Origin of the sequence: Enterobacter cloacae complex sp. S2 (genome assembly GCF_015159675.1) — a bacterium.
GTDB lineage: Bacteria > Pseudomonadota > Gammaproteobacteria > Enterobacterales > Enterobacteriaceae > Enterobacter > Enterobacter intestinihominis.
The window spans coordinates 1-42,586 of record NZ_JADDTS010000023.1; the positions used below are offsets into that span (position 1 = coordinate 1).

Consider the following 42,586-nt stretch of genomic DNA (forward strand, 5'->3'; position numbering starts at 1 on the left):
GCCGAGGGCACCGCGAAGCGGCGATTTACCGCCGGGAGCCCGGGTTGCCAGGGTGGTGGCGACTGAGCCACCCTGGCACGTTCACCGGTCATGTCGTTACAGAGTAGCAAGGAACATAAAGTGAACGGAATGACCACCACCGCCGTATGTTCCCCTCACCCTAACCCTCTCCCCGGAGGGGCGAGGGGATTGCTCAGTGCTCGCATTAATTTGTGGGGAACCCTCAGCCCACAGGGAGAGGAAGAATCTCATTTCGCAATTCCTGCGCTTTAACTTCTCGTTTCTTGATACTTACCCTGATAACTATTATCGTGACCGCGTGTGACGAGAGGTTTCCCCATGAGTGAAGAAGAACTGTTTAGCCGCAGGCCGATGGGCATGCGGATGGCGATGATCGTGCGCCAGTGGCGTGCCGTCATTGACGACGCCATTCTCGATACCGGGTTAACCCAGTCGAGCTGGACGGTGATGATGCAGCTGCATCAGCTCGGGGATAACGTCTCGGTGAGTGAGCTGGCGGAGGTGCAGGGCATTGAACTGCCGCCGCTAATGCGCACCCTGACACAGCTGGAAAAACAGGGTTACCTGCTGCGCACCGTCTCGCCGTATGACAAGCGCATCCGGCTTCTGACGCTGACGCCTGAGGGAAAAGCTGTACTTAACAGGCTCACCCAGGTAATTGAGACGCTTCAGACGCGCGTATCGCAAAACATCGCGCCTGAACATCTCGACATTTTCAGCGCCACCCTGAATCAAATCGCCTGCAATTTGCGGACAATCCGCGAAGAAGATAACAAGACCGAAAAATAATGACTCCTGAACAAAAGTTTGCCCGCTGGGTAAGGGTAAGTATTGCCTCTTTCCTGCTGATGTTTGTCTACTTTATCGTCGCGGATATCTGGATCCCGCTGACGCCGGATTCCACCGTGATGCGCGTGGTGACGCCGGTGTCTGCCCGTGTCTCCGGCTATGTGGCGGCGGTCCATGTCCACAACAATAGCCAGGTGAAGAAAGGCGATCTGCTGTTTGAGCTCGACGACACCCCGTTTCGCAATAAAGTGGAAGCGGCGCAGATCGCGCTTGAGCAGGCTCGCCTTTCCAACGAACAACTGGACGCGCAGATCGCCGCCGCGCAGGCCAGCCTGAAGACCGCCGTGCTGACCGCGCGTAACGACAAAGTGACTTTCGACCGCTACCAGAAACTGAGCACCCTGCAGAACGTGTCGCAGGCGGATCTGGATAAGGTCCGCACTACCTGGCAGAGCAGCGAGCAGTCCGTCAGCTCGATTCAGGCGAATATTCATAACCTGCGCATTCAGCGCGGCGAGCGGAATGAACACCGTAACGTGACGCTGCAAAAATACCGTAACGCGCTGGATGAAGCGGAGCTGAATCTTGGCTGGACGAAGGTCTACGCCGAGGCGGACGGCACGGTGAGTAATCTGCAATTAAGCCCCGGTTTTTACGCCTCGTCCGGTTCGGCAGCGCTGGCGCTGGTGAATACGCAGACGGATATTGTGGCGGATTTCCGCGAGAAGAGCCTGCGTCATACCCACCAGGGGACCGACGCCGCCGTGGTGTTTGACGCCTTTCCGGGACGGGTTTTCCGCGCCCACGTGACCAGCAGTGACGCGGGGATCCTCGCCGGTCAGGAAGCCGTTAACGGTCAACTTTCTGAACCGGAAACCTCTAACCGCTGGGTGCGCGATGCCCAGCGAATGCGCATTCACGTGGCGCTGGACGAAGCCTTACCGAAGTCGCTGCCGACCGGCGCGCGCGCCACCGTGCAGCTCTACAACAGCGAAGGGCCCTTTGCGCGCTTCTTCTCCGGGATGCAAATCCATCTGGTGAGCCTGCTTCACTATGTCTATTAGCACCCTGGCGCGGGTATTTACCCCGCACGGCAACATCGTCTACACGGCAAACGACTTCCGCCAGACCCTGCGCATCGTCTTTGCCGGGATGATTGCGCTCAGTATTTCGAGCTTCTATAACACCAGCTACGGCGTGTTTTTTGTGGTCTACCCGATCATGCTGCTGTCGCTGGTGCCGGTGTTTAACCGCCACGTGGCGAAGCAGTTTATCTTCAGCGCATCGCTCAACTGCGTCGAAATGGTGATCATCATCGGCTTTCTGTCGCAATGGCCGGTCATTATGACGCTGGTGGTCTTTGCCCTGTACGTGATGCGCTTTCGCTTTATGAGCAAGGGGCCGCTGTTTCTGTTCGGTTCGATGGGCGTGGTGTGCCAGAGCGTAATGCTCAACTTTATGAGCTACCCCACCACCAACTGGCACACGCTTTTGTTCTCCAACATTGAAGCGAGCGTGATGGCGGTGTGTCTGAGCGCGCTGATGAATTACCTGCTGCCGGACGTGGAGCCACGTAAGCCGCCGCCGCTGATAGAGAAAGACGATGCCCGCGTGCGCCACGAGTCGCTGCTCTCCGGCACCGTGGCGACGCTGATTTTCGTGGTATTTCAGATGAGCGACTTAAGCGATTCGCTCTCGGCGCTGATGGCGGGCATTCTGATCCTGTTCCCGATGCACTACCGCGGCGCGGTGATGAGCTCCATCTGGCGCGTGGTCGGCGTGGTGCTGGGCTGTCTCTATATCCTCGTCGTTCAGCTTATTCTGTACGATCACAGCAGCCATATGCTGCTGATGATGCCGCTGATCGGCCTCGGGCTGGCATTTGGCGCGCGCCTGCACGTGATGGAGAAGGTCGGGGCCGGGGTGGGATTTTCCAGCATTACCACCATCGGCATTATGTTCGGGCAAAACATGCATCCGGACAGCGATCTGGTGTTCAGCGATCTGTACCGTATCACCTCCGTTACCTTCGCGCTGGTGGTCACGCTGACGATGGTCTTTCTGATGCACCTGATCCTGAACCGTTTCGAGGCGACGCGCTACGTTATCGCGCCGCCAAAAGCGGATTAATGCCCCACCACGGCGGGCAACTGAGAAAGTAAAAACAGAATCAGGCCAATCGTTCCGCCTACCAGGGTACCGTTTACGCGAATGAACTGAAGATCTTTACCGATATTGAGTTCTATCTGGCGTGACATATCTTTGGCGTCCCAGCTTTTCACCGTGTCGCTGATATGGCGCGTCAGGAATGCCGCAAAATCCGGCGCGACGCGGTGCGCGGCCTGCTCCAGATGCTCGTTCAACGACGCACGCAGGCTGGCATCATTCGACAGCGTCTCACCAAACCACAGCCCGGCGTTGGCGATACGTTGCTTCACGCGGGAATCGTCGCTCTGCATGTCATTTTTCAGCCACTGGCGCAGGTCAGCCCACATTTCACCCAGGTAGCGGTTAAATGCTTCATCATTCTTCAGATAGTGCTTGATATTGTCGGCTTTGGCCGTCATCTCCGGGTCGTTTTTCAGGTTGTCGATAAACTTCAGCGTGGCGCGGTCAAATGCCCGACGGATCTGGTGCGTGCGGTCGTGGCTGATATCATCCAGTAGCGTGTTCACCGCGTTCGACACCATCTCTGCGCTCTGATCGCCCAGCCACTCGGTGGGCAGCACCATCGCCTTGCGCGGATGCTCGGTCTTCAGCCAGTGGACGATCTGGTCAGAGATAAATTCCCGCGTGCTCTCGCGCTGAATCAGGGTTATCAGACGGTTGATGATGGCGTCCAGCAGCACCTGGTGACGGTTGTTTTTGGTCATGCTTTCCAGCATGACGGCGCTGGTCTCGGTTAAATCGACCTTGTCGATAGCCTTATGCACCGCGCGTTTGAGCAGGCGCTGAATGCGCCCGTCGTCAGTCAGCTCAAGAAAACCGCTCATCACCTGCATCAGATGCAGCCCGACGCGCTGGGCGTTGTCGGGCTTGCTGAACCAGGCACCAATCATCTGGGCCGGCTCGTAGCGGCGAATTAATGCGACCAGCGACTGGGTATCCAGAAACTTTTCCTGCACGAACTGGCCAAGATTGTCGCCGATGCGGTCCTTATTGCGCGGGATAATCGCCGTATGGCGCGAGATAACGGGAATTGGCACCCGGCGGAACAGCGCGACAACGGCAAACCAGTCCGCCAGCGCGCCGACCATCGCCGCCTCGGCAATAGCTTTTGCGCCGCGTACCCAGAAGGTTTGCGGCAGGAACAGGGTAGTGATAAAGGCCGCAGCGGCAATCAGCAGCAGCGACAGCGCGAGAAGCTTGGCGCGTTTGAGTTCAGTATGTTTTTCCATGGGTTAAGGATAGAGGGATACGGGGGAAAAGTGCAAAAACCGCCACAGCACCCACCCACCAAACCCCATCAATACCACCCCCGCCGTGCGCTCTATCAGCCAGAGCGAACGGCTGAGCTTTCGCTGAACCGCCGGTAACCCCATCAGCGACACCAGCGCAAAATCCCATACCAGTACTACCATCACCATCCAGACGCCGCAGGTCGCCTGCTGAAGCAGCGTGACGTCCGGCCCGAGTAACGTCGTCATCAGCGCCAGGTAGAACAACGCGTTTTTGGGATTCAACAGCGCCGAACCCAGCCCCAGCAGGATCTGCTTACGCAGCGAGGGGCAGCGCTCATGTGTTTCATTTAGCGCCAGCGTCTGCGGTCGGCTGCGTACAAGATGCGAGCCGATCCAGAGCAAATACAGTGCGCCGGATAATTCAATCAACGTGAACAGCCACGCGAACTGACGCAGCGCGCTCCATCCCATAATGACCAGCAAAATGTAAAGCCCATTTCCTGCCGCTATCCCGATGCACAATCCGGCGCTGCCGCGCAGTCGGTAGCGGGCGGCGTAGCCCATCAGCAGGAAAAAATCCGGGCCCGGGCTTAACAGGGCAACAAAATGCGCCAGCGCCAGGGCGAGAAAAGCGGAAGGGAAGAACAGTTCCATAGCGACCTCAGAATGCAAAACTGGGGCCAGACTACGAAAACACAGAACCTATTTATTGTCTGATATTGATCGGCCCGTAGCGTACTGGCGCGGTGTGGCGGCGGTGTAGCGCACAAAGGTCTTATGAAAATGGCTCTGGTCGGCAAACCCGCTCTGGTAGCCGACATCGGCGATATCATCCCCGGCACGCAGCCGCGCTTTGGCGTACTCTACGCGGAAGATATTGAGGAAGCTGCCAGGCGTCAGGCCCGTGTCCTTCTTGAAGGTACGGATCAGCGTCTCCTTTCGCAGCGAGAATCGTTGCGCAAGTGCGTCGAGGGAAGGCGGGCTGGAAAGACTGGAAAGAAATGCCTGCTGAACCTGCTGGCTGGTTGATCCAGGCTTTTCTGCCTCATCCATGCAATGGGGAAGGGCAGCAAGCAGCTTGTCCACGGACGCAGGGGACATCCTCTCAACAACTTCCCGGTAATACATAAACAGCGTAGCGTTGCGAATCACCTGAACCGCAAAGGGAATGTCCGTATCGATATAAAGCATATGATAACTACGCGGCTGCCCGGCAACAGGGTTGCAGCAGTGTGGGACATAAGCCGGGATCACAATCAGGTCCCCGGGCTGGAGGATGTATTCTCTGCCATTACACACGCAGCAGGTCTGGCCTTCCACAATCGCGCCGATGGAGAGCTGAGGGTGGCAATGGCGTTTGTACGCCTGCATGCTCTGCCACGTGCTGCGTAGTTCAAGGCCCGAGGCGCGGTGAAAGGTCTGACGGATGTGGCGGGTATCGGTCATAGCAACTCCTTCTGAAGGTTTTTTATACCACGCCAGCCACGGTATGGCATCGCTTTACTCAGAACCTTCCGGATATACCCAACTTTACGTCCATAGCCAGTCATGTTGACTACCCTTAATACCCTAAGCGGTAAAACATGGAGATTCGATATGGCTTATCAGACAGTAAATCCTGCCACTAACCAGCTCATCAAAGAATATCCCTCCCACACTGACGCAGATGTTGAAGCGGCGCTGAAGGCAGCCGATGCGCTCTATCACTCCGACTGGGCGAAAAGCGACATAAGCCAGCGCCTGCCGGTACTGCATAAGCTGGCGGACCTGATCGACGAACGCGTGGAGGAGCTGGCGAAAATCGCCAGCCAGGAGATGGGTAAGCTCATCGAACAGAGCCGCGGCGAGGTGAAGCTGTGCGCGCAAATCGCCCGCTACTATGCGGACAACGCGAAGCAGTTCCTGGCCCCGGTGAAGTATGACTCTGAACTCGGGGAAGCATGGGTTGAACATCACCCCATCGGCGTGCTGATGGCCGTCGAACCATGGAACTTCCCGTACTATCAGCTGATGCGCGTTCTGGCGCCAAACCTGGCGGCGGGTAACCCTGTCATCGCTAAACACGCCAGCATTGTGCCGCACTGTGCGGAAACCTTCGCCCATCTGGTGCGTGAGGCGGGCGCGCCGGAAGGGGCGTGGACCAACCTGTTTATCTCGTCCGATCAGGTGGCGAACATCATCGCTGACGATCGCGTACAGGGCGCGGCGCTAACCGGTTCAGAAAAAGCGGGCAGCGTGGTAGCGGCCCAGGCGGCGAAGCACATTAAGAAATCCACGCTGGAGCTTGGCGGTAACGACGTATTCGTGGTGCTCGACGATGCGGACCTGGATAAGGCGGTGAAGATCGGCGTTAACGCGCGGCTCAACAACGCCGGGCAGGTCTGTACCGCGGCGAAGCGCTTTATCCTGCATGAAAAGATTGCCGATGCCTTCCTGAGCAAATTCACCGAGGCATTTAAGCAGGTGAAGATTGGCGATCCGCTGGACGAAAGCACCACGCTGGGGCCGCTGTCCTCTAAAGACGCGCTCGACACGTTGACCAAACAGGTTAACGAGGCGGTGAAAAACGGCGCTACGCTGCACTATGGCGGCAAACCTGTGCAGCGAGACGGGAGCTTCTTTGAGCCGACCATCCTGACCAACATCTCACGCGACAACCCGGCGTACTTCGAAGAGTTCTTTGGCCCGGTAGCGCAGATTTACGTGGTGAAAAACGACGACGAGGCGGTCGCGCTGGCGAACGACTCCCACTACGGCCTGGGCGGAGCGGTGTTCAGCCAGGATATTGAGCGCGCGAAGAAGATGGCATCGCGTATTGAGACCGGGATGGTGTACATCAACTGGCTCACCGATACGGCGGCAGAACTGCCGTTCGGCGGCGTAAAACGTTCGGGTTACGGACGCGAGCTGTCGGACCTGGGGATCAAAGAGTTTGTGAACCAGAAGCTGGTGGTCGTTCGCAAGTAATGTCGGACATAAAAAAACCTGCCATCCGGCAGGTTTTTTTATTAACAGTCTCATCGCCTTTTTTGCCTGGTGGCGCTGCGCTTACCCGGCCTACAAGGTGCAATAATATTCATAAATTGCACCCTTCATTGTAGGCCCGTGCAAGCGTAGCGCCGCCGGGCGAAACGGGCAAACAGGCTTAGAAGGACACGCCACCGCCAACATATGCGCCGTCAATCAGCGTGTGGTTAGGACGACCGTCTTTACCATCAACGCTCACGTGACGATAACCCACCTTCAGCGTCACCGGCTTCACTGGCGTCCAGCTTACGCCACCGTTCGCTTCAACGTAGTTTTTCACGCTGTTGTTCAGGCCGTCTGGCGCAACGTAGCCTTCACCGAATACCCTGATGCTGTCGGTCAGGGCAACGTTCACACCGCCGCCGACCGGGAACGCCACGCCGTTATCGCCTTTTTTCGGGCCAACGTAGAGGGCCTTAGCGCCTGCGTTCAGCATTACCGGGCCGACTTCAAAGTTGTAGCCTGCTCCTACGCCACCGGTTGTGGTGCCGTCATCTGTGTTTTTCAGCCAGCTACCTTCGGTGTACAGACCGGAGGTTGATTTCCCCATTTCCACATTCAGGTTGGTAAAGTTTTTACCCTGCTCAATGCTGCCGCCCATGGCCAGTGCGGAGCCCGATACGGCAGTCAGAGCGGAAAGAAGGAGAACGTTGAGCTTTTTCATGAGTTTTTCCTCGTCATCAAATTAATCTGAGGGCACCTTAACAAGAGCTGTTTATCTCTGCAAATGCGATGCTTGTCACGTTTTTATGCTGTTTTTGTTTGGTTTTTGAATTTTAAATGTTGTTCGAATGTTGACCCGGCAAGGAGTCAATACGTAATGCATTCGCGTTTAGGAAGGGTTCAGGATTCTCATTAAACGTACGCTGAACGGGTCGGAAAAATTAGTTCAGGATGAATTAATTGAGTTTCTAATAATTTCCAAAAGTGTTTCAGTTGTCACAGATAAAGACACAGGTTTACATTTCTGGAGGTGGCTATACGCCCCGTCGTGCCGAACCGCTTTCACCATGTCATTTTTCTGACACGTTTCTTCATTACGTTGTTGGCTTCACTTACTGGGTGCTAACACTATGAAAAGAAAAATCATTCCTGTGCTAATTGGTTGTGCGCTCTCTTTCTCTGGCCTGGCGGCACAGCCAACCGCGGAGCGTTACGTCGTCAGTTTTCCCGAAGGCGCGCATGTCAAATACAGCGGTGCGTTTGCCAGCGCGTTTCCGAACGGGCTGCCTGTGGGGATTGGCTCTGGCCTGCTGTTTATGGGCAAGCAGGGCGACGCCTTGACGTTTATGACCGTGACCGATCGCGGTCCTAACGCGGATTCGCCAAAAATGGGGAAAAATGACGCTAAAATCTTTGTTACCCCGGATTTCGCCCCGCAGCTAATGACGATCCGCGTGCAAAACGGTAAAGCGGAGGCCGTGGACGCGCGTCCTTTGCATGACGATAAAGGCGAAATCAACGGTCTGCCGCTGCAAAGTGGCGTGATTGGTTCCACCAATGAAATCGCGCTAAGCGACACCTTAAAAGTGCTGAAAGGCGATAACCGCGGGCTGGATACGGAAGGCATCACGCCGGACGGGAAGGGCGGCTACTGGCTGTGCGATGAGTATGGCCCGTTCCTGATTAATATTGACAGTAAAGGGAAAATCCTCGCGATCCACGGCCCACAGGCGGCGGAAGGGGAGAAATCCATCGCCGGCGGTCTGCCAAATGTTATCAAATGGCGCCAGGCAAACCGGGGATTTGAAGGCCTGACCCGCATGCCGGACGGACGTATTATCGCCGCTGTCCAGAGTACGTTGGATATCGACGGGAAGAGCAAAAAGCAGGCGCTGTTTACGCGACTGGTCAGCTTCGATCCGGCGACCGGAAAAACCGCGATGTACGGCTACCCTGTCGACAGCGCGGCCTACAGCAAAAACAGCGACGCCAAAATCGGCGATATCGTGGCGCTGGATAACCACACTATCCTGCTGATTGAACAGGGCGAAGATAAAAACGACGTAATGCGTAACCTCATCTACAGGGTGGATCTGAGCAAGGCGAGCGATCTGGCCGCCTTCGACAAGCCGGGCGAATACCCGGAATTTGACGATGAGAAAACGCTGGCGCAGCGCGGCATTTCACTTGCGGAAAAAACGCAGGTGGTCGATCTGCGTGCGCTGGGCTGGCAGCAGGAAAAAGCCGAAGGGCTGGCGCTGATTGACGACAAAACGCTGGCGGTGGCGAACGATAATGACTTTGGCGTGAAGGTGGCGATGCACAACCCGGCCGAGGGCAAGAAGCTCAAGGATTATCGGGTGAACGCGGAAGGCAAGCTGACGCTGGATGACAAAGCGGTTGAAACTACCCTCAGCGTCAAGCCGCTGAAGAAGCCGGAGTCCGACAGCGAGCTGTGGATTGTGACGCTGCCGGAGGCGTTGAAATAATATTGGGCTTTACCCCTCACCCTGGCCCTCTCCCCACAGGGGAGAGGGGATTGTTCGGTGCAGATACTTTTCAACGCGGAATAGTTAGATCGACTTAACGCTCTTTTCCCAGGTCTCGACCAGATGATCTCGCAGGCTTCCGGTTCCGTGCATTGTCACCAGAAGATTCTGTCGTGCGCGGGTAATGCCGACGTAAAGGCGCTTGATATCGTCACTCAGATCTTCACTGTCCCTTTCCTTTGCCGCATCCATAATGGCGACCGAATTAAACTCAAGCCCCTTGCTGCTGGGCAGCGGCATGACGCAGAGGTAATCATTCTGCGGGGACCAGTGCTTTTTATCATCGCTGGAGACAATCATCTGGTATGGGATCTTGCGGGCTTCAAGCCTTGGCGCGAGCATGCCTGAAATGCTGTAGGTTGAGGGGCACAGTATGGCGATTTCTGACCACACAACACCTTCCTGTCGCTGCTCTGTGACCCAATCGAGGACGCGCGTAATCTCCTCGTCCTGATTATCAAAGCTGGCCAGCGCGGGATACTTCCCGGACAGGCCACCTGCGGCAGGCTGCTGGTATTTGAGAGAAGCTTCTATATGATTATTGAGATAATTAAATGCTACGCTGCTGGCAAAATGGAGTATTTGCCGGGTGTTGCGATAATTGGTATCCAAAATAGTTGTACGGCCCTGAGCCTTTATATCGACGCTGGACAGGGTAAAATCGAGAGCTTTCTTTTTCTGATAAATTGACTGAGCGTCATCGTACAGAAACAGCAGGGAGCTATCTTTATTGTCCGGCATTTTGGCGAGGATTCTTAGCCATTCCGGTTTAAAATCGTGTCCTTCATCTATCAAAACGGCGCTGTACTGCTCCGGTTTGATTGCTCCCTCTTCAAATGCCACCGTCAGCGCATTCTCCATCAGCTCAATAAAGTTTTTGCTCCTGGGGGGAAGACGCCGATGCGCGTTTAATTGCTGATAACACCAGGCGTGGAAATGGATAACTTCGACGGGAAGTCTGAGGCTATGCTGTTCGAGCTGCGCTTTGAGTTTTTTAGCCAGCGTAATGTTGTAGCAAATCACCAGTATCGGTTTGGTGTTTTCAATGTTGTTGGCAAGCTCAATACATCGGTGGTGCAAAATGAGCGTTTTGCCCGAACCTGCCACGCCATGAATTACCCTGTGTCCCGCCCCCATACTTCTGGCGAGTTGTTCCTGGTTCCTGTCCATCATGCATACCACATCAGGGGTGTGGAAAGTAAAATTATCCAGGTCAACCCGCGTAACGGATGGGTTAATGCGGACATCGGGATAAAGATGCCACCGGATGCGGTCGAGCTGCTGTGGTGTTGTGTTATGAACAAAGTGATGTTTGAGAAGGGATTCGAGCCGGCCAGAGATTTGTTCTCGAGTCATAAACTCGTTGAGTTCGTCTTTGCATATCACCTGGCTGGCGGGCAATATTTCATTCAACTCCTCAGGTGTAAAACTCTTTTCCAGCTGTGCCCGAGTGATGTTGCTCAAATAAACACCGTATCCATACGGCATAATAAAACCGCCCTCATGCTCTCCCTGTTTCTGGCGAAGAAGGGGATCTTTTTTCAGGCTATTGATGATATGAAAGGTATATTGTCGAACTTGTTCGAGTGGGTTCTTCAACGGCTCTATGCCATTTTTGGTTTCATAATTAATATGGGTTTTATTAGCCGATTTTATTTTTGTGATATACCAGTCTTTCACTTCTATAAACAGCAGCCCTTTATCGGGGGCCAGAATCACAAAATCAGGATGATCGTCTTTGTCTCCCATTCGGGTATCATACCAGCAGGTACATTGTTCGCTGAGCCCACCCTCCAGAAGCCTTGCCAGTCTTTTTTCTCCTGCCGTAATTTTCTCGCTACAGCTGCTAACCGTGGGAATAATGATTGCCATATTACGCCTACCAATTCATGAAAATTATATGAATCCAATTAATTAATATTGTAACCAATATTAATCAAAGCATGATTTCATTCATGATAAGAACATTAACAGACAATATTGCAAACAGAAAGGGCGAAACCCGCATTTTGCCCTAATGAAATACGCCCCCTTTACTGTTTAAAGGGGAGCGACGATTTACTTTTTCAATCCCGCAAACGCTGCCCGAATTTCCTCTTCCGGCAGCTGTATTCCAATAAACACCATCACGCTGTGCGGCGGTTCATCGCCCCACGGACGATCCCAGTCGGCGCTGTACAGGCGCTGCACGCCCTGGAACAGCAGGCGGTTCGGCTCGCCGTCGATCCACAGCATTCCTTTATAGCGCAGCAGCTTGTCGGCAAACGACAGCAGCAGGTTCTCCATCACGCGCGAGACCTCGCTGATGTCCACCGGGTAGTCCAGCTCCACCACAATCGACGCTACGTCGTTTTGCTTGTCTGCCATAAAGTGGAAGCGCGGTTTCGCGGTGACGTTCTCCTCCAGCATAAAGCCGTTGGTGTTGAACAGCTGAGACAGGTCGATATCGCCGTGCGTCACGGTATAAATGGGTGCGCGCGAGTTGATGCGCGTCAGGCGCTCAAGCAGTTTTTCGCTTTCACCCGCCACGTCGGTTTTGGTCAGCAGAATGCGGTCGGCGTAGCCAATCTGAGACTGGGCGATGGTGAACTGGTTCATCTGCTCGTCGGCGTGTACCGCATCCACCAGCGCGACGACGCCGTCCAGCAGGTAGCGCTGGCACAGAATGTCGTGGGAGAAAAAGGTCTGAATAATCGGGCCGGGGTCGGCCATGCCGGTGCACTCGATCACCAGACGGTCGAAGACGATGTCACCGCGATCGCGGCTGTCGAGCAGGTCCAGCAGGGCGTCTTCTAATTCACTGGAGCGGGTGCAGCAGATGCAGCCGTTGGTCAGGGTTTTGATCTGCGTGGCGCGGTCGCCAATCAGCTGATCGTCAACGGAGACTTCGCCAAATTCGTTTTCAATGACGGCGATTTTGAAGCCGTGCTGTTCATTCAGGATGTGGCGCAGCAGGGTGGTTTTACCGGCGCCGAGAAAACCGGTCAGCAGGGTAACGGCAATCGGGGTCATGGTTTCTCCTTTAGCAGCAGCGGACGCCGCCTTCTCCACTTCCGCCGTAGCGCGCTTCCTGACGCTCGCGGAAGAATTCAGTGTAGGTCATGTACGGCTTATCCGGATGGTTGGTCTTCATATGCTCAACGTAGTTGTCATAGTCCGGAATGCCAATCAGCATTTTCGCCGCCTGACCGAGGTATTTTTTTGCTTCGCCTAAGTTACCAAACATAACGTGTCCTGATAAGAAAAAGCCCGGTGGCGCCACGCTTACCGGGCCTACAGTAACGTTGTAGGGCGGGTCAGCGCAGCGCCACCCGCCATTTTATTAATGGTGTGAAGACGTCTTCACGCCGCCTTCCGGCACCGGCACGTACGGGGTTTCTTTGTCCGTACGGCCATCGGCATTACGCACTTTCATCCAGGTTTTAATGCCGTAGAAGATAATGCTGTACACCACCACCAGGAACAGAATGCTCAGACCCGCGTTGGTGTAGTTGTTCACCACGATATGGTTCATGTTGGCAATCTGCTGCGCGGTTAAATCCGCGCCGCCTGCGGCAATCTTCTCTTTGTACTGGTTAGCCATGAAGAAGAAGCCTTCCAGCTGCGGGTTGGTGCTGAACAGCTTCAGACCCAGCGCCCAGGTGGTGCAGAGCAGCAGCCACAGCGCAGGCACCACGGTAACCCAGATGTATTTGGTACGTTTCATTTTCACGAGGACCACGGTACCCAGCACCAGGGCCACGGCAGCCAGCATCTGGTTAGAGATACCGAACAGCGGCCACAGGCTCTTCACGCCGCCGAGTGGGTCAACCACGCCCTGATACAGCAGGTAACCCCACAGGCCTACGCAGCCCGCGGTGCCGAGTACGCCCGCCACCAGAGAGTCGGTTTTCTTCAGGAACGGCACGAAGTTACCCAGCAGATCCTGCAACATGAAGCGGCCTGCACGCGTACCGGCATCCAGCGCGGTGAGGATGAACAGCGCTTCGAACAGAATACCGAAGTGGTACCAGAAGCCCATGTCCGCCCACGGCAGCACTTTGTGGAACACGTGTGCGATACCTACCGCCAGCGTCGGCGCACCACCTGCGCGGTTCAGCACGGACGGTTCGCCGATGTCTTTCGCGGTCTGCATGATCTGCTCAGGCGAAATCACAAAGCCCCAGGAGCTGACGGTCGCCGCCGCGTGTGCGCTGGCCTCTTTCAGCTGCGCCATGATCAGCGCGGTATTTTCGCCGCCCATCTCATGCAGGTTAGGCATGGTGATGCCCAGACCCGCTGGTGGCGTGTTCATCGCGAAGTACAGGCCAGGCTCGATAATCGACGCCGCAACCAGCGCCATGATCGCCACGAAGGATTCCATCAGCATCGCGCCGTAACCGATGAAGCGCGCGTCGGTTTCGTTGGCCATCAGCTTCGGCGTGGTGCCGGAGGCGATCAGTGCGTGGAAGCCAGACACGGCACCGCAGGCAATGGTGATAAACAGGAACGGGAACAGGGCACCTTTCCACAGCGGACCGGTACCGTCAATGTACTGCGTCACCGCCGGCATTTTCAGTTCAGGGTTGATGATCACAATCCCGATTGCCAGCCCGACGATCACGCCGATTTTCAGGAAGGTCGCCAGGTAGTCACGCGGAGCCAGAATCAGCCACACCGGCAGCAGCGCTGAGATGAACGCGTAACCGATCAGCGCGAAGGTGATGGTGGTGTCTTTAAAGGTCAGCGCCGGGCCCCAGTACGGGTCGTGCGCAATCACACCGCCGAAGTAGATAGAGGCGACCAGCAGCACGATACCGATGACCGACACCTCGCCAACGCGGCCAGGGCGCAGGAAGCGCATGTAGATGCCCATGAACAGCGCAATCGGCACGGTAGAGCAGACGGTGAAGACGCCCCACGGACTTTCGGCCAGCGCTTTCACCACGATCAGGGCCAGCACTGCCAGGATGATGATCATGATCAGGAAGCAGCCGAAGAGGGCGATCGTGCCCGGCACGCGGCCCATCTCCTCTTTGATCATCTCGCCCAGCGACGAACCATTACGGCGCGAGGAGATAAACAGCACCATAAAGTCCTGCACCGCTCCCGCCAGCACTACGCCCGCCAGCAGCCAGAGCGTACCCGGCAGGTAGCCCATCTGCGCAGCCAGCACCGGACCGACCAGCGGACCCGCGCCTGCAATGGCGGCGAAGTGGTGACCAAACAGCACGTAACGGTTGGTTGGCACATAGTTCAGGCCGTCATTGTTAATGACCGCCGGGGTGGCGCGCGTCGGGTCGAGCTTCATGACCTTCTGCGCGATGTACAAGCTGTAGTAGCGATAAGCCACAAGATAGACGGAAACCGACGCGACCACGATCCACAGGGCGCTGACGTGCTCGCCCCGGCGTAATGCGACAACCGCCAGACAGAAAGCGCCGATGATCCCGAGGATGGCCCAGGGCACGTGCTTAAGTAGTTTTTTAGTATCCATAGTAAGACCTGGTTTTTTATGTAAAGAAAAAAGGGTCAGGGTTCGTTGTGAGGAGGTATTGATTAATGCTGGAGCGATCGTGCCAGATCCTCGCGCGTGTAAAGCACGGTAAATGGGTGAGTGGTTGAAAGCGATGCGTGAGCGGTCAAAAGCGAGGGTGAGTGGTTAAGGCTCACCCCCGGCGGGAGAAAATATGTGATTGAGATCACTGAGAATAATCTAGCCCTGCGGGGTTTCGTCGTTCGCATCAGGGCATTGCGTGCAGCGGCAGGGCTGATATGCGGGCAGCAGCTGATAGCGTCCTTTGCCGTCGTGTTCGATAATCGGGGAAAGGGCCTGTAGATCGCGGTACACCGTACGTTCGGTAATGCCAAATTTTTGCATCAGATCGCGGCGATTAACGCTTCCGTTGCGGTGCAGAGCAATAATGATGTCAACCAGACGCTCAGCCGAGCGGCTTCGGGGTGAAGGGGCCATAAGACTTTCCAGCGTTAAGGGGGCGGCTGACGACGTCGTCAGCCGCCCCGAAAAATTTATCTTATGGATAGTTAACGGCGCACCTTTGCGGAAACCTTAGCGTTTTTTTGTGCAACGGGATCAAACCGCGGCTTCCATCTCCATCATCACCGGGTGGAAACGGCGTTTGAAGTAGATCAGGCCGTGCCCCTCGCTGCTGAGGATGATGTTCTTAATCTCCACCAGGTAGACCAGATGGGTGCCGATGGTTTGCACCTGGGTTATCTCACCTTCCAGGCTTGCCAGGGCGCCTTTCAGCACCGGCTGCGCCAGCGGTCCTTTCTGCCAGCAGGAGAGAGCAAAGCGCTCCTCCATGGCCATGCCGGTCATCCCGGCAAAGTGGCGGGCCATGATCTCCTGCTCGTGGTTCAGCACGTTGACGCACAGTTTGCCGTTGCCCTGGAAGACCGGGTTCATGGCGCTGTTGGCGTTGATGCAGACCATGACCGAGGGCGGGGTATCCGTGACCGAACAGACGGCGGTGGCGGTAATGCCGCAGCGGCCCGCATCGCCCTCGGTGGTGACCACATTCACCGCCGCCGACAGGCTGGCCATCGCGTCGCGAAAACGCAGGCGTTCTTCAGATTGCATTGAAACCTCCCGCTGCGTTATTTCAGCAGCTTATCCAGCATGTTGATATCAGTGTTGTTGTGCAGGTGCGGTACAGTCCAGCCGTGCTGGTCGTACTCGGACATGCAGCGGTCAACCATCGCCATCATCTTGTCCATGTTGCCGGAGCTTTGCGCCTGACGCAGGCATTGCAGGCGGATCTCATCCTGGCTACCGGAGTAGTTGATTTCGTACAGCTCGTGACGTCCGCCAAACTCGCTACCGATGGCATCCCACATCAGTTTCAGAATCTTGATGCGTTCGACGTGATCCATCCCGTTGGAGCCGCGCACATACTTCGCCAGATACTGGTCGATCTGCGGGTTGTTCAGGTCCCGCGCGCTGGACGGCAGGTAGATCAGCCCGGAGGTCACGTTGCGTTCGATGATGTTCTTGATTTTCGCGTAGGCCATTGGCGCCATCACGCGGTAGGTCTGTAACGCCGCGTGGTCAGGCAGGTACGCGCCGTTTACCCACGGCGTGGCTTCGGAGCACATGGAGTCGCTAAGCGCCCAGAACATGTTGCGCCACGCCACCACTTCGCCGAGATCCGCCTGCACGCCGCGGAACTCGAGGGTGCCGGTACACTCCAGTGACTTCTTCAGCAGAGCGGTGATGAAGTCGAGCTTCACTGCCAGACGCACGCAGGCCTGAAGCGGGTACATGCGGGCGAAGCCACCTTCCATCGTCCAGCGACGGCAGCGGTCGAAATCGCGGTAGATCAGCACGTTTTCCCACGGGATCAGCACATGATCCATCACCAGAATGGCGTCGTTCTCGTCAAAGCGGCTGGAGAGCGGGTAGTCGTACGGGGAACCGGTCGCCCCTGCCACCATCTCGTATGAGGCGCGGGAGATCAGCTTCACCCCTTCGGCATCCATCGGCGCGACGAACATTAGCGCGAAGTCCGGGTTTTCGCCCATCACCTGCGCAGAGCCAAAACCAATCATGTTGTAGTGGGTCAGCGCAGAGTTGGTGGCCACCACTTTCGCGCCGCTGACGATGATCCCGGCGTCGGTCTCTTTCTCCAGCTTGATGTAAACGTCTTTCACCTCGTCCGCCGGTTTATGGCGGTCGATAGGCGGGTTGACGATGGCGTGGTTAAAGTACAGGCCGGTTTCCTGAATACGGGTGTACCAGTTGCGGGCGTTCTGCTCGAACTGACCGTAGAAGGCAGGGTTAGCCCCCAGCGCGCAGCCGAACGCGGCTTTGTAGTCTGGCGTGCGGCCCATCCAGCCGTAGCTCAGGCGCGACCACTCGGCGATGGCGTCGCGCTGCTGGCGCAGATCGTCGGCGCTTTTCGCCACGCGGAAGAATTTATGGGTGTAGCCGCCGCTGCCGGTGTCGGTGCCCCAGCAGAGGGTATCCTGCATGTCTGGCTTGTGCAGGGCATCGTACATCTGGGCGATGGACGCCGCCGCATTGCGAAATGCCGGGTGGGTAGTGACGTCCTTAACGCGCTCGCCGTAGATATAAATCTCACGGCCATCTTGCAGGCTTTTTAAATACTCTTCACCGGTTAACGGACGTTTGGCATTAGCGCGGAAATCTTCAGGCTTCATAGGGACCTCGTATCGGAAGATGATTGTTAAATTTATGTTTTGTTTTTGTTGTTTAATTGAAGCGTGAGAGGGGCGGAACGTGAAGGGACGATTGGGACAACGGCAGGTACTTTTCGGGTGGGATGTTGTTTTGTGATCTGTGCGGCTTTTCGGCGGGTGGCACTGCGCTTACCCGCCCTACGAACCGTGATGCGTTCAGGAAACCGGTACTTTCTGCGCCCGGTATGCGCTGGGTGAGCACCCCGTCAGTCGGTTAAAAAAACGGGCGAAATAGGCCGGATCTTTAAACCCCAGTTGCCAGGCAATTTCGCTCACTGTGCTGTCGGAAAACAGCAGCAAGCGCCTGGCTTCCCGCAGCTGGCGGTCGAAGATCAGCCGTTTCGGCGAGCGGTTGGCAAAGCGGCGGCAAATATCGGTCAGGCGGGATTCGGTAAGATGCAGTTCGCTGGCGTATTCCGGCACCGTCCAGTGCTCGTGGTAATGCGCATCTGTCAGCTGGTTAAAGCGCTGAAACAGCTTCAGCTCGCCGCGCATGCCGCCTGAAGCGTGGTCGTCGAGCTTAGCGTTGCGCAGCAGCAGGGTAAATACAGCCTGCGCCAGCAGGACCAGCGTATGCTCACGGCCCGGCAGCTGTTCCGTGGATTCCCGGGCAATGAGCTGCCAGTAATGCTTCAGCGCCGCCAGCTCGTCAGGCCTGTCGGCAAGCGACAGGCAGATCCCCGGCAGGCCGAACGCCTCCCGCGTGCCGGGGTAGAGCACTTCTAACAACGGCCAGATAAGATCCTCGCGCACCGTCAGCACATGGCCGTCGCTGTCGGATTCAGTGATAAACGCGTGCGGCACCGACGGCGGCGTCAGAACGAACAGCGGCGCCTGCACCGAGTAGCGGTGGTCGTCGAGTTGCAGCTCAATCTGCCCGGTGTCGAGAAAATGCATCTGAAAATACTGGTCGTGGCGGTGCGCCTGCATGTCGCGGCCAAAAAAGGCCGCCATGCGGGCGAACGACTGGTAGTGCACATCGTCGGTGCCCAGACTTTCGTCGTACTCCTTGCTGATATCAATGTTGGCGATAGGGCTCTGGCACATGATCGTTCCTCTTTTGAACCCGCTGCGTCATCGGAATGCGCGTCAGCACCAGCGCGCCCACTACCAGCAGACCCGCCACGAACCACAGCCCCGAGCTGAAGCTGCCGGTCGCGTCGCGCAGAATACCAATCAGCAATGGGCTGACGGCAGACCCGACGTTGCCGATGGCGTTGATCACCGCCAGCGCCACCGCGCGGGATTGCAGGCTAATCACCTGGTCCGGCGTGGTCCAGAATATCGCCATGGCGGTAAACGATCCGGTTGAGGCCATGATGATGCCAAGCAGCTGGATCAGGCTGTGATCGGTCGCCGAGGCCAGCATCCATCCCGCCGCCGCAAACAGATACGGCAGGATGGTGTGCTTTTTTCGCTCTTTCAGCCTGTCGGAGCGGCGGCTCCACCAGATCATCCCGAGGATGGTGCAAAACTGCGGGATCGCCGCCAGCAGGCCAATCACGATATTGCTGCTGCCGGTGTTGAAGCTTTGCAGGATCTGCGGCGTCCAGATGTTGATCGCGCTCAGCGTATTCGTCAGGCAGAAGTAGGCCAGCGTGTAGAGCAGTACGGCGGGCGTCAGCACCTCGCGCAGCGTCGATCGCGGCGTGGCGACGTGCGCAATGGCCAGTTCCTGCTCGCGGGCGATCATCGTTTTGAGTGCCTGCTTTTCATCATCATCCAGCCAGGTGGCCTGATCCGGGGTGTCGTTAAGGTAGAACCAGGTCACCACGCCGAGCACCACCGACGGCAGCCCCTCCAACAGGAACAGCCACTGCCAGCCCTTCAGGTTCCACAGCCCGTCCATCGCCAGAATGTACCCGGAGAGGATCGAGCCGAGCATCATGGTCACCGGCATGGCGATCATAAACAACGCGTTGGCGCGGGCGCGGTGATAGGCCGGGAACCACCAGGTGAGATAGACCAGGATCCCCGGCAGGAAACCGGCTTCGGCAATGCCCACCAGCATGCGCAGGACGTAGAGCGTTTCCGGGCTGGTGGCGAACATGGTGCAGGTAGAGGCGATGCCCCACACCACCATGATCCCGGCGATCCAGCGCCGCGCGCCGATTTTCGCCAGCATGATGTTGCTGGGGATCCCGCATAGCACGTAGGTGACGTAAAACAGGGTCGCGGCCAGGCCAAACATGGTCGACGTGAGGCCCAGATCTTTGCCCATCGTTAGCCCGGCAAAGCCGATGTTGATGCGATCGAGAAACGAAAAGACAAACAGGATAAAGAGAAACACGATCAAACGACGGAACAGCTTGTTGATAACGCGATGTTCTATAGCTTTCTTATCTTGCAGGGTAGAGGTCGTCATGCTGCGCTCCAGATCTTACGTTTAGTAGACGGATTTATTGTTATTAACTGACGTAACCGGTTGTTCGATAAAGCGTGCCGCCAGCGCTTCCGCGCCGCGGGCGAGCAGGGTGGTGTCGACGCCGACAGCGACAAACAGCGCGCCGAGTGCAAGGTAACGTTTCGCCAGTTGCTCGTTCGCCATCAGGATGCCGGGCGCTTTACCGGCGGCGCGTATCTGCGCGATCGCCTGCTCAATGGCGGCCTGCACCTCCGGGTGCTGCGGATTACCGGCAAAGCCCATGTCGGCACTCAGATCCGCCGGGCCGATAAACACGCCGTCGACGCCGTCCACGTCCAGGATCTGCGGCAGGTTTTTTAACGCTCTTAGGGTTTCGATTTGCACCAGCACGCACATGGCGTCGTTAGCCTGATGCAGATAGTCCGGGATACGGTTCCAGCGCGACGCCCGCGCCAGCGCGCTGCCGACGCCGCGAATGCCCGCGGGCGGATAGCGGGTGGCGCTGACCGCCAGCCGCGCTTCGTCGGCGTTTTGCACCATCGGCACCAGCAGGGTTTGCACCCCCACGTCCAGCAGCTGCTTGATCTGCACCGGATCGTTCCACGACGGGCGCACCACCGGCTGGCTGGGATAAGGGGCGATGGCCTGTAGCTGAGTCAGAATGGTCTGCACGCTGTTCGGCGCGTGCTCCCCGTCGATCAGCAGCCAGTCAAAACCGGCCCCGGCCAATAGCTCAGCGCTGTAGCTGCTGGTTAGCCCCAGCCATAACCCGATTTGCGGTCGGCCCGCTTTCAGCGCCGCTTTGAATGCGTTTTGCATGATCATCTCCTTACACAAAGCGGCAGCTGATGGAGCCCATGTTGCCGTAGTCGACGTGGAAGGTGTCGCCTCTGCTGGCGGCAACCGGGCGGGTAAACGAGCCGCCGAGGATGATCTGGCCTGGCTCAAGCTGCACGTCGTATGGCGCGAGTTTGTTCGCCAGCCACGCCACGCCGTTCGCCGGATGATTAAGGACGCCTGCGGCCACGCCGGTCTCTTCGATCACGCCGTTGCGGTAGAGCAGGGCGGAGATCCAGCGCAGATCCAGTTCGTCGGGTTTAATCGGGCGGCCGCCGAGGATCACGCCCGCGTTGGCGGCGTTATCGGAGATAGTGTCGAATACCTTGCGCGGGCGCTGGGTTTCCGGGTCAACGTTGTGGCAGCGGGCGTCGATCAGCTCCAGGGCAGGGATGACGTAATCCGTGGCGTTGTAAACGTCGAAGATCGTGCAGTTCGGGCCGCGCAGCGGTTTTGCCAGCACGAAGGCTAGCTCCACTTCGATGCGCGGGACGATAAAGCGATCCACGGGAATGTCGCTGCCGTCGTGGAAGAACATATCGTCCAGCAGCGCGCCGTAGTCTGGCTCGCTGATCTGCGAGCTGGCCTGCATCGCTTTGGAGGTGAGGCCGATCTTGTGGCCTTTCAGCACGCGGCCTTCGGCAATTTTCAGGCTCACCCATTCGCGCTGGACGGCGTAGGCGTCTTCAATGGTGATCTCCGGATACTCAAGCGAGATCGCGCGGATCTGCTCCCGGGATTGTTCCGCCTGATGCAGGCGGTGGGCGATCAGGGTATGGGTGTGTTTGTCGAGCATGGCGATATCCTGTTGTTGCCGGGTGGCGCGTAGCGATCCCGGCCTACGTTCGAGCCGTTGTAGGCCCGGTAAGCGAAGCGCCACCGGGCGAGCAGACGGCTACTTAAACAACGCGTGCACGTTGTTCTGCTTGTAATTGAGCGTCGGGTGCAGCTCGTCGAGCTCGAAAGACAGCGCCAGATAGCGGGCGGCCATCAGCTCTGCAAAATGCGTTTTGATCAGCGCAAACAGCATTTCACCGACCTCTTCCCGGCTCTCCAGACTGCGCCCGGCGCCGATTTTGAGCGTCATATGCACAAAGGCGTAATCGTGCTTGCCGTCGGCCATCTGCCAGGTGTCCAGCCAGTGGGCGCGGCTGCGGATACCGCCGAGCGGGAAAATACCCGTGGCGGCGAGCGCCTCGTTCACTTTGGCAAACAGCCCCGGCAGGTCGGCCTGCTCGCGGATGTTGTCGGTACATTCAGCAATAAAGTGCGGCATGGTGGCTCCTTACGCGGGCAGCGGGAAAACGGCGTTGACCTGGCCGGTGCCGGAGCTGGCGAACAGCTCGGTGAGAAACTCCACCTTACCGTCGTAGTTGTCCCAGCCGAGCATCCCCAGCAGCATCACCGTGTCGTGCATGTTGCCTTCGCCGTAGCAGTAGTCGGCGTACTCCGGCAGCATGCTGCAAAACTCTTTGAACTGCCCCTCGCGCCACAGCTTCACTACTCGCTCATCCATCTGGCGGTCAAACTCGCGGGTGTAGCTGTTCATCCCTTCCTCCGCGCGCTGGTCGTCGATAAAGCGGTGCGACAGCGAGCCGCTGGCGAGCACCGCCACGGTGCCGTCGTATTTTTCGATGGCGCTGACGATGGCCTCGCCCAGCCTGCGGCTGTCGGCGAAGTCGTGAACCGTGCAGAACGCCGAGATGGAGACCACTTTGAAGTGCTTATCCGCGTTCATGTAGCGCATCGGCACCAGCGTGCCGTACTCCAGCTTGAGGCTCGGGATGTTGTGCGCCTTGGCGCGCACGCCAAGCTTCACCGCTTCGTCGGCGATCAGCTGGCCGAGTTCCGGGTTGCCGTCGTAGTCGTAGGTCATGTCGCGAATAAAATGCGGCAGCTCGTTGCTGGTGTAGACGCCTGAAAAATGGTCCGCACAGTTGATGTGATACGCGCTGTTCACCAGCCAGTGGGTGTCGAAGACGATAATGGTATCGACGCCCAGCTCGCGGCAGCGCTTGCTGATCTCTTTATGCCCGTCGATGGCTGACTGGCGGCAGCCGTGGTTTTTGCCCGGCAGTTCAGAGAGATACATTGACGGCACGTGGGTGATTTTTGCCGCTAACGCTAATTTTCCCATGATCAGATCCCCCACTTTGGAATCGGATGGTCGCCCATGGAGATACAGACGTTTTTCATCTCCGCGAAGACCTCAAAGCTGTACTCGCCGCCCTCACGCCCGGTGCCGGAGGCCTTCACGCCGCCAAACGGCTGGCGCAGGTCGCGCACGTTCTGGGTGTTAACGAACACCATGCCGGCTTCAATGTTGCGCGCCAGACGCAGCACTTTGCTGACGTCCTGCGTCCAGATGTACGACGCCAGGCCATACTCCACGTCGTTTGCCAGGCGCAGGCCTTCCGCTTCGTCCTTAAACGGCAGCAGGCAGGCCACCGGCCCGAAGATCTCCTCCTGCGCCACGCGCATGCGGTTATCGACATCCGCCAGCACGGTCGGGCGCAGGAAATTGCCGCCTTTCAGGTGCGCAGGCAGATCGGTCGGTTTGTCCGGGCCGCCCGCCAGCAGGGTTGCCCCCTCTTCAATGCCGAGGCGGATGTAGCCGGAGACCTTCTCCCAGTGCTGCTTGCTGATCAGCGCGCCAATCTGGGTGTTCGGATCGGTCGGGTCGCCCACGCGCAGGCGGCTGGCGCGCTCGGCAAAGCGTTTGACGAACTCCGGGTAGATGCTCTGCTGGATGAAGATGCGCGAGCCGGCGGTGCAGCGTTCGCCGTTGATGGAGAAGATGGTGAACAGGGCGGCGTCCAGCGCGCGCTCAATGTCCGCGTCTTCAAAAATCAGCACCGGAGATTTGCCGCCCAGCTCCATGGAATACTTCTTCAGCCCGGCGTTTTTCATGATGTTACGCCCGGTGGCGGTGCCGCCGGTGAAGGAGACGGCGCGCACGTCATGATGACGCACCAGCGCGTCGCCCGCCGTGGCGCCATAGCCCTGCACTACGTTCAGCACGCCCGCCGGAATGCCCGCCTCCAGCGCCAGCTCGCCCAGACGGTCGGCGGTCAGCGGGGAGAGCTCGGACATCTTCAGCACCGCGGTGTTACCCAGCGCCAGGCACGGCGCGACCTTCCAGGTGGCGGTCATAAACGGCACGTTCCACGGCGACACCAGCGCACAAACGCCTACCGGCTGCACGAGGGTGTAGTTGAGCATCTTGTCATCGACCGGGTAGGTTTTGCCGTTCATCTGCTGGCACACCTCGGCGAAGAACTCAAAGTTGTGCGAGGCGCGTGGAATGAGCACGTTTTTGGTCTGGTGGATCGGCAGGCCGGTGTCGGCGGTTTCCATGGCGGCAATGTCCGGCACGTTCTGGTCAATCAGATCCCCCAGGCGACGCATCAGGCGCGCACGCTCCTTCATCGGCAGGTTGGCCCATTTCGGGAACGCCTCTTTGGCGGCGGCAACGGCCTGATGGATTTCGGCTTCGCCGCCGGAGGCCACTTCTGCCAGCACCTCGCCGGAGGCCGGGTTAGTGGTTTGGAAGTACTCACTTCCGGCGACGTTTTTCCCGTTGATCCAGTGGTTAATCTTTTTCATTTTGCAGTATCCTCACTGACAATTCGGTTTACCAGGCGGCCTACGCCTTCCACTTCCACTACCACCTCATCGCCCGGCACCACGTCGGACAGCCCCTTCGGCGTGCCGGTGGCAATCATGTCGCCCGGTTGCAGGGTCATGAAATCGCTCAGATACGCAATCAGGAATGGGATGCTGAAAATGAGATCGGCGGTGGTGCCTTCCTGACGCAGTTCACCGTTGACGTAGGTGCGAAGACGAAGGTTGTGCGGGTCAGGGATGGCTTCTTTTGGCACTACGTTCGGGCTGATGGGGGTCAGCCCGTCGCGGCTTTTCACCCGCAGGTTCGGGCGATAGTAGTTTTCGAGATAATCGCGGATGGCGTAGTCGTTGCACACCGTGTAGCCCGCAACATAGTCCATCGCCTCGGCTTCGCTGACCTTACGCGTGGTTTTACCGATGACCACCACCAGCTCGGCTTCGTAATGCATGTATTCAATGTTGTTTGGGCGCACCGAGCTCTGGTTGTCGCCGTTAAAGGTGTTCGGCGCTTTGATAAACACCAGCGGCTCGGTGGGCGGTTTGAAGTCCAGCTCGCTGGCGTGATCGGCGTAGTTCAGGCCGAGGGCGAACAGCGTGGCGTGCGGCGGCGTGCGCGAAGCGATGGCAACGTCGCGTTCCTCCACCACCGGGTTTTCCAGCGGCGGAAATCCCTCTGCCAGAATGCGTACCCGATCGCCCGGGCGAATTTCGACGCGGCTTTGCGGGGTACCGAGCAATATCGCATCGCCGGGGTTCAGGGTGGCAAATTCGCTCAAGGCGCTCAGCAGTTTGGCGGCGTTGCGGTGCAGATCGGCCGTGTTCCAGTGGTCCGCTTCGCGACCGTTGATCTCGGTGATGATGGTCAGGTTGTCCACGTTATCAACGGCGACAGGTTCGCCGAGCGGGCAAAATCCATCCCGGCATTTGGCTTTAATAGCCGGGCGGTAGAAGCTCTCTTCCGGCAGGCTGATTTCGTTGGCCAGCGCGTAGCCGGCGATGTACGCCGCCGCCTCTTCAACGCGGATTTTGCTAGCGGTTTTGCCCACCACCAGCGCCACCGTTGCGCCGCTTAACACGGTTTCTCCCTGCGGGAAGGGAATCGGCTCGCCTGCGCGAATAACGGTGTTATGTGGCTTGATAAACCACACCGCCGTTTTTGGCGGCGCGTTATAGGGGGCTTTTTCAAACGCCTCAGCCCAGGCCGCACGCTGGCTTTGGTGGTTTAGCGCTACGGCAAAAACAGTACCTTTCATTCCCATACTCCTCAAACCGACTGTCCAGTTTTGATTTCATTAATATATTAATGATCTGGTTTTATGCTTTTGCTGTTCGTTTCGCAATCAGAAGTGAATAATTTGTGATATGAATAACAATAAATTTACACCAATGGGTTAATTATCATTAAAATCAATGCATTAAAAAAATGACGTTGTTTCTGTTAGACTTTTTGGGTTACAACGTGTTGTCTATAAAAGCATCTGTTTTAAATTGTTTACTTGTTAATGATGTAAGGGGAAGGTGATGCATGATTCATTAACCATCGCGCTGTTGCAGGCGCGTGAAGCGGCGATGGGCTACTTCCGCCCGATAGTGAAACGGCATAATCTGACCGAACAGCAGTGGCGTATCGTCCGCGTACTGGCCGAGCATCCCTCCATGGATTTTCATGATCTGGCGTTCCGCACCTGCATTTTGCGCCCAAGCCTGACCGGCATTCTGACGCGGATGGAGCGCGACGGTCTGGTGCTGCGCTTAAAGCCGGTGAATGACCAGCGCAAGCTGTACGTATCGCTGACGAAAGAAGGCAACGCGCTGTACCAGCGTGCTCAGGCTCAGGTGGAAGAGGCGTACCAGCAGATTGAGGCGGAATATACCCCGGAGAAGATGAAGCAGCTCACGGCGCTGCTGGAAGAGTTTATTGAACTCGGAAACCGACATATTGCCGCGCGGGACGAAGCGTAAAAACCCTAAATTCCAGGATGATTTTCGTAAAGTTTTCTCATGCCAGGCCGAATATTCTGTATCTGCCTGAGGAAAGAGAAAACATGTTAAATCGTATCAAGATTGTCACCAGCTTACTGCTGGTTTTAGCGATATTTGGCCTTTTACAACTCACATCCGGTGGTCTTTTCTTCAATGCCCTGAAGCATGACAAAGAGAATTTCACCATTCTGCAAACCATTCGCCAGCAACAATCCACCCTGAACGGTAGCTGGGTGGCGCTGCTGCAAACCCGTAACACCCTGAACCGCGCGGGTATCCGCTACATGATGGATCAGAACAATATCGGCAGCGGCTCAACCGTCGCCGAGCTGATGCAGATTGCCTCTGCGTCTCTGAAACAGGCGGAAAAAAACTGGGCGGATTACGAAGCACTTCCGCGTGACCCGCGTCAGAGCGACGCTGCGGCACTGGAAATCAAACGTAATTACGATATCTACCACGGCGCGCTGGCCGAGCTGATCCAGCTGCTGGGGGCGGGCAAGATCAACGAGTTCTTCGACCAGCCGACCCAGAGCTATCAGGATGGCTTTGAGAAGCAGTACGTCAGCTATCTGCAACAAAACGACGCGCTCTATCAGACCGCGGTTGAAGACAGCAACAGCTCTTACCGCCAGGCTATCTGGGTGCTGATTAGCGTGCTGGCTGCGGTGCTGGTGGTGATTGTTGCCGTCTGGCTGGGTATTCGTCAGGCACTGATTTCGCCGCTGAACCGTCTGATTGACAGCATTCGTCATATCGCCAGCGGCGACCTGGTGAAGCGCATCGACGTGGAAGGCTCCAACGAGATGGGTGAACTGGCTGACTCCCTGCGCCATATGCAGGGCGAGCTGGTGCGTACCGTGGGTGACGTGCGTAACGGCGCAAACGCCATTTACAGCGGTGCGAGCGAAATCTCGATGGGCAATAACGATCTCTCATCCCGTACCGAGCAGCAGGCTGCCTCTCTGGAAGAGACCGCCGCCAGTATGGAACAGCTGACCGCCACCGTGAAGCAGAACGCCGAGAATGCCCGTCAGGCGAGCAACCTGGCCCTGAGCGCGTCTGAAACCGCGCAGAAAGGCGGGAAAGTGGTGGATAACGTGGTGCAGACCATGCGCGACATCGCCGGCAGTTCGCAGAAAATCGCCGATATTATCAGCGTGATCGACGGGATTGCTTTCCAGACCAATATTCTGGCGCTGAACGCGGCGGTAGAAGCGGCACGTGCGGGCGAGCAGGGCCGCGGCTTTGCGGTGGTTGCAGGTGAAGTACGAAACCTGGCGCAGCGCAGCGCCCAGGCGGCTCGCGAGATCAAGAGCCTGATTGAAGACTCCGTGGGGCGCGTGGAGTTGGGTTCAACGCTGGTAGAAAGCGCCGGTGAAACCATGGGTGAGATCGTGAATGCGGTAACGCGCGTGACGGACATCATGGGCGAAATCGCGTCTGCGTCTGATGAGCAGAGCCGCGGTATCGACCAGGTGGGGCTGGCGGTGGCTGAGATGGATCGAGTGACCCAACAGAACGCCTCGCTGGTGGAAGAGTCTGCGGCGGCCGCGGCGGCACTGGAAGAGCAGGCGAGCCGTCTGACGCAGGCCGTTGCGGTGTTCCGTATTCAGCAGGAACAGATGAAGGCGCGCGAGTTCGCCTCCGCGAAAAGCGTTGCCGCACCGGTAGTGGCGCGTAAACCGGCGACCGCAGATGCGGGCGATAACTGGGAAACGTTCTGACGTTGTGTGTTTTGCCGGGTGGCGGCTACGCCTTACCCGGCCTACGGGATGTGCGTTTCGCCGGGTGGCGGCTGCGCCTTACCCGGCCTACGGGATGTGCGTTTCGCCGGGTGGCGGCTACGCCTTACCCGGCCTGCGTATTGTGCAATTTGCCGGGTGGCTTCGCTTTACCCGGCCTGCGGAATTGGGTTTTGTAGGCCCGGTAAGCGCAGCGCCACCGGGCGATTTTACAGAGGCAGGCGCATGGCGCAGCGGGAACCATACGCTAAATCGTGCGCCGTCTCTTCTTCACGTTTCTGGCGCATTTCCGGCGTCAGCGTCGTCATCATTTCAAACCCTAATCGCCTGTAGTAGGGCGCGTTCCACGGGACATCACGAAACGTCGTTAACGTCAGCGAGGTTAGCCCCAGCGTGCGGGCATGCTCTGCGACACGGTTAATCAACCGGCGTCCGAGACCTCGTCCCTGCCAGTCCAGATGAACCGAAAGTTCCACAATAAACAGCGAAGATGGCTCGGCTTCGGCGAGAATAAAGCCCACGGGCCTGTCGTCAGCCAGCGCCAGCCAGCTTAATCCGCGTCCGGCGTAACCGAGGTGATCTTCAACGGAAATAACCTCGCTGTCTGCCAGCCAGGCCAGCTCAGGAACGTCGCGAAATCGCTGCCCCGCCGCGCGTTCAATGGCGGGCAGGGCAGCGACGTCGTCGATGCGCGTCGGGCGAAGGGTGAACGCCGTCATCAGCCAGCGCTGCTCACAATTTTAATCTCCACCATGCCGATCCCCAGCTTGCGCGGAGCGTGACCGAGAATATTCCCTTCGTTAGTGGACTGCGGCTCGGGCGGCACAATGACCAGCGTATTGCTGCGTGTGGGGTTATCGAAATGCAGCGTGCTGGTGGTGACATCATTGCTCAGCGTCAGCATCTGTTCTTTATCGCCGACGCGCACCGGCACAGGACGGTTTGCGTTGGGACCAAATGCCCTGGCGGTGATCACCAGATCGAATTTCTCCGGCAGCGGATGGGTATACTCAATTTTCACCTCATCACCTAACTGCGCGTTAGACCAGCGCCCCCACGATTCGGGACGTGAAATACCGCTGAACTGCTTCACCTCTTCAGGCGCGCCGGCAACGTTAAAAATAAAGCTGTCAGCTTTATAACGAATGTCGTTGTCGACGATTTTCAGCAGGTCAACGTTGCGCTGATAGCGTGCGGTATCAATGACCGTATCTTTAAACGCGGTTTTCCCCTGCCACTGTGGTTTATCAACGTGTTGCACGGTCTGCTCGCCACCGAGTTGCCCCTGTGAGACGCACCAGTCGGTGGACAGTGACAGCTCTTGTGACCAGAGCTGGCCCATTTTGTAGCATTTATCGACCCAGACGAAATTATCGCGCGGGGCGAATTCCGCCAGCTGGAAGCGCAGTGGCGCGGAGTATTCGCTTTCCGGCAGCGGCTCGACGCGGTTATCCGACACGCGCAGCAGCAGAGGCAGGCGGAAATGGCTGCCGGAGAACGCGATCATTTTTTTATCCTGATCGATGGTGAAGTCGTTTATCTCTTTCGGGAAGTTCCACAGGCGAATGATATCCGGCTTCCAGGCGAGGATTTTTTCCTTCATGTTGAGGAAGATTTCCGACAGGGACTGGCCCGACAACGTACTGCGGCCCAGGCCAATGAAGTTATCGCCACCCAGAATATCCAGCACGGTAGCGCCGTTATCCATCGAGTTACGTTTAGCGGCAATGATCTCCTGCTGCGGTTTATCGCCGCGCAGCACAAAGAACAGGTTGCTGCGATCCAGCTTATTCAGCTCATCCCAGGCGCTGTTTTTCATCGCCAGATGGTCAGATGAAACGACGATGACCGTATTTTTGAAATACGGCGACGCTTTGATTTTCTCGATTAACGCCGCGATATGTTCCTGGCTACAGGTCACAGCGCTGAACGACTTGTTGTTTTTACCGTCAATGTCGTAGCCCTGACGTTTACAGGTGCGTGAGACGAAACCATCCGGATGATGCGTGTCGACGGTCAACGCAAACAGCGAGAAGCGTTTACCGGCGCGGGAAAGCTCCTCGAATTTCTTCCAGGTTTCATCCAGAACGGTATCGTCGTAAAAGCCCCAGTCGTTGCGGTAGGCCGGATCGGCGACCGTGGTTTTCAGCTCTTCGGAACCATATAAGTGATCGAAACCGTGGGATCTCAGGAACACATCTTTCCCGGCAAAGCGCAGGTTAGCGCCCTGCATAAAGTAGTTTTCATAGCCCGAGTTTTTCAGGATATCGCCGAGGCAAATGTTCTGCGGGAAGAAGCTCGACATCGAGGCGGAGGCGTTGCCTTCAAACGGGGCGAACAGGGGAATGCCGCACTGGGAAGCCACCATCCCGGCGATGGTGTAATCCGTGCCAGGGAGCTGCATGGTGTGGCTGAAGTCGAGGCCCTGGTTTTTCAGCGCGCCAAGCTCTGGCGTCAGGTTCGGGAAAGCATCGTTATCAAACCAGGTGCGTTCCAGACTTTCGCCGTAGATATAGACCAGGTTGAGTCTGGGATTGTCGATCTTCTTCGAGGGTTCTTTGTAATAGGCCGCAAAGTCCGGGTCGCCATCGCGCGACTGGGATTTTACCAGCTCGGTAATTTGATGGAATGCGGGGCTGGCATCCACGGAGGCCAGCGCCAGGCACAGCGCCAGCAGGCTGTAGCCATGATGATGCGGACGGTGACGGCGACGGCGCAGAACCCAGGCCAGCGCGGCGAAGATGCCCACCAGGGCGACCACCAGCCCCAGACCCGGAAGGATGTACTTACCCACACCTGCGCCGGTCAGACTGTTGGTCAATGTGTAGAGCACCGCGTCGTTAATACCGTCGCCGGTAAAGTAATCGCTGGCATATAACGTAATGTTTAAAACAATAAAAATACCGAGCACCACCAGGGTGGCCACAAACCACCAGGTGTGACGACCGGCTTTCCAGGCATAAACGCCGATGGAAGCCAGGAAAAGGACAAGGGACATTAACTCTGACAACAGCAGATCCTCATCATGCCGGACGCTTAGCCGGCTAATTGCTTATTTTTTGGGTAATACAATGTAATTGCGATGTCGCTTAGCTGCAATTTTAGTGTCACGAAAGTGTGCTGTTGTTAGGATTTGGTTTATAAAATCGGATTTTTTAATACAGTCGCATCGTGGCATACGGAGGCTGAGGTGGTGTCAGGGGGTAAAAAAACGCACTTCACGCCGCGGTATAAGACTAATGTAATAAACGCGGCGTGTTTTGGCAGAAAAAGGGGGACGATCAGGAGAGGAAATTAACGCCTTGTTTCAGCACCAGATCGCAGGCTTTCGTTTTCACCTGTTTCGCCAGAGATGAATTTCCAAGGGTGCTGAGGTTCAGCTGCTGACCATTTTGCGCGTTCAGCAGGCCCTGAATACCGTCCATATAGTTGGTGTCCGCTTTCTGCTCCTGGGTGTCCAGTCCCAGTTTACCCAACACCTGGTTTTTGATGTTTTCGGTATCGGTGACGGAAGCCAGTTTCTGCTTCGCGCAGTATTCCAGAATACCCGCGGCGTTGTTCATCGTTCCGGCACTCAGGCTTTGGGAGCTGTTGCCCAGCAGGCCGGTGAGGGACGAGGCTGACAGCCCGCCCTGGGACGTGCCGCTCTCTTTGGTTAACTCACTTGCTGCGCTGGAGAGCGACTCCTGCCATGATGCGGCCTGCGCTGCGCCAGTCACCAGCAGGGCGCCAGTAAGGATGCTGATAAGAAATTGTTTTTTCATAATGATTTACTCAACAAGGTCCGTTTTGGGCCAGAAGTGGGTTCAGTATATACCTCTGCTCTTCCGGCGCTCCCTGGAAATATCTTAATACTCTTTGCCGGTGACGCGGCTGCGGTAGCTGTCCCAGTCGAAGATGACGTACAGGCTGTTACCCAGCTTCATGCGATCCATCACCCGCTCGCCAAGAAGTCGGGTCATCTCGTCGATATTGTGGTTCGTCAACATACCGGTTGGGCGTTTTGACGACGAACGGCGATCGACAATCTGGTTGATGATCACTTTTTCGTAGCGGGACTCCGTCTGGACACCGATCTCGTCGATGACCAGCAAATCCACGTTACTTAAATCATTCAGCAACTGTTCTTCGCTGGTTTCGCGATTACTGAAGGTGTCTTTCATGGCGGACATAATATCGGCCACGGTGATAATCAGCACTGACTTCCCGCGCAGCAGCAGCTCGTTGCAGATAGCGGCGGCGAGGTGATTTTTCCCGGTGCCGGGTTTTCCGCTAAAGATGAAGCTGGCGATGTTGCCGTCAAATTCATCCACGTACTGGCGCGCCTGGTTAAGGGCGTTCATCTGCCCCTGAGACTCGACCTTATAATTCTCGAAGGAGCAGTTCTGGTGCAGAGGGCGAATGCCCGAGCGGTTAAAGGTGCGCTGCATTTTCATCGCGCGGTTTTCGCGGGCGAGGGCAGCCGCGCGAATTTTACCCTGCTCTTTTTGCCATGCCAGCAGCTCTTCACCGGTGGTGAAGGCGGGCTTCACGTTGGCAGGCATCATCTTCTGCAAACGTTTCATCAGGTCGCCGACGTTTTTCATTTCGCACCTCGGAATCCATCAGGGATTTTTTTGTCCGGTTCTGAAAAAGCATTGATATCACGTTTTGGCTGGCCGTTGTTGCTGGCGCGGTTGATTTGCAGACTGCGCGCGAATTTTTGCTGCCACTGAACATGGTGGAAGACTTTTCCTTCAGCTTGCCAGTATGCGGTAAAGGCTGCCAGCTCTTCCGGTGTCGCGGGCTGCGAGAGGGCTATTCCCCATAAGGCCGCCTGCCGCTGAAAATCGGCGTCCGGCTGCCAACCGGCGTACATGGGAAATTTCCCCATTGGAACGGCCACCGGGGCGCTGGCGGGTTCGTCAAAAAACTGATTATCCAGCATGACATCGCTCGCCGGGCGCGACAGCTTCTCTTCAATTTCCAGAAGCTGCGCCAGACGCTCCGGCGTGACCGCATAAAACGCCGGGGCGTTGTCGGCAAATACCGCGAGCGTGCCGCCTTCGGCGTGCGTCAACACACCGCGAGGATCGCGCATAAAGGCATCAATGCCAGCAATGCTGGTGGTCAGAATTCTGGAGGACATAACACTTTCTCAACTGATTACTACGGGCGTGATTGAGGGTTATGGTAGCACAGAGAGAGGGGAGGAAAGGAGAGGATTTCCCCGGTGGCGTTACGCTTACCGGGGCTAAAATCACAGGGGCTGGTTACGCGATGATGTTCAGCGTCACGTCGATATTGCCGCGCGTCGCGTTAGAGTACGGACAGACGATGTGGGCCGCATCCACCAGTTTTTTGGCTTCCGCTGCGTCCATCCCTTCAACGTGGATGTTAAGCTTCGCTTCGATACCAAAACCGGTTGGCAGCGGGCCAATCCCTACTTCGCCTTCAATAAAGGCGTCTTTTGGCAGAGCGAATTTATCGCGTGCCGCAACGAACTTCATTGCGCCCAGGAAGCAGGCGGAGTAGCCCGCAGCGAACAGCTGTTCAGGGTTGGTTACTTCGCCCCCCATGCCGCCCATCTCTTTTGGCACACCCAGTTTGACATCCAGAACGCCATCGGAAGACGTGGCGCGGCCATCACGGCCTCCGGTTGCTTTGGCTTTGGCAGTGTAGACAACTTTTTCTAAAGACATGGCAGGTTCCTCATCTTACGTTTATGTGCGCTATTAAATAGCGCGCGATGTTTTAGGTTAAAATTAGACGCGTAAAGTACAGCCTTACGCGCGATGCAGCTGTTGGCGCAAACTTTCGAGCTGTTGCTTGAGCGCCAGCATGGTGTCGGTATCACACTGCGCTGCACAGCCCACGGCGTGGGGTATCGTCACAGCCTGCTGTTGCAGCGCCCGACCCGCGTCGCTCAGGGTGACGGCGACCTGACGCTCATCCTGACGGGAACGCTGGCGGAGGATCAATCCTGCGCTTTCCAGGCGTTTCAGCAGGGGAGTCAGCGTGGCGGAATCCAGGAATAGCCGCTCGCCAATGTCTGACACCGTAATATCATCCTGTTCCCAGAGCACCAGCATCACCAGGTATTGCGGGTAGGTCAGGTTAAGCGGCGCCAGCAGTTGCCGGTACAGCTTGTTAAGCGCCAGATTTGCCGAATAGAGGGCAAAACAGAGCTGGTTATCCAGCAGAAGCGCGTTGGTGGTGTCGTTCGTTTTTGCGTCCATGAAATGAATATAGATAGTGCACGATACAATTGCAAGCGATTTTATTATACGCGTGGACGTTTGCGGTAAAGCCATAAGCCGGGGATCGACAGGCCGATGGAGAGCGCACCCACGATCGACGAGGCTTTAAGGAAGTTGCTCAGGAGCAGGATCATCTGGGGTTCGCTGTAGCCAAAATGGCTGATTTTGACGGCGGAGATCATCGCCGTATAGGCTGAAATGCCCGGGAACATAGGAATCACTGCCGCCACGGTGAATACCTTCGGGTGCGCCAGATACCAGCGGGACCACTGAATACCGATGCTGCCAACCAGCATGGAGGCGATAAACGTCGACCATTCAATATTAAAGCCCGCTGTCATCATGATCATACGAGAGCCGTGGCCAATGGCACCCAGCAGCGCACACCAGGGTAATGCACGCTGTGGGACGTTAAACACCATCGCAAAACCAACGGCGGGAAGGGCAGACAAGAGCATGTCCTGTGCCAGTGCGAGCATAAAATCCATCACGCCCATCCGCGTAACCCCCAGAGTGTCATGGCCATTACCACCCCGATACAGGTCGCCAGCGTCAGCAGGCTGGCTATCGCCCAGCGTGCCAGACCGGTGTTGATATGGCCTTTGAACATATCAGCGACGGCATTAATTAAGGGAAAACCTGGCACCAGCAGCAATACGCTGGCGGCCATCGCAATAGTAGGCGTGCTGGCGAAGTAGGGCTGGCGCAAAAGCAGGCCGGATACGGTTGTCGCCACAAATGCCGTGATGCAGAAGTTAATTTGCGGATGTAGCTGTCTGTGCGTCAACAGCTGGCGGACATACATTGCGATGCTGCTGGCAAAGAAGGTCACGACAGCGCCGTCCCAGCCGCCCGCGTTGAGCTTGCAGAAGCAGGCGCAGGACAGTCCCACCATCAGCACAACCAGCCAGCGCGGATACCGGAGGGGTTTGATTTGATTGAAACGTTTTTCTATCTCCCGGAGATCGAGCAGCTTGTGTTCAGCAAGGATCACGATGTGCTGCACTTCCGTCACGACGTGCATGTTAATGCCGCGGTCATGATTTTTACGGGTGGAGGTCAGGCACTGTCCGTCTTTAATGGTGGTCAGCACAATGGCATTTGACGAGATGGAACTCTCAACGCTGTCCATCCCCAGCGCCAGCCCAAGGCGTGTGGAGAGCTCTTCGACGAGGGCGCTTTCTGCGCCGTGCTGTAAGAGAAAAAGCCCGCACTGAATACATAGCCGCGTGGTGGCACGTTGCGTAGACCGATCTGCCTGCATGAAACGCCCTGAAGAGAAGAGAGATTGCTTACTTTTAACACAAAGTGCAGGGCCCTTTGCGCTGGGCCAGATCAACATTTGTGCGATCAGTGGCGCGATGGGGGCGGAGGAAAGTCAGCATTGTTATTTATTTAATGAATATGAAATTAGGATTTATAAAAACAATATATTAAGTATTTCTAATTTCATATTTTCGATCTTTTCACGCAATTTGAATTAAATTTAAATGGTCTTTATGCGATATTAGGCCTGTATTGGGCGTTTCTTAACCCATGTGATATTTGTTCTATTTTGCGAGTATTAACCCGTTTGTACTTCGGAATGCAAACGTGTTTAACCTTGCAGGGTTAGTTCGTTCTTAAATAAAGAATTCATGACAGGGAGGGTCTATGTTGCCATTGAATGGTAAACACGGAGTGGTGATCAGCAGAGTACCGGTTATGCAAAATGGATTAGGTGGCGTCATGTCGCGTCATTTTCCCGATTTTGAGATAACGTACTGCCGTTCGATGCAGGAGTTGACGTTATTACAATTGCGTCGCGCTGGGGTCGTTATTGCCGATATTTCGGGTGAGTATCGTAATCCACGCGGCACGCTTGAGCAATATTATGGGTTAATGAATCAGTACCGGGATATTCACTGGATATTCCTCGTTTCGCGCCCCCTTTATCCACTTGCAGTAGAGCTTCTTATGCGTCCGGAAAGCACGCTGCTTTCGGATATGGAACCCATTGAAGGCGTAATTAACGCTATTCGCGCGGGGAGTGAACGTGCCGAGCGAATAAGCCAGACGTTATTGATACCGGAAAATCCTAATATTGAAGAGGAGAGTGAGCAAATGATTGCGCTTACCCACTCTGAACGCAAGGTGTTGCGTTTGTTAGGTAAAGGTTGGGGAATCAACCAAATAGCCACGCTACTTAATAAAAGTAATAAAACGATCAGTGCACAGAAAAACAGTGCATTGCGTCGCTTATCACTTCGCAGTAATGCCGATATGTACGCGTGGATAAGCAGTACCCAGGGAATGCGAGAACTCAGTTTAATGTCGGCTTATGGAGAGTTTGAGGAATGGAAAAGACCACTGCAACAAAACATATCGCCGTCATCGAAAGCTGCTCAATGAGCGCTATGGGGCTGAAGCATCTTTTTGCGATGCCCGCCCTGAGCCATTACCAGGTGCACCTGTTTGCCAGATTTGACAACTTCAAAGCGGCGCTCTCGGAAATCTCATTCTTTGCCGTAATTTATTCATTGTCCGATGAGCGTGAGGAGCGGCGAAACTGTCTGGCCTGTTTGCGGGATCTCACCTTCACCCACAGCGACGTCAAGCGTATCGTGCTGGCCTCTGATGAAATGGAGGCGAGACTGGTCAGCCATCTTTCGCCTTCTCGCTTACATGGAATTATCAGTAAATCGGTTCCGCTGAAGCAGTTAATGGAGGGGCTGGAGACATTACTCAGCGAAACGCATCACGTGAACGACAACGTGTACAATCACTGGTGTGTGAGCCAGCATCGTATGCTAAGCCCAACTGAAAGGGCGATTCTGCGATATATGTCATCGGGTTTTTCGATCCCTGAAATTGCGGCACAGCTTGAACGCAATATCAAAACCATCCGTGCGCATAAGTTTAACGCAATGGTAAAATTGGGCGTCAATTCTGATGTGGGATTACTGGATGCGGCAGATATCCTGGCGCATCTCCCGGTCAGGGAAATACGCCGTTCCGCTCTCACCGTTCCTTCTTTCTCGTAGTGTTAAGTGATGCGCCAGAATTTTTCTGGCGCAACGTTCAAATACAGACATCAACCCATTTTGCTGCGGTCAGTTCCGCCATTCTGTCGGGCGATATACGCACCGCACTGTGGATGGCGCCCGCTGCGGGTAACACTTCGGCGTACTGTTTTAAAGTGATGTCACAGTAAACAGAGAGCGGATTTTCCAGTCCAAAAGGGCAGACGCCGCCAACAGGATGACCCGTCAGGGTTACTACCTCATCGCAGCTGAGCATGCGGGCTTTTGCGCCGAATGTCTCTTTGAGCTTTTTGTTATCCAGACGCGCATCGCCTTTTGCAACCACCAGAATCACATCATTTTTAATTTTCAGTGACAGCGTTTTGGCAATTTGGCCGGGTTCAACGTTGTGCGCGGCAGCAGCAAGGGCAACAGTCGCTGTGCTTTGGTTAAGCTCGATGATTTCTATATCCGGAGCGTGTTCGGCGAAAAACTGCTGTACAGACTGCAAACTCATTGATTCCTCCTGACAAATATCTTCCGTAATCTGTCATAAGAATTTAGTCGCTGTAAATATCCCTTAAGTAACAAATATCCGTCAGGGGCGATTTCTGGATCGCCTTCACATTCACAGAAACCGGTTACAGTAACCGGTTGCAGAGCGTGATGCAGAGATTAATACTGAGTGTGTAACTTCCCCTGTATCTAATAATAAGAGCTAATTATGAAACCATTCCGTTTGAGCAGTACCGCAGGTACACGATCCGGCAAGGTTGTGACGCTGATGTATGGAACAACGTGTGACGTGAGAACGTCCGAAACGAACGTCTGACAGGAGATCTGCTATGTCTGCCAACCATGCTGCATTTAATCTGATTTTCCGCTTCGTTGAAAATTATGTCAGCCCTATTGCCGGGCGCATCTCTTCCCAGCGTCACGTTATGGCGATTCGTGACGGGTTCATCTCGGCAATGCCGTTTATGATTGTCGGGTCGTTTTTATTAGTGTTCGCTTACCCACCTTTTTCGCCAGATACCACCTGGGGCTTTGCTCGCGCCTGGCTGGATATGGCGAAGCAGTTTGAAGGTCAAATTCTGACGCCGTTTGATATGACGATGGGGGTGATGTCCCTCTATATCTGTGCGGCTATCGCCTACAACCTGGGCAAACATTACGTTAAAACCCATCAGTTGGATCCGTTCATGTGCGCGATGCTGTCGCTGATGGCGTTCCTGCTGGTCGCCGCCCCTAAAACCAAAGGCGCCTTACCGGTTGATAGCCTTGGAGGCACCGGGATTTTCACCGCGATCCTGGTGGCGATTTACTGCGTTGAGATGATGCGTTTCCTGAAAGCACATAATATCGGGATCCGCCTGCCAGACCAGGTTCCGCCGATGATCAAAAACTCATTTGACCTGCTGATCCCGGTGCTGGTGGTGGTGCTGACGCTCTATCCGCTGAGTCTGTTGATCCAGTCGCAGTTCGGTATGCTGATCCCACAGGCCATCATGTCGATATTCAAACCGCTGGTCTCTGCGGCGGACTCGCTGCCAGCGATCCTGCTGGCGGTGCTGATTGGCCACCTGCTGTGGTTTGCCGGGATCCACGGTGCAGCGATTGTATCGGGTATGCTGCAAATGTTCTGGCTGACGAACCTGGGGGCGAACCAGACCGCGCTGGCGGCGAGCCTGCCTTTACCACACATCTTTATGGAAGCCTTCTGGACGTTCTTTATTGTGATCGGTGGGTCAGGAGCGACGATGGGGCTGGTGTTCTGTTACCTGCGTAGCCGCTCCGCGCACCTGCGCTCCATTGGACGTCTGAGCGTGGTGCCAAGCATTTTCAATATCAATGAACCGGTGATTTTTGGTACGCCGATTGTGATGAACCCGGTGTTCTTTATTCCTTTCCTGCTGGCGCCGATGGTCAATGCCGTACTGGCATGGGCAGCGATGAAGTTTGATCTGATTGGCCGCGTGATTTCCGTTGTGCCGTGGACGGCACCGGCTCCGGTTGGTGCCGCCTGGGCGCTGGGCTGGGATTTCCGTGCAGCCATTCTGGTGCTGGTTTTGGCCTGCGTTTCCGCCATTATCTATTTCCCGTTCTTCAAGGTGTACGAGAAACAGTTGCTTCAGCAGGAAGCGGAAGAAGCACAGCGTAATGGGGAAGAGGAAAATCAGCAGGTCGCTTAGGTAAAAGCAAAACGGCAACGCAGGTTGCCGTTTTTAGTGTTTGTTCCCTCTCTCTGCGGGTTTCAGGCAGGGCCAGACTACTTAAGCGTGCAATCGCCGCACTGCTGGACATCCGGCAGACGGTAGCGCTGACAGCAGGTACGACGCACCAGAAGTCCCTCACGCGGAACCACGGTGCGGTAAAGAGGGTTATCCCGCCCATCCGACAGCTGTCTGGCAAAGAAACAGCTCTGACGCAGCGCATCCACTTTCTCGTCGCCGAGCAGCGGCTTCATCTCCGTTAAATACCAGTGGATAAGATACCCGGTATTACTCCAGATCAGTTTGCCGTTGATCTCCCCCGTCGCTTCCAGCGCATCAATGACCGGAACCAGCGCTCTTGTAATCAACCGTTCCATACGCGCCTGCGCTGACAGGTGACTCGCGCTCGGATCTTCGTGTACATCAATCCAGAAACAGGCGGCGCGTCCGGTCTCATGGAATTCGACGTGGAAATGTTCCGACGAGAGATCGAGCATCGTTTCCTGGGTCAACAGGGCCAGCATGACAGGCGGCACCATCAGCCCGATATACCATTGTGCCCAGAGGGAAAGCAGCGGTTTATTTTCCCGCGCCAGCGTCGGTTGGTTACGATAAATATGGTCGGAATAGGTTGCCAGCAGTGACCGCAGCTCGGCAGGTCGTTGCCACTGAGTCAGCGTCAGAGCATGATGCGGCGGTGCTTCATCCAGTTTGATGAAATCCAGCAGATGGGCGCGTGTTACGGCGATTTTTTCCCGAATGGCATCCGCAAGCGTCGTTTCTCCGGCGGAGAGTGGAGCTCGCCAGAGCAGTGGCTCAACGATGTGTGCGGTACGAGTCGCCATAGTGTGGATTACAAATCTAAATGATAATGATTGCCAATCCTAACTATAGATAAAACCGAGCGCAAGCGTTTTATCCTGGCGCTGTGAAGGCGGTTTCAGGCGATATGAAGCTCGTCGCTCAGCAGAATGCTGTTGCGTCCCATATGCTTGGCTTCATAGAGGGCTTTATCGGCTTTCGCCAGTGCGCCATCAACGTCTTCACCTTCGAACATGGCTATGCCAATGCTGATGGTCACGTTAGTGGCGACGCTTTCGTTAAACATGTGGGGGATTTTGAGATCGTAAACCTTCTGACGTATGCGTTCAGCTGTCTGGCGCGCTTGCTCCAGTGGGATGTTACTTAACAGCACCATAAATTCTTCCCCGCCAAACCGGGCGACAACATCGCGTGAGCGCACGGCGTCGCGGATCGCAGCCGAGACCCTGATCAAGGCCTGATCGCCCATCATATGGCCGTAATGATCGTTGTAGGCTTTGAAATGGTCGATATCCATCAGCAGCACAAAGTGCTCGCCAGCGTCAGGCCTGGGGAGGTTCTCAAGCCGGCTTTGCAGCCCGCGACGGTTATATAGGCCGGTGAGCGGGTCCATCATGCTGAGATCGGTCAGGGTTTCACGCTCTTCGAGCAGTTCGGAAAGCAGCTCCTGGGCGAAACGGTCATTACGCCGCTGAAGAACATGATGGATACCAATGGCGACCACCGGCAGCGCGAAAAAATAGGCCATTCTCAGCCAGTTTTCGGACGGGCTAAGCCACAGGCAGGATATAAAAGCGGGAAATGAATGTAACGTAAAGGCTTTAATATTACTGGCGAAAGCCAGAGACCCTATAAAAAGCACTGTTAATAGCGCCATCATTAAATAGGTTGCGTGATCGTGCGTTATTAACAGAAATTTTGAGACGATCTGCCATGCCCATAAAAACCCAAAAATAGCTGAAACAGCAGGGATATTTATTTTTAGCGTGCTATTTTTCCAGTGCCAGATAAGTAAGCCAGTGCTGGCAGTCAATACGGCAAACAGGGGGACTGATAACACACGAACGGAATAGAGAGGGTTTGTTACCGAGAACAATGCTGATGCAGCGTTCAGAAATAAAAATAAACGTAAAGAAAGCTGATATTTCTTGTTGACTAAGGACAGCCAGGATTGTGATGTCATATGCGTGCGTTTTTATTAAAACTCAATTAAAACAATGAGCAAGGTGTTGTTATGTATTATTGGTCGCTACAAAATTGAATTTTTATTATCAGAAAAACGTTATCGGAAGTTAACAGGTGGGCAATTTATCACCTTACACATTCTCTGTCATTATGGGAAAGCAATTGCTGGCGCAATTTCTTACGTCGCATGCTGACAAGTGATAATTACTATCATATGATACTGGTTATCATTATCAGTGCGAGAGGTGAAACCATGTTGAGCAAAGCGCTGGGAAGTGGGTGGGGAATATTGCTGCCTGGTTCCATTATCGGTGGGCTGATGTTTGCCGATCTTCCCATTGATGTCTGGAAAGCAATGATTGTTTCGGGCTTGCTGGTGACATCCGCGATGATCTGGCACAAACAGTTACGGCATTACGTGCTGTTGCCATCATGCGTTGCGCTAATCAGTGGACTGCTGGTGATTCTGATGAGTTTGAAATAAAAGGGAAAAACAAGAGGTACTGCTGAAGGGATGTAAGATAATTGGTGCGAGGGGGGGGACTTGAACCCCCACGTCCGTAAGGACACTAACACCTGAAGCTAGCGCGTCTACCAATTCCGCCACCTTCGCATACCAGTCTCTTATACACATCT

42 protein-coding genes and 1 tRNA gene are annotated in these 42,586 nt (G+C 55.8%); 11 read left to right on the top strand and 32 right to left on the bottom strand.

Annotated features, from left to right (window positions below):
• The first annotated feature begins 339 nt into the window (after positions 1-339).
• Genes IPZ49_RS12230 through IPZ49_RS12240 form a run of 3 tightly spaced genes read left to right on the top strand, consistent with a single transcriptional unit; the run spans position 340 to position 2,940 of the window.
• The gene (locus IPZ49_RS12230) at positions 340-810 is read left to right on the top strand and encodes a MarR family winged helix-turn-helix transcriptional regulator (RefSeq protein ID WP_022646938.1); all 471 of its coding nucleotides are present in this window, start codon (positions 340-342) and stop codon (positions 808-810) included.
• Positions 807-1,874, top strand: a complete 1,068-nt coding sequence (locus IPZ49_RS12235) for an HlyD family secretion protein (protein ID WP_088581776.1) — start codon at positions 807-809, stop codon at positions 1,872-1,874. The genes IPZ49_RS12230 and IPZ49_RS12235 overlap by 4 nt, the downstream gene beginning before the upstream one ends.
• Positions 1,864-2,940 (top strand): DUF2955 domain-containing protein, encoded by a 1,077-nt coding sequence (locus IPZ49_RS12240; protein WP_058645750.1) that lies wholly within the window; start codon positions 1,864-1,866, stop codon positions 2,938-2,940. Before IPZ49_RS12235 ends, IPZ49_RS12240 begins: the two co-directional genes overlap by 11 nt.
• On the opposite strand, the gene IPZ49_RS12245 is transcribed toward IPZ49_RS12240, so the two are convergent.
• From IPZ49_RS12245 to IPZ49_RS12255, 3 genes are read right to left on the bottom strand one after another with little or no spacing between them, the layout of a single operon-like run.
• A complete protein-coding gene (locus tag IPZ49_RS12245) occupies positions 2,937-4,208 on the bottom strand; it encodes a DUF445 domain-containing protein (protein WP_063146379.1) in 1,272 nt (423 codons plus the stop codon). The genes IPZ49_RS12240 and IPZ49_RS12245 overlap by 4 nt on opposite strands.
• A 3-nt stretch (positions 4,209-4,211) precedes the next feature.
• The gene (locus IPZ49_RS12250) at positions 4,212-4,865 is read right to left on the bottom strand and encodes a LysE family translocator (protein WP_063146380.1); all 654 of its coding nucleotides are present in this window, start codon (positions 4,863-4,865) and stop codon (positions 4,212-4,214) included.
• Between the two features lie 48 nt (positions 4,866-4,913).
• Positions 4,914-5,657, bottom strand: a complete 744-nt coding sequence (locus IPZ49_RS12255; RefSeq protein WP_063146381.1) for an AraC family transcriptional regulator — start codon at positions 5,655-5,657, stop codon at positions 4,914-4,916.
• Positions 5,658-5,807: 150 nt separating this feature from the next.
• Between IPZ49_RS12255 and IPZ49_RS12260 the strand changes: the two genes are divergently transcribed.
• The gene (locus IPZ49_RS12260; RefSeq protein ID WP_063146382.1) at positions 5,808-7,178 is read left to right on the top strand and encodes an NAD-dependent succinate-semialdehyde dehydrogenase; all 1,371 of its coding nucleotides are present in this window, start codon (positions 5,808-5,810) and stop codon (positions 7,176-7,178) included.
• A gap of 178 nt (positions 7,179-7,356) precedes the next feature.
• Here the strand turns inward: IPZ49_RS12260 and IPZ49_RS12265 are convergent, their stop codons facing one another.
• On the bottom strand, positions 7,357-7,902 hold the full coding sequence (locus tag IPZ49_RS12265; protein ID WP_023299248.1) for a YfaZ family outer membrane protein: 546 nt from the start codon (positions 7,900-7,902) through the stop codon (positions 7,357-7,359).
• A gap of 409 nt (positions 7,903-8,311) precedes the next feature.
• Between IPZ49_RS12265 and IPZ49_RS12270 the strand changes: the two genes are divergently transcribed.
• Positions 8,312-9,670, top strand: coding sequence for an esterase-like activity of phytase family protein (locus tag IPZ49_RS12270; RefSeq protein ID WP_063146383.1), 1,359 nt, complete (start codon positions 8,312-8,314; stop codon positions 9,668-9,670).
• Positions 9,671-9,754: 84 nt separating this feature from the next.
• Here the strand turns inward: IPZ49_RS12270 and IPZ49_RS12275 are convergent, their stop codons facing one another.
• The 15 genes from IPZ49_RS12275 to hpaG form a co-directional block, all read right to left on the bottom strand.
• Entirely contained in the window at positions 9,755-11,602 is a 1,848-nt protein-coding gene (locus tag IPZ49_RS12275; protein ID WP_063146384.1) for a 3'-5' exonuclease, read from the bottom strand.
• Positions 11,603-11,788: 186 nt separating this feature from the next.
• Positions 11,789-12,742, bottom strand: coding sequence for a GTPase (gene yjiA, locus IPZ49_RS12280; protein WP_063146385.1), 954 nt, complete (start codon positions 12,740-12,742; stop codon positions 11,789-11,791).
• A 10-nt stretch (positions 12,743-12,752) separates the two neighbouring features.
• The gene (locus tag IPZ49_RS12285; protein ID WP_003856610.1) at positions 12,753-12,956 is read right to left on the bottom strand and encodes a YbdD/YjiX family protein; all 204 of its coding nucleotides are present in this window, start codon (positions 12,954-12,956) and stop codon (positions 12,753-12,755) included.
• Positions 12,957-13,052: 96 nt separating this feature from the next.
• Positions 13,053-15,206 (bottom strand): carbon starvation CstA family protein, encoded by a 2,154-nt coding sequence (locus IPZ49_RS12290; RefSeq protein ID WP_063146386.1) that lies wholly within the window; start codon positions 15,204-15,206, stop codon positions 13,053-13,055.
• A gap of 219 nt (positions 15,207-15,425) precedes the next feature.
• Complete coding sequence (locus IPZ49_RS12295; protein ID WP_022646951.1) at positions 15,426-15,683, bottom strand: HTH domain-containing protein; 258 nt, start codon at positions 15,681-15,683, stop codon at positions 15,426-15,428.
• 120 nt (positions 15,684-15,803) lie between these two features.
• The gene (locus tag IPZ49_RS12300; RefSeq protein ID WP_003856606.1) at positions 15,804-16,313 is read right to left on the bottom strand and encodes a 4-hydroxyphenylacetate 3-monooxygenase reductase subunit; all 510 of its coding nucleotides are present in this window, start codon (positions 16,311-16,313) and stop codon (positions 15,804-15,806) included.
• 17 nt (positions 16,314-16,330) lie between these two features.
• A complete protein-coding gene (gene hpaB, locus IPZ49_RS12305; RefSeq protein WP_063146387.1) occupies positions 16,331-17,893 on the bottom strand; it encodes a 4-hydroxyphenylacetate 3-monooxygenase, oxygenase component in 1,563 nt (520 codons plus the stop codon).
• Between the two features lie 195 nt (positions 17,894-18,088).
• Complete coding sequence (gene hpaA / locus IPZ49_RS12310; protein ID WP_022646953.1) at positions 18,089-18,979, bottom strand: 4-hydroxyphenylacetate catabolism regulatory protein HpaA; 891 nt, start codon at positions 18,977-18,979, stop codon at positions 18,089-18,091.
• Complete coding sequence (gene hpaX, locus IPZ49_RS12315) at positions 18,951-20,297, bottom strand: 4-hydroxyphenylacetate permease (RefSeq protein ID WP_032625355.1); 1,347 nt, start codon at positions 20,295-20,297, stop codon at positions 18,951-18,953. The genes hpaA and hpaX overlap by 29 nt, the downstream gene beginning before the upstream one ends.
• Positions 20,298-20,318: 21 nt before the next feature.
• Positions 20,319-21,116, bottom strand: coding sequence for a 4-hydroxy-2-oxoheptanedioate aldolase (gene hpaI, locus IPZ49_RS12320; RefSeq protein WP_023299257.1), 798 nt, complete (start codon positions 21,114-21,116; stop codon positions 20,319-20,321).
• A gap of 10 nt (positions 21,117-21,126) precedes the next feature.
• Positions 21,127-21,930, bottom strand: coding sequence for a 2-oxo-hept-4-ene-1,7-dioate hydratase (hpaH, locus tag IPZ49_RS12325; RefSeq protein WP_015572593.1), 804 nt, complete (start codon positions 21,928-21,930; stop codon positions 21,127-21,129).
• 99 nt (positions 21,931-22,029) lie between these two features.
• Positions 22,030-22,410 carry a 5-carboxymethyl-2-hydroxymuconate Delta-isomerase gene (locus IPZ49_RS12330; protein WP_023299258.1) on the bottom strand — a complete coding sequence of 127 codons (381 nt, stop codon included), beginning with the start codon at positions 22,408-22,410 and terminating at the stop codon, positions 22,030-22,032.
• A 9-nt stretch (positions 22,411-22,419) separates the two neighbouring features.
• Positions 22,420-23,271, bottom strand: a complete 852-nt coding sequence (gene hpaD / locus IPZ49_RS12335) for a 3,4-dihydroxyphenylacetate 2,3-dioxygenase (protein ID WP_022646958.1) — start codon at positions 23,269-23,271, stop codon at positions 22,420-22,422.
• A gap of 2 nt (positions 23,272-23,273) precedes the next feature.
• Positions 23,274-24,740: a 5-carboxymethyl-2-hydroxymuconate semialdehyde dehydrogenase gene (hpaE, locus tag IPZ49_RS12340; RefSeq protein ID WP_022646959.1), complete on the bottom strand. Its 1,467-nt coding sequence runs from the start codon at positions 24,738-24,740 to the stop codon at positions 23,274-23,276.
• On the bottom strand, positions 24,737-26,014 hold the full coding sequence (hpaG, locus tag IPZ49_RS12345) for a 4-hydroxyphenylacetate degradation bifunctional isomerase/decarboxylase (protein WP_063146388.1): 1,278 nt from the start codon (positions 26,012-26,014) through the stop codon (positions 24,737-24,739). The genes hpaE and hpaG overlap by 4 nt, the downstream gene beginning before the upstream one ends.
• A gap of 268 nt (positions 26,015-26,282) precedes the next feature.
• Between hpaG and hpaR the strand changes: the two genes are divergently transcribed.
• The gene (hpaR, locus tag IPZ49_RS12350; RefSeq protein WP_045621229.1) at positions 26,283-26,723 is read left to right on the top strand and encodes a homoprotocatechuate degradation operon regulator HpaR; all 441 of its coding nucleotides are present in this window, start codon (positions 26,283-26,285) and stop codon (positions 26,721-26,723) included.
• Between the two features lie 83 nt (positions 26,724-26,806).
• Positions 26,807-28,471, top strand: a complete 1,665-nt coding sequence (gene tsr / locus IPZ49_RS12355) for a methyl-accepting chemotaxis protein (RefSeq protein ID WP_023305399.1) — start codon at positions 26,807-26,809, stop codon at positions 28,469-28,471.
• 227 nt (positions 28,472-28,698) lie between these two features.
• On the opposite strand, the gene IPZ49_RS12360 is transcribed toward tsr, so the two are convergent.
• From IPZ49_RS12360 to IPZ49_RS12400, 9 genes are all read right to left on the bottom strand, one after another.
• Positions 28,699-29,208 carry a GNAT family N-acetyltransferase gene (locus IPZ49_RS12360; protein ID WP_063146389.1) on the bottom strand — a complete coding sequence of 170 codons (510 nt, stop codon included), beginning with the start codon at positions 29,206-29,208 and terminating at the stop codon, positions 28,699-28,701.
• The gene (gene opgB, locus IPZ49_RS12365; RefSeq protein ID WP_063146390.1) at positions 29,208-31,499 is read right to left on the bottom strand and encodes a phosphatidylglycerol--membrane-oligosaccharide glycerophosphotransferase; all 2,292 of its coding nucleotides are present in this window, start codon (positions 31,497-31,499) and stop codon (positions 29,208-29,210) included. The genes IPZ49_RS12360 and opgB overlap by 1 nt, the downstream gene beginning before the upstream one ends.
• Before the next feature lie 271 nt (positions 31,500-31,770).
• The gene (locus IPZ49_RS12370; RefSeq protein WP_022646964.1) at positions 31,771-32,253 is read right to left on the bottom strand and encodes a DUF2501 domain-containing protein; all 483 of its coding nucleotides are present in this window, start codon (positions 32,251-32,253) and stop codon (positions 31,771-31,773) included.
• A gap of 84 nt (positions 32,254-32,337) precedes the next feature.
• Positions 32,338-33,075 carry a DNA replication protein DnaC gene (gene dnaC / locus IPZ49_RS12375; protein ID WP_003856580.1) on the bottom strand — a complete coding sequence of 246 codons (738 nt, stop codon included), beginning with the start codon at positions 33,073-33,075 and terminating at the stop codon, positions 32,338-32,340.
• Positions 33,072-33,617 (bottom strand): primosomal protein DnaT, encoded by a 546-nt coding sequence (gene dnaT / locus IPZ49_RS12380; RefSeq protein WP_023299265.1) that lies wholly within the window; start codon positions 33,615-33,617, stop codon positions 33,072-33,074. Before dnaT ends, dnaC begins: the two co-directional genes overlap by 4 nt.
• A gap of 124 nt (positions 33,618-33,741) precedes the next feature.
• Positions 33,742-34,170 (bottom strand): organic hydroperoxide resistance protein, encoded by a 429-nt coding sequence (locus tag IPZ49_RS12385; protein WP_003856578.1) that lies wholly within the window; start codon positions 34,168-34,170, stop codon positions 33,742-33,744.
• An 84-nt stretch (positions 34,171-34,254) separates the two neighbouring features.
• On the bottom strand, positions 34,255-34,707 hold the full coding sequence (locus IPZ49_RS12390) for a MarR family winged helix-turn-helix transcriptional regulator (protein ID WP_022646966.1): 453 nt from the start codon (positions 34,705-34,707) through the stop codon (positions 34,255-34,257).
• A gap of 44 nt (positions 34,708-34,751) precedes the next feature.
• The gene (locus IPZ49_RS12395; protein ID WP_032621429.1) at positions 34,752-35,225 is read right to left on the bottom strand and encodes a threonine/serine exporter; all 474 of its coding nucleotides are present in this window, start codon (positions 35,223-35,225) and stop codon (positions 34,752-34,754) included.
• Entirely contained in the window at positions 35,216-35,992 is a 777-nt protein-coding gene (locus tag IPZ49_RS12400; protein WP_032625377.1) for a threonine/serine exporter ThrE family protein, read from the bottom strand. Before IPZ49_RS12400 ends, IPZ49_RS12395 begins: the two co-directional genes overlap by 10 nt.
• 389 nt (positions 35,993-36,381) lie before the next feature.
• Between IPZ49_RS12400 and IPZ49_RS12405 the strand changes: the two genes are divergently transcribed.
• Complete coding sequence (locus IPZ49_RS12405) at positions 36,382-37,119, top strand: LuxR C-terminal-related transcriptional regulator (RefSeq protein WP_063146391.1); 738 nt, start codon at positions 36,382-36,384, stop codon at positions 37,117-37,119.
• Positions 37,116-37,751 (top strand): DNA-binding transcriptional activator BglJ, encoded by a 636-nt coding sequence (gene bglJ / locus IPZ49_RS12410; protein WP_032625381.1) that lies wholly within the window; start codon positions 37,116-37,118, stop codon positions 37,749-37,751. The genes IPZ49_RS12405 and bglJ overlap by 4 nt, the downstream gene beginning before the upstream one ends.
• Positions 37,752-37,788: 37 nt before the next feature.
• Here bglJ and IPZ49_RS12415 read toward each other — a convergent pair whose 3' ends face one another.
• Positions 37,789-38,247 (bottom strand): YbaK/EbsC family protein, encoded by a 459-nt coding sequence (locus IPZ49_RS12415; protein ID WP_022646971.1) that lies wholly within the window; start codon positions 38,245-38,247, stop codon positions 37,789-37,791.
• A gap of 328 nt (positions 38,248-38,575) precedes the next feature.
• Here IPZ49_RS12415 and IPZ49_RS12420 point away from each other — a divergent pair, with 328 nt between their 5' ends.
• On the top strand, positions 38,576-39,922 hold the full coding sequence (locus IPZ49_RS12420) for a PTS cellobiose transporter subunit IIC (RefSeq protein ID WP_006810218.1): 1,347 nt from the start codon (positions 38,576-38,578) through the stop codon (positions 39,920-39,922).
• 77 nt (positions 39,923-39,999) lie between these two features.
• Here the strand turns inward: IPZ49_RS12420 and fhuF are convergent, their stop codons facing one another.
• Complete coding sequence (fhuF, locus tag IPZ49_RS12425) at positions 40,000-40,788, bottom strand: siderophore-iron reductase FhuF (protein ID WP_022646974.1); 789 nt, start codon at positions 40,786-40,788, stop codon at positions 40,000-40,002.
• Between the two features lie 95 nt (positions 40,789-40,883).
• Complete coding sequence (locus IPZ49_RS12430; RefSeq protein ID WP_063146392.1) at positions 40,884-41,948, bottom strand: GGDEF domain-containing protein; 1,065 nt, start codon at positions 41,946-41,948, stop codon at positions 40,884-40,886.
• Positions 41,949-42,164: 216 nt separating this feature from the next.
• Between IPZ49_RS12430 and IPZ49_RS12435 the strand changes: the two genes are divergently transcribed.
• Positions 42,165-42,434 carry a DUF1435 domain-containing protein gene (locus tag IPZ49_RS12435; RefSeq protein ID WP_026080652.1) on the top strand — a complete coding sequence of 90 codons (270 nt, stop codon included), beginning with the start codon at positions 42,165-42,167 and terminating at the stop codon, positions 42,432-42,434.
• Between the two features lie 42 nt (positions 42,435-42,476).
• Here the strand turns inward: IPZ49_RS12435 and IPZ49_RS12440 are convergent.
• Positions 42,477-42,563, bottom strand: a tRNA-Leu gene (locus IPZ49_RS12440).
• Between the last annotated feature and the right edge of the window lie 23 nt (positions 42,564-42,586).

What these genes read in the sequence shown, in the direction of transcription:
- IPZ49_RS12230 (WP_022646938.1), top strand. Translation starts at nt 340, where the DNA reads ATGAGTGAAGAAGAACTGTTTAGCCGCAGGCCGATGGGCATGCGGATG.
- IPZ49_RS12240 (WP_058645750.1), top strand. Translation starts at nt 1,864, where the DNA reads ATGTCTATTAGCACCCTGGCGCGGGTATTTACCCCGCACGGCAACATC.
- IPZ49_RS12245 (WP_063146379.1), bottom strand. Translation starts at nt 4,208, where the DNA reads ATGGAAAAACATACTGAACTCAAACGCGCCAAGCTTCTCGCGCTGTCG.
- IPZ49_RS12250 (WP_063146380.1), bottom strand. Translation starts at nt 4,865, where the DNA reads ATGGAACTGTTCTTCCCTTCCGCTTTTCTCGCCCTGGCGCTGGCGCAT.
- IPZ49_RS12255 (WP_063146381.1), bottom strand. Translation starts at nt 5,657, where the DNA reads ATGACCGATACCCGCCACATCCGTCAGACCTTTCACCGCGCCTCGGGC.
- IPZ49_RS12260 (WP_063146382.1), top strand. Translation starts at nt 5,808, where the DNA reads ATGGCTTATCAGACAGTAAATCCTGCCACTAACCAGCTCATCAAAGAA.
- IPZ49_RS12265 (WP_023299248.1), bottom strand. Translation starts at nt 7,902, where the DNA reads ATGAAAAAGCTCAACGTTCTCCTTCTTTCCGCTCTGACTGCCGTATCG.
- IPZ49_RS12270 (WP_063146383.1), top strand. Translation starts at nt 8,312, where the DNA reads ATGAAAAGAAAAATCATTCCTGTGCTAATTGGTTGTGCGCTCTCTTTC.
- IPZ49_RS12275 (WP_063146384.1), bottom strand. Translation starts at nt 11,602, where the DNA reads ATGGCAATCATTATTCCCACGGTTAGCAGCTGTAGCGAGAAAATTACG.
- yjiA (WP_063146385.1), bottom strand. Translation starts at nt 12,742, where the DNA reads ATGACCCCGATTGCCGTTACCCTGCTGACCGGTTTTCTCGGCGCCGGT.
- IPZ49_RS12285 (WP_003856610.1), bottom strand. Translation starts at nt 12,956, where the DNA reads ATGTTTGGTAACTTAGGCGAAGCAAAAAAATACCTCGGTCAGGCGGCG.
- IPZ49_RS12290 (WP_063146386.1), bottom strand. Translation starts at nt 15,206, where the DNA reads ATGGATACTAAAAAACTACTTAAGCACGTGCCCTGGGCCATCCTCGGG.
- IPZ49_RS12295 (WP_022646951.1), bottom strand. Translation starts at nt 15,683, where the DNA reads ATGGCCCCTTCACCCCGAAGCCGCTCGGCTGAGCGTCTGGTTGACATC.
- IPZ49_RS12300 (WP_003856606.1), bottom strand. Translation starts at nt 16,313, where the DNA reads ATGCAATCTGAAGAACGCCTGCGTTTTCGCGACGCGATGGCCAGCCTG.
- hpaB (WP_063146387.1), bottom strand. Translation starts at nt 17,893, where the DNA reads ATGAAGCCTGAAGATTTCCGCGCTAATGCCAAACGTCCGTTAACCGGT.
- hpaA (WP_022646953.1), bottom strand. Translation starts at nt 18,979, where the DNA reads ATGTGCCAGAGCCCTATCGCCAACATTGATATCAGCAAGGAGTACGAC.
- hpaX (WP_032625355.1), bottom strand. Translation starts at nt 20,297, where the DNA reads ATGACGACCTCTACCCTGCAAGATAAGAAAGCTATAGAACATCGCGTT.
- hpaI (WP_023299257.1), bottom strand. Translation starts at nt 21,116, where the DNA reads ATGCAAAACGCATTCAAAGCGGCGCTGAAAGCGGGCCGACCGCAAATC.
- hpaH (WP_015572593.1), bottom strand. Translation starts at nt 21,930, where the DNA reads ATGCTCGACAAACACACCCATACCCTGATCGCCCACCGCCTGCATCAG.
- IPZ49_RS12330 (WP_023299258.1), bottom strand. Translation starts at nt 22,410, where the DNA reads ATGCCGCACTTTATTGCTGAATGTACCGACAACATCCGCGAGCAGGCC.
- hpaD (WP_022646958.1), bottom strand. Translation starts at nt 23,271, where the DNA reads ATGGGAAAATTAGCGTTAGCGGCAAAAATCACCCACGTGCCGTCAATG.
- hpaE (WP_022646959.1), bottom strand. Translation starts at nt 24,740, where the DNA reads ATGAAAAAGATTAACCACTGGATCAACGGGAAAAACGTCGCCGGAAGT.
- hpaG (WP_063146388.1), bottom strand. Translation starts at nt 26,014, where the DNA reads ATGAAAGGTACTGTTTTTGCCGTAGCGCTAAACCACCAAAGCCAGCGT.
- hpaR (WP_045621229.1), top strand. Translation starts at nt 26,283, where the DNA reads ATGCATGATTCATTAACCATCGCGCTGTTGCAGGCGCGTGAAGCGGCG.
- tsr (WP_023305399.1), top strand. Translation starts at nt 26,807, where the DNA reads ATGTTAAATCGTATCAAGATTGTCACCAGCTTACTGCTGGTTTTAGCG.
- IPZ49_RS12360 (WP_063146389.1), bottom strand. Translation starts at nt 29,208, where the DNA reads ATGACGGCGTTCACCCTTCGCCCGACGCGCATCGACGACGTCGCTGCC.
- IPZ49_RS12370 (WP_022646964.1), bottom strand. Translation starts at nt 32,253, where the DNA reads ATGAAAAAACAATTTCTTATCAGCATCCTTACTGGCGCCCTGCTGGTG.
- dnaC (WP_003856580.1), bottom strand. Translation starts at nt 33,075, where the DNA reads ATGAAAAACGTCGGCGACCTGATGAAACGTTTGCAGAAGATGATGCCT.
- dnaT (WP_023299265.1), bottom strand. Translation starts at nt 33,617, where the DNA reads ATGTCCTCCAGAATTCTGACCACCAGCATTGCTGGCATTGATGCCTTT.
- IPZ49_RS12385 (WP_003856578.1), bottom strand. Translation starts at nt 34,170, where the DNA reads ATGTCTTTAGAAAAAGTTGTCTACACTGCCAAAGCCAAAGCAACCGGA.
- IPZ49_RS12390 (WP_022646966.1), bottom strand. Translation starts at nt 34,707, where the DNA reads ATGGACGCAAAAACGAACGACACCACCAACGCGCTTCTGCTGGATAAC.
- IPZ49_RS12395 (WP_032621429.1), bottom strand. Translation starts at nt 35,225, where the DNA reads ATGGGCGTGATGGATTTTATGCTCGCACTGGCACAGGACATGCTCTTG.
- IPZ49_RS12400 (WP_032625377.1), bottom strand. Translation starts at nt 35,992, where the DNA reads ATGCAGGCAGATCGGTCTACGCAACGTGCCACCACGCGGCTATGTATT.
- IPZ49_RS12405 (WP_063146391.1), top strand. Translation starts at nt 36,382, where the DNA reads ATGTTGCCATTGAATGGTAAACACGGAGTGGTGATCAGCAGAGTACCG.
- bglJ (WP_032625381.1), top strand. Translation starts at nt 37,116, where the DNA reads ATGAGCGCTATGGGGCTGAAGCATCTTTTTGCGATGCCCGCCCTGAGC.
- IPZ49_RS12415 (WP_022646971.1), bottom strand. Translation starts at nt 38,247, where the DNA reads ATGAGTTTGCAGTCTGTACAGCAGTTTTTCGCCGAACACGCTCCGGAT.
- IPZ49_RS12420 (WP_006810218.1), top strand. Translation starts at nt 38,576, where the DNA reads ATGTCTGCCAACCATGCTGCATTTAATCTGATTTTCCGCTTCGTTGAA.
- fhuF (WP_022646974.1), bottom strand. Translation starts at nt 40,788, where the DNA reads ATGGCGACTCGTACCGCACACATCGTTGAGCCACTGCTCTGGCGAGCT.
- IPZ49_RS12430 (WP_063146392.1), bottom strand. Translation starts at nt 41,948, where the DNA reads ATGACATCACAATCCTGGCTGTCCTTAGTCAACAAGAAATATCAGCTT.
- IPZ49_RS12435 (WP_026080652.1), top strand. Translation starts at nt 42,165, where the DNA reads ATGATACTGGTTATCATTATCAGTGCGAGAGGTGAAACCATGTTGAGC.